This window comes from Acinetobacter legionensis (assembly GCF_048552295.1).
GTDB lineage: Bacteria > Pseudomonadota > Gammaproteobacteria > Pseudomonadales > Moraxellaceae > Acinetobacter.
On the sequence record NZ_JBIMCW010000017.1, the window covers coordinates 1 to 57,671 of the forward strand.

51 protein-coding genes and 1 tRNA gene (1 of these 52 running past the window's edge) are annotated in these 57,671 nt (G+C 36.5%); 28 read left to right on the plus strand and 24 right to left on the minus strand.

Features of this window, described 5'->3' with window-relative positions; genetic code table 11:
* Positions 1-776: 776 nt before the first annotated feature.
* A complete protein-coding gene (locus ACG916_RS13810; RefSeq protein WP_056510597.1) occupies positions 777-1,334 on the plus strand; it encodes a TetR/AcrR family transcriptional regulator in 558 nt (185 codons plus the stop codon).
* Between the two features lie 44 nt (positions 1,335-1,378).
* On the opposite strand, the gene ACG916_RS13815 is transcribed toward ACG916_RS13810, so the two are convergent.
* The 3 genes from ACG916_RS13815 to ACG916_RS13825 form a co-directional block, all read right to left on the minus strand.
* Positions 1,379-2,578, minus strand: a complete 1,200-nt coding sequence (locus ACG916_RS13815; RefSeq protein WP_224965358.1) for a multidrug effflux MFS transporter — start codon at positions 2,576-2,578, stop codon at positions 1,379-1,381.
* A gap of 608 nt (positions 2,579-3,186) precedes the next feature.
* A complete protein-coding gene (trmB, locus tag ACG916_RS13820; RefSeq protein WP_105712828.1) occupies positions 3,187-3,903 on the minus strand; it encodes a tRNA (guanosine(46)-N7)-methyltransferase TrmB in 717 nt (238 codons plus the stop codon).
* Between the two features lie 139 nt (positions 3,904-4,042).
* Positions 4,043-4,966 carry a LysR family transcriptional regulator gene (locus tag ACG916_RS13825; protein ID WP_333665014.1) on the minus strand — a complete coding sequence of 308 codons (924 nt, stop codon included), beginning with the start codon at positions 4,964-4,966 and terminating at the stop codon, positions 4,043-4,045.
* A 93-nt stretch (positions 4,967-5,059) separates the two neighbouring features.
* Between ACG916_RS13825 and ACG916_RS13830 the strand changes: the two genes are divergently transcribed.
* The 3 genes from ACG916_RS13830 (at position 5,060) to ACG916_RS13840 (ending at position 7,989) form a co-directional block, all read left to right on the plus strand.
* Positions 5,060-5,482, plus strand: a complete 423-nt coding sequence (locus ACG916_RS13830) for a PACE efflux transporter (RefSeq protein ID WP_004821026.1) — start codon at positions 5,060-5,062, stop codon at positions 5,480-5,482.
* A 467-nt stretch (positions 5,483-5,949) separates the two neighbouring features.
* A complete protein-coding gene (locus ACG916_RS13835) occupies positions 5,950-7,209 on the plus strand; it encodes a putative DNA modification/repair radical SAM protein (protein WP_336953081.1) in 1,260 nt (419 codons plus the stop codon).
* Entirely contained in the window at positions 7,210-7,989 is a 780-nt protein-coding gene (locus tag ACG916_RS13840) for a TIGR03915 family putative DNA repair protein (protein ID WP_336953080.1), read from the plus strand. It begins immediately after the preceding gene.
* A gap of 290 nt (positions 7,990-8,279) precedes the next feature.
* On the opposite strand, the gene ACG916_RS13845 is transcribed toward ACG916_RS13840, so the two are convergent.
* The 3 genes from ACG916_RS13845 to dctA form a co-directional block, all read right to left on the minus strand.
* Entirely contained in the window at positions 8,280-9,089 is an 810-nt protein-coding gene (locus tag ACG916_RS13845) for a siderophore-interacting protein (RefSeq protein WP_419327401.1), read from the minus strand.
* Positions 9,090-9,241: 152 nt separating this feature from the next.
* The gene (locus ACG916_RS13850; RefSeq protein WP_419327402.1) at positions 9,242-9,757 is read right to left on the minus strand and encodes a GNAT family N-acetyltransferase; all 516 of its coding nucleotides are present in this window, start codon (positions 9,755-9,757) and stop codon (positions 9,242-9,244) included.
* Between the two features lie 557 nt (positions 9,758-10,314).
* On the minus strand, positions 10,315-11,598 hold the full coding sequence (gene dctA / locus ACG916_RS13855) for a C4-dicarboxylate transporter DctA (RefSeq protein WP_336953076.1): 1,284 nt from the start codon (positions 11,596-11,598) through the stop codon (positions 10,315-10,317).
* A 290-nt stretch (positions 11,599-11,888) separates the two neighbouring features.
* Between dctA and ACG916_RS13860 the strand changes: the two genes are divergently transcribed.
* The gene (locus ACG916_RS13860) at positions 11,889-12,428 is read left to right on the plus strand and encodes a type 1 glutamine amidotransferase domain-containing protein (protein WP_336953074.1); all 540 of its coding nucleotides are present in this window, start codon (positions 11,889-11,891) and stop codon (positions 12,426-12,428) included.
* A gap of 46 nt (positions 12,429-12,474) precedes the next feature.
* On the opposite strand, the gene ACG916_RS13865 is transcribed toward ACG916_RS13860, so the two are convergent.
* The 3 genes from ACG916_RS13865 to ACG916_RS13880 all read right to left on the minus strand — a co-directional run bounded on the left by ACG916_RS13865 (position 12,475) and on the right by ACG916_RS13880 (position 13,645).
* Entirely contained in the window at positions 12,475-12,747 is a 273-nt protein-coding gene (locus ACG916_RS13865) for a putative quinol monooxygenase (RefSeq protein WP_419327403.1), read from the minus strand.
* A 106-nt stretch (positions 12,748-12,853) separates the two neighbouring features.
* Positions 12,854-12,930, minus strand: a tRNA-Ile gene (locus tag ACG916_RS13870).
* Positions 12,931-13,498: 568 nt separating this feature from the next.
* The gene (locus tag ACG916_RS13880) at positions 13,499-13,645 is read right to left on the minus strand and encodes a hypothetical protein (protein ID WP_336953072.1); all 147 of its coding nucleotides are present in this window, start codon (positions 13,643-13,645) and stop codon (positions 13,499-13,501) included.
* Between the two features lie 319 nt (positions 13,646-13,964).
* Between ACG916_RS13880 and ACG916_RS13885 the strand changes: the two genes are divergently transcribed.
* Entirely contained in the window at positions 13,965-14,132 is a 168-nt protein-coding gene (locus ACG916_RS13885; RefSeq protein ID WP_419327405.1) for a hypothetical protein, read from the plus strand.
* Positions 14,133-14,938: 806 nt separating this feature from the next.
* Here ACG916_RS13885 and ACG916_RS13890 read toward each other — a convergent pair.
* From ACG916_RS13890 to ACG916_RS13900, 3 genes are all read right to left on the minus strand, one after another.
* The gene (locus tag ACG916_RS13890; protein WP_336953068.1) at positions 14,939-15,172 is read right to left on the minus strand and encodes a DUF2171 domain-containing protein; all 234 of its coding nucleotides are present in this window, start codon (positions 15,170-15,172) and stop codon (positions 14,939-14,941) included.
* Between the two features lie 211 nt (positions 15,173-15,383).
* Positions 15,384-16,490 carry an OmpW/AlkL family protein gene (locus ACG916_RS13895; RefSeq protein ID WP_419327406.1) on the minus strand — a complete coding sequence of 369 codons (1,107 nt, stop codon included), beginning with the start codon at positions 16,488-16,490 and terminating at the stop codon, positions 15,384-15,386.
* A gap of 441 nt (positions 16,491-16,931) precedes the next feature.
* Positions 16,932-17,360 (minus strand): MAPEG family protein, encoded by a 429-nt coding sequence (locus tag ACG916_RS13900; protein ID WP_419327407.1) that lies wholly within the window; start codon positions 17,358-17,360, stop codon positions 16,932-16,934.
* A 622-nt stretch (positions 17,361-17,982) separates the two neighbouring features.
* Between ACG916_RS13900 and ACG916_RS13905 the strand changes: the two genes are divergently transcribed.
* Positions 17,983-18,546: a 1-acyl-sn-glycerol-3-phosphate acyltransferase gene (locus ACG916_RS13905; protein WP_419327408.1), complete on the plus strand. Its 564-nt coding sequence runs from the start codon at positions 17,983-17,985 to the stop codon at positions 18,544-18,546.
* A 106-nt stretch (positions 18,547-18,652) separates the two neighbouring features.
* Positions 18,653-19,402, plus strand: a complete 750-nt coding sequence (locus tag ACG916_RS13910) for a YebC/PmpR family DNA-binding transcriptional regulator (protein WP_004821088.1) — start codon at positions 18,653-18,655, stop codon at positions 19,400-19,402.
* A gap of 55 nt (positions 19,403-19,457) precedes the next feature.
* On the opposite strand, the gene ACG916_RS13915 is transcribed toward ACG916_RS13910, so the two are convergent.
* Both ACG916_RS13915 and ACG916_RS13920 read right to left on the minus strand, forming a co-directional pair.
* Positions 19,458-19,931, minus strand: coding sequence for a GrpB family protein (locus ACG916_RS13915; protein WP_336953060.1), 474 nt, complete (start codon positions 19,929-19,931; stop codon positions 19,458-19,460).
* Positions 19,932-20,093: 162 nt separating this feature from the next.
* Complete coding sequence (locus ACG916_RS13920; protein WP_336953058.1) at positions 20,094-20,567, minus strand: Lrp/AsnC family transcriptional regulator; 474 nt, start codon at positions 20,565-20,567, stop codon at positions 20,094-20,096.
* Between the two features lie 299 nt (positions 20,568-20,866).
* Between ACG916_RS13920 and ACG916_RS13925 the strand changes: the two genes are divergently transcribed.
* From ACG916_RS13925 to ACG916_RS13945, 5 genes are all read left to right on the plus strand, one after another.
* Positions 20,867-21,649 (plus strand): HesA/MoeB/ThiF family protein, encoded by a 783-nt coding sequence (locus ACG916_RS13925; RefSeq protein WP_336953056.1) that lies wholly within the window; start codon positions 20,867-20,869, stop codon positions 21,647-21,649.
* Positions 21,650-21,688: 39 nt separating this feature from the next.
* Complete coding sequence (locus ACG916_RS13930) at positions 21,689-22,987, plus strand: ABC1 kinase family protein (protein WP_336953054.1); 1,299 nt, start codon at positions 21,689-21,691, stop codon at positions 22,985-22,987.
* Between the two features lie 108 nt (positions 22,988-23,095).
* Positions 23,096-23,476, plus strand: coding sequence for a dihydroneopterin aldolase (gene folB, locus ACG916_RS13935; protein WP_419327409.1), 381 nt, complete (start codon positions 23,096-23,098; stop codon positions 23,474-23,476).
* On the plus strand, positions 23,433-23,864 hold the full coding sequence (locus ACG916_RS13940; RefSeq protein WP_419327410.1) for a 2-amino-4-hydroxy-6-hydroxymethyldihydropteridine diphosphokinase: 432 nt from the start codon (positions 23,433-23,435) through the stop codon (positions 23,862-23,864). Before folB ends, ACG916_RS13940 begins: the two co-directional genes overlap by 44 nt.
* Positions 23,865-23,891: 27 nt before the next feature.
* Entirely contained in the window at positions 23,892-24,416 is a 525-nt protein-coding gene (locus ACG916_RS13945) for a COG3650 family protein (protein WP_419327411.1), read from the plus strand.
* A gap of 154 nt (positions 24,417-24,570) precedes the next feature.
* On the opposite strand, the gene coq7 is transcribed toward ACG916_RS13945, so the two are convergent.
* Together coq7 and ACG916_RS13955 are read right to left on the minus strand one after the other, a co-directional pair.
* Positions 24,571-25,206, minus strand: a complete 636-nt coding sequence (gene coq7 / locus ACG916_RS13950) for a 2-polyprenyl-3-methyl-6-methoxy-1,4-benzoquinone monooxygenase (RefSeq protein ID WP_336953050.1) — start codon at positions 25,204-25,206, stop codon at positions 24,571-24,573.
* 1 nt (position 25,207) lies between these two features.
* Positions 25,208-26,527 carry an MFS transporter gene (locus ACG916_RS13955; RefSeq protein WP_419327412.1) on the minus strand — a complete coding sequence of 440 codons (1,320 nt, stop codon included), beginning with the start codon at positions 26,525-26,527 and terminating at the stop codon, positions 25,208-25,210.
* Between the two features lie 175 nt (positions 26,528-26,702).
* Between ACG916_RS13955 and ACG916_RS13960 the strand changes: the two genes are divergently transcribed.
* A complete protein-coding gene (locus tag ACG916_RS13960) occupies positions 26,703-29,447 on the plus strand; it encodes an autotransporter assembly complex protein TamA (RefSeq protein ID WP_336953046.1) in 2,745 nt (914 codons plus the stop codon).
* A gap of 35 nt (positions 29,448-29,482) precedes the next feature.
* Positions 29,483-34,024, plus strand: a complete 4,542-nt coding sequence (locus ACG916_RS13965) for a translocation/assembly module TamB domain-containing protein (RefSeq protein ID WP_419327413.1) — start codon at positions 29,483-29,485, stop codon at positions 34,022-34,024.
* Between the two features lie 372 nt (positions 34,025-34,396).
* Here ACG916_RS13965 and ACG916_RS13970 read toward each other — a convergent pair whose 3' ends face one another.
* Entirely contained in the window at positions 34,397-36,025 is a 1,629-nt protein-coding gene (locus ACG916_RS13970) for a long-chain-fatty-acid--CoA ligase (RefSeq protein WP_336953043.1), read from the minus strand.
* Between the two features lie 732 nt (positions 36,026-36,757).
* Between ACG916_RS13970 and ACG916_RS13975 the strand changes: the two genes are divergently transcribed.
* The 6 genes from ACG916_RS13975 (at position 36,758) to ACG916_RS14000 (ending at position 41,526) form a co-directional block, all read left to right on the plus strand.
* Positions 36,758-36,970, plus strand: a complete 213-nt coding sequence (locus tag ACG916_RS13975; protein ID WP_419327414.1) for a hypothetical protein — start codon at positions 36,758-36,760, stop codon at positions 36,968-36,970.
* Positions 36,971-37,122: 152 nt separating this feature from the next.
* Positions 37,123-37,830 (plus strand): hypothetical protein, encoded by a 708-nt coding sequence (locus tag ACG916_RS13980; protein ID WP_419327415.1) that lies wholly within the window; start codon positions 37,123-37,125, stop codon positions 37,828-37,830.
* Between the two features lie 34 nt (positions 37,831-37,864).
* The gene (locus tag ACG916_RS13985) at positions 37,865-38,830 is read left to right on the plus strand and encodes a 2-hydroxyacid dehydrogenase (protein ID WP_419327416.1); all 966 of its coding nucleotides are present in this window, start codon (positions 37,865-37,867) and stop codon (positions 38,828-38,830) included.
* A gap of 172 nt (positions 38,831-39,002) precedes the next feature.
* A complete protein-coding gene (locus ACG916_RS13990; protein ID WP_419330590.1) occupies positions 39,003-40,400 on the plus strand; it encodes a M48 family metalloprotease in 1,398 nt (465 codons plus the stop codon).
* A 149-nt stretch (positions 40,401-40,549) separates the two neighbouring features.
* Complete coding sequence (locus ACG916_RS13995) at positions 40,550-40,909, plus strand: hypothetical protein (RefSeq protein WP_419327418.1); 360 nt, start codon at positions 40,550-40,552, stop codon at positions 40,907-40,909.
* 38 nt (positions 40,910-40,947) lie between these two features.
* Complete coding sequence (locus tag ACG916_RS14000; RefSeq protein ID WP_419327419.1) at positions 40,948-41,526, plus strand: GNAT family N-acetyltransferase; 579 nt, start codon at positions 40,948-40,950, stop codon at positions 41,524-41,526.
* 106 nt (positions 41,527-41,632) lie between these two features.
* Here the strand turns inward: ACG916_RS14000 and ACG916_RS14005 are convergent, their stop codons facing one another.
* Together ACG916_RS14005 and rpsU are read right to left on the minus strand one after the other, a co-directional pair.
* Positions 41,633-42,079, minus strand: a complete 447-nt coding sequence (locus tag ACG916_RS14005) for a GatB/YqeY domain-containing protein (RefSeq protein WP_004720970.1) — start codon at positions 42,077-42,079, stop codon at positions 41,633-41,635.
* Between the two features lie 38 nt (positions 42,080-42,117).
* On the minus strand, positions 42,118-42,333 hold the full coding sequence (rpsU, locus tag ACG916_RS14010; RefSeq protein ID WP_001136722.1) for a 30S ribosomal protein S21: 216 nt from the start codon (positions 42,331-42,333) through the stop codon (positions 42,118-42,120).
* 145 nt (positions 42,334-42,478) lie between these two features.
* Between rpsU and tsaD the strand changes: the two genes are divergently transcribed.
* On the plus strand, positions 42,479-43,495 hold the full coding sequence (tsaD, locus tag ACG916_RS14015) for a tRNA (adenosine(37)-N6)-threonylcarbamoyltransferase complex transferase subunit TsaD (protein WP_336953035.1): 1,017 nt from the start codon (positions 42,479-42,481) through the stop codon (positions 43,493-43,495).
* A gap of 67 nt (positions 43,496-43,562) precedes the next feature.
* Here the strand turns inward: tsaD and ACG916_RS14020 are convergent, their stop codons facing one another.
* Positions 43,563-44,102 (minus strand): hypothetical protein, encoded by a 540-nt coding sequence (locus tag ACG916_RS14020; protein ID WP_336953034.1) that lies wholly within the window; start codon positions 44,100-44,102, stop codon positions 43,563-43,565.
* A gap of 110 nt (positions 44,103-44,212) precedes the next feature.
* Here ACG916_RS14020 and ACG916_RS14025 point away from each other — a divergent pair, with 110 nt between their 5' ends.
* Positions 44,213-45,559 carry an esterase-like activity of phytase family protein gene (locus ACG916_RS14025; protein ID WP_336953033.1) on the plus strand — a complete coding sequence of 449 codons (1,347 nt, stop codon included), beginning with the start codon at positions 44,213-44,215 and terminating at the stop codon, positions 45,557-45,559.
* 249 nt (positions 45,560-45,808) lie between these two features.
* Here the strand turns inward: ACG916_RS14025 and ACG916_RS14030 are convergent, their stop codons facing one another.
* Together ACG916_RS14030 and ACG916_RS14035 are read right to left on the minus strand one after the other, a co-directional pair.
* Positions 45,809-46,867, minus strand: coding sequence for a type II asparaginase (locus ACG916_RS14030; RefSeq protein WP_004720964.1), 1,059 nt, complete (start codon positions 46,865-46,867; stop codon positions 45,809-45,811).
* A gap of 306 nt (positions 46,868-47,173) precedes the next feature.
* Complete coding sequence (locus ACG916_RS14035) at positions 47,174-48,409, minus strand: pyridoxal phosphate-dependent aminotransferase (RefSeq protein WP_336953032.1); 1,236 nt, start codon at positions 48,407-48,409, stop codon at positions 47,174-47,176.
* Positions 48,410-48,560: 151 nt separating this feature from the next.
* Between ACG916_RS14035 and msrB the strand changes: the two genes are divergently transcribed.
* The 4 genes from msrB to ACG916_RS14055 all read left to right on the plus strand — a co-directional run bounded on the left by msrB (position 48,561) and on the right by ACG916_RS14055 (position 50,922).
* On the plus strand, positions 48,561-48,980 hold the full coding sequence (gene msrB / locus ACG916_RS14040; protein ID WP_004720961.1) for a peptide-methionine (R)-S-oxide reductase MsrB: 420 nt from the start codon (positions 48,561-48,563) through the stop codon (positions 48,978-48,980).
* Positions 48,977-49,459: a glutathione peroxidase gene (locus ACG916_RS14045; protein ID WP_336953031.1), complete on the plus strand. Its 483-nt coding sequence runs from the start codon at positions 48,977-48,979 to the stop codon at positions 49,457-49,459. The genes msrB and ACG916_RS14045 overlap by 4 nt, the downstream gene beginning before the upstream one ends.
* A gap of 35 nt (positions 49,460-49,494) precedes the next feature.
* Positions 49,495-50,340: an AraC family transcriptional regulator gene (locus ACG916_RS14050; protein ID WP_336953263.1), complete on the plus strand. Its 846-nt coding sequence runs from the start codon at positions 49,495-49,497 to the stop codon at positions 50,338-50,340.
* A 72-nt stretch (positions 50,341-50,412) separates the two neighbouring features.
* Positions 50,413-50,922 (plus strand): LysE family translocator, encoded by a 510-nt coding sequence (locus ACG916_RS14055; RefSeq protein ID WP_419330592.1) that lies wholly within the window; start codon positions 50,413-50,415, stop codon positions 50,920-50,922.
* A 248-nt stretch (positions 50,923-51,170) separates the two neighbouring features.
* On the opposite strand, the gene ACG916_RS14060 is transcribed toward ACG916_RS14055, so the two are convergent.
* Both ACG916_RS14060 and ACG916_RS14065 read right to left on the minus strand, forming a co-directional pair.
* Positions 51,171-54,341, minus strand: coding sequence for an efflux RND transporter permease subunit (locus ACG916_RS14060; protein ID WP_336953029.1), 3,171 nt, complete (start codon positions 54,339-54,341; stop codon positions 51,171-51,173).
* Position 54,342: 1 nt separating this feature from the next.
* The gene (locus ACG916_RS14065) at positions 54,343-55,518 is read right to left on the minus strand and encodes an efflux RND transporter periplasmic adaptor subunit (protein ID WP_419330593.1); all 1,176 of its coding nucleotides are present in this window, start codon (positions 55,516-55,518) and stop codon (positions 54,343-54,345) included.
* Positions 55,519-55,949: 431 nt separating this feature from the next.
* Here ACG916_RS14065 and ACG916_RS14070 point away from each other — a divergent pair, with 431 nt between their 5' ends.
* Positions 55,950-57,671: the 5' portion of a TonB-dependent receptor gene (locus tag ACG916_RS14070; protein WP_419327421.1), read on the plus strand. Its footprint extends 501 nt past the window's final position; 1,722 of the gene's 2,223 nt are visible here — the first part of the coding sequence; the start codon lies at positions 55,950-55,952; its stop codon lies beyond the right edge, outside the window.

The window sequence follows — 57,671 nt, forward strand, 5'->3', positions numbered from 1 at the left end:
ACGTGCCATAAAATACTCCATATATTGATGTTTATAACATCATTTGGGGAGCAAAATATCACTTATAAGTGTTGTTCAAATTTCCTGATCCACCTCTGTATTCAACATTTTTCTTTCCAGTGTTTTTGAAATTTCTCCGATCTTAATGAGAATTTTAAATTAATAAAAATATGAAAAAATGGAATAGTTATATATAAAATAGATGTTATCTTTATGAATAAAAAAGAAATATTTATAGTTTTTAGAAGTAAAGATTATACCTTGTAGTCAAATTTTTAAGATGATGTGCTTTTAAAGCATAGGTAGAAATTTGATTATAAAATCATTTATTTAAATAATTGATGATCACATTCTGATTACTTCAAGTAAAAAATATCAAAAATACACATGCTGGTTTTCGTATTGATAAGTACTTTCGGACCAAGCCTATAAGTTTAATTAAAAAGGGTGATTAAAATGAGAATGATCAATTAACAAACAAACTAAAATTTGGTTTGATTAACATTCATTTAACTTATCTAACTAGGTATATGAATTTTAAACCATTATTAGATTAGGAGGTAATGAACATGTGCTTGATCAAAATTGTGGAATATTAAAGCCAATCAGTTACGCACAAAAAATGTATAAGTAATTAGCCTCTCCATTAAAAATATATTATTGAATATATCTTTAGTGATGGCTTTATAAAATGAAGTCAGGTGACTTTAGCTTAAATTCTTCTTTAATGATGATAATTTTAATATAATAGGCAAAATTTTTGTTAGGTTTCATTTGTGACAGCACAAAAAATTCAAAGTATTGCATTGCAGCGATTCGCAAAACAAGGCTTTACTGCAACATCAATGAATGAAATAGCCGAAGACGTTGGCATTAAAAAACCCTCTATTTATGCACATTTCAAAAATAAAGATGATTTATATTTGAGTCTAATTCCGATTATGATTAATCATGAACTGACTTATGCAAAAAATACATTAACTGGTGGAGAAAATTTTCATCAACAACTTTGTGCGTATTTCTGCAGCATAGGTGAACGATTTGATGCTTCATATGATGTACAATTTTGGATGAATGCGCTCATTAACCCACCACAGCATATTTATGATCAAGTGATTGATCCGATGCATATATTTATGGATGATTTGGAGAATATCTTTAAAAACGTATTCCCTGAAAATATAGAAAACAAGAAGTTTGATTCAACAACTTTGGCTCGACTGTGCATGTGTTTTGTAGATGCTTTGCAAAGTGAGCTCATTTATGGTGGTAAAGATAAATATAAAAAAAGATTAGATGCGATCTTAAAAGCACTTGAGGTGTTAATCGGTTAAAAGGTGCTAAATATCTAATATTAGATATTTAGCACTATCTATTTTTAAGCATTTTTATGAGCAATTGTATTTAATATAATCATACAAAAAGCACATATAAGTAAAGTTACAGGAAGGACGAGGATATTTTCTGTTGCAAGACTGGCAATAAAACCAATAACTGCTCCGAAACTATATTGAAGTAAGCCAATTAAAGCTGAAGCGATTCCTGCTAAGTGATGTTGTACCTGTTGCATGGTCAGTGCTGTAAGATTACCAAATAAAAGCCCTGTAGAACTAATAACCACAGTCAGTAATAGGGTGTAAGCCCATAAACTTGGTGTATACAGTAACGTTACTAGGCTAAGCATAAGTGTAAAAAACATTAAAATAATAGAGCCTAGCTTTAAAACTTGGTAAGCAGACCATCCTCTATTCAATAACCAAATTGAAAGCTGACCAAAGATGATGAAACACAGTGCATTGAGTGCAAAGAGATAACTATAATGTTCAGGGCTGACTGAGTAATGTTGAATAAAAATATAGGGTGAATTGCTAATGTAGAAGAAGAACCCACCGAGTAGAAAGCCTCCAGCAAGGGTAAAACTGAAATAGCTTTTATTTCTACATAGAAGATAGTAATTTTTGAAAATATTTTTTAGATTTAAGGGTTGTCTATTCGAAAGAGCTAATGTTTCTGGAACAGATATACTACTCCACACCAATAACATAAAAGATAGTAAGGCTAATGTATAAAAAATAATATGCCATGTGCCGTAGTTCAAAAGTTGACTTCCAACCAAAGGGGCAATGATTGGAATGACCATCATGACTTGCATTAACACAGAAAAATGGCGAGCTGCATCTTGCTCATTACAAATATCGCTAATAATTGCTCTAGGTGTGACCAGACCAGATGCAGCACCAATGGCTTGAAGAAAGCGTGCGAACAATAATAGTTCAAGTGAAGTTGCGACTGCTGCGAGCAGAGAACCCAAAATAAAAATAATTAAACCAATTAATAATGGAATTCTTCGACCAAAACGATCAAGAAATGGTCCATATAAGCCTTGGCCAACAGCTAAACCTACTAAAAAAATTGATAATGTTTGTTGGATTTGACTGGTAGATACCTGTAATGAGGTCGCTATCACTGGAAATGCGGGCACATAAATATCAATTGCTAAGGCATCTAAAGCAGTTAATAGTGAGAGTAATATGATAAATGAAGTACTCATTTTGTGAGTCTGTAAGTGACCTTGCATAAATTTCACCCAAGTTTGTATAATTAAAACTACCTAACGGTAGGTAGTTTGTTTTTGTTTGTTTTTAAAATCAACCAAAATACGATTTTTAATGGAGTTAAAGAGCAGGGCGCCAAAGGTAGCTTTATATGTATAAAAAGAATCCTTACTGAATAATCTTTTAAAATGAACCAACTATCGTCATTAAATTACAACATATAAAATAATAGTCACGCTGAGTGAATGCTGAAAGTATTAGTCAAAGAGCTTGATGTAAAATTACATGCAAGTAGAGAATGTTGTTTTAGAACCGGTTTCAATTTGTAGTCGTTCAGACTTTGATCTGACAATTATCAATATTTGTTTGAATATCAAAAAATGACCATTATTTAATTGACCTTTAGCCCTGATTTGTTCTCTTGATTCTTATCCGGCTGAATTTTGCGCTGAGTAGATACTATGGCTCGTATGAGGTCTTATATTTATGTTTTGATTGTTTGAATTAATTATTTTTAGAACAAGAATTAACTCGAATAATTACCTAAATTTAGATGTAAAAATAGGGTTAAATAATTAATATTTAACCCTATAATATTTAATTGTAGACTCAGTCTAGTTTTCTTAGATCATTAATTTATTTTCTTAAAAATAAAGTCATTAATCTTATGGCCTGCCTCAATACCACGACGTTCAAACTTGGTTTGTGGACGCCAGTCCGGACGAGGATAGCTATTGCCTTTGCCTGCTAAGTTTTCTAAACGAGGGCGATTGTCTAAAACATCAAGCATCCATTCAGCGTACGGTTCCCAGTCTGTTGCAGCATGGAATGTACCACCGATTTCAAGTTTTTCTTCAACCAATGGCATACGATCATGAGAAACAAAGCGGCGTTTAAAATGTCGTTTTTTCTGCCAAGGATCAGGGAAATAAAGTTGAACCGTATTGATACTATTGTCAGGCATTTCTCGTAAAACTTGAATTGCATCTGCATCTAAAACACGTAGGTTTTTAACTTCCGCCATTCCTGCTTCATAAACACATTGCGCAATACCAGGTACATGCACTTCGATTCCAACAAAATTACGTTCAGGATTGGCTTTTGCCATCAGGACCAAAGAGCGGCCCATACCAAAACCAATTTCTACCGTAAGTGGGCGTTCAGGATGTTCAAAGTGTTGACGTAAATCGCCGACAGGGTATTCCAAAATTAAATCACGATGTTGTTCAAGCGCAGTACGTTGTGAAGTATTGAGCGGTGACGATCTACGCATAAATGTCACAATTTCACGGTGTTCTTGCAAATTGTCTAATTCTACAATTTGTGCTTCAATTTGATCGTTTGACATGATTTAGGTAATACTAGAAATCTAAAAGGCGTATTGTAAGTGCTGAGCTTCGCAAGTCAAATTTTTTATAGAATTTCATTCAATTCTAATAAATTCACAATGAAAACTGGATAAAATAAAATCACTATCGAGCGCTGAGTCAGAGAGTATTGCTGTTACTCAAAGAGTCGTTATGTTCATTTAGACTTTGTCTAATTAACTCGATTAATTCGCGCGATGCTTTAGGTAGTGCTTTATCTTTTAACCAAATCAGATAAATCGGAACAGAAAGTTGATTGTAGGTATTTTTAAAATCAATTTGGATTAAACGCCCAGCATCAATATGTGACTTAACCAATGAATATGGAAAATTTCCCCATCCTAAGCCGATCTCAACCATATCAATCGCCGTTTGTAGATCATTGGTTCGCCAGTAAGATGCAGCAATTACCGATCTCAAATCTGCAATATCAAGCGCACTACTCGCGACAACAATTTGCCGAACATTAACCAAATCCTCGATATAAATAGGATGAACTGCTTGATTCATCAAGGCATGATTTGCAGATATCGTTGCAACAACAACCTCCATGCTGACCAACTGCAAATGTTCTTGCATTTTGATATGTTGCCCTGAACCCGCTAAACAAATTGTGATTTGTTCTGAATACAGTAAATGCAAAATATCATCTTGTGGTGCAGTAATAATTTCGATATTGAGCAGCGGATATTTTAATGCAAGTTTATCAATAGATTGTAAAAGTTTCTGATTGTTTACATCCGATACAACACCTATTTTTAAAGTACTCTCCAAACCTAAGGACAGTTCATAAGCATGCTTACTCAATTGTTTTAATTGTTCTGAGATGATTCTTGCTTGTGGGGCTAAGGCAAGTGCTGAAGCTGTTGGAATCACTTTGCGGGGTGTTCTTTCAAACAGCTGTAAGCCTAATTCTGCTTCGATATTTGCGATGCCCATACTGACGGCTGATGGTACTCGATTTAAGGCACGAGCCGCAGCAGAAAAAGAGCCTGTATCCAGTACTTTTACAAATAATTCTATATTTTCGCTGGTGAAATTCATAATTGGTATCAGTCAAACTGAAAGCTATTGTCTTTATCTATTATTATAACTGAAATTAAAATAGCTTTTTTGAAAATCTGTTTGGGTAAGTTTATGCAAGGTCTTAAACGTAGAGTAATTTATGTAAGTACCTATGAAATCATTGGATTAGGTATTTCTTCTTTAGGGCTGGCACTACTTTCGGGTACACAATTAACCCATACGGGGCCTTTGGCTTTCCTGATTACCACGATTGCTGTGAGCTGGAACTTTATTTATAACTTAATTTTTGAAGCATGGGAAAAACGCCAAACTTTACGTCAACGTACAGTAAAACGCCGTGTAGCTCATGCGATCGGATTTCAATTAACCTTGGTGGTTTTTCTTATTCCATTGATTGCATGGTGGATGAATATTAGTTTTCTAGAGGCATTTTTATTAGATGCGGCTTTAATTGTTATCATTCCAATTTATACCTTTATTTTTAATTGGTCTTTTGATCGTTTATTTGGTGTTCCACTTTCTGCTCAAGCTTAAAATGTAGTTGTTTCTGCTTAAGTTATTTGCCCATTCAATTGAATGGGCAAATAATGTAGGTTTTTCTAGCACAATAATTTCTATTTAGGGTCTGTAGACATTTCATAAATGGCTTGCGTTGTAGGTTAAAATTGAGCAGGCAAGGCATGAAACGAAGAGAATAGCGAGACTATTTTCGAGTTTCATAACGGAGGCTGAGATAATTTTAGCCACAACCCTTCGGGACTAGCGTGTTTTTTGCCGCTACGTCGTTACGAACTACTCATTTAGAATGACTAAATATCGTATTTCGCGCCTAGTATCGCCTAAAAAACACACGTAGTCGCAAACATAGACGAATTGTCAACAGACCCTAATGCTTTAAATTTATACGACAGCTCATGTCGCAACAATAAAGAAATAGCCGTTGTTGACCGCTCATAATTTATATAATCACTAAAGTTCATTCGGAAAATTAGGTGTGAGTGATGACAGAGCGTATTAGAGAAAAGCTGCAAATTTTAGCAGATGCTGCGAAGTATGATGTGTCATGTTCATCCAGTGGCAGTAACCGTAAAAACAAAGACAGTGGGCTAGGCAATACGGGGGCTGGAATTTGCCATAGTTATACCGAAGATGGTCGATGTGTGTCGCTGCTTAAAATCTTATTTTCCAATGTGTGTATTTTTGATTGCTCATATTGTGTTTCTCGCCGTTCTAATGATGTCAAACGAGCTGCTTTTACGGTACAAGAAGTTGTTGATTTAACCATTAATTTTTATAGAAGAAATTATATCGAAGGCCTTTTTCTAAGTTCAGGAATTTTTAAGTCAGCAGACTATACCATGGAGCGCATGCTACAAGTCGTTAAAAAGCTACGATTAGAAGAAAACTTTAATGGCTATATTCATCTTAAAACGATTCCAGGTGCTTCACAGGAGATTATCCATGAGGCAGGGCTTTATGTAGATCGGATGAGTATCAATTTAGAAATGCCTACTGCTGAAGGTCTTAAAAAGTTTGCCCCTGAAAAAACCCATGATGAAGTGCAAAAAGATTTGGGTATTATTCGCGATCGTTTGATTCAATTTAAAGATGAAAGAAAGATTATAAAAACTGTGCCGAAGTTTGTCCCAGCAGGGCAAACAACTCAAATGGTGGTGGGCGCACATAATGAAACGGATCAGGATATTATCTTAATGGCTGATCGTCACTACAAAGAATTTAAACTAAAACGGGTATATTTTTCGGGCTATATTCCGATTAATGATGAAGAAAAAGCATTGCCTTCGGTGGGTTCAGCACCGCCATTGCTGCGTGAAAATAGATTGTATCAATCTGATTGGTTAATGCGATTTTATGGCTTTGAAGCGACTGAAATTGTTAATGCACAGCATCCAAATTTAGACTTAGATATCGACCCCAAACTAAGTTGGGCGCTACGTCATCCTGAACAATTTCCTATCGATATCAATCAAGCTGATTATCGAATGATCTTAAGAGTCCCAGGAATTGGGGTGCGTTCAGCTAAAAAAATTGTTCAAGCACGTCGCTTTGGTAAAATTCATATTGATCAAATCAAAAAATTGGGTATTGCTTATAATAGGGCAATGCATTTTATTCGTTGTGCAGATACCCCGCCATTTTTAAAAGATCAATTACCCAGCCAAATTCGCCAGAAAATATTACAGACAGGGCATTCAAAATATACTCAACAACTTTCACCCCAGTTGGATTTATTATTCTAAATGGCGAAATATATTTTTGATGGGACCATGACCGGGATTTTGTGTTGTGTATTTCGTGCATTTCAATTCAAAGAGTTTGATGTCTTTGTCTCAAGTGAAAACAACACTCAATCGGCTTTATTTGATGAAACGATTTTTGTTGAATCTAATGACGACCAAGCCAATAGAGTTTGGCAAGGCCTAAAGTTAAAAGTTTCAGCAAGTGGTTTACGTAATTTTTACTATACTTTTTTATCTGAACAGGAAGATGCTTTTCAACATCTGTTTAATTTTAGTGTTTATGCATTCTTCGCTCAAAAAGCGATTGACCGTGATTATGGTCATCCAGATGTTTTGGCACTGTCAAAGTGGGCCAAACAAGTGGGAAGAGAAAAGCACCGTATGGAAGCTTTTGTTCGCTTTAAAAAATGTAAAGATGAATTATTTTTAAGCTTGGTTAAGCCAGATTTCAATGTTTTGCCTTTGATCGAAAAGCATTTTAAATCCAGATATCAAGACCAGCGCTGGCTTATTTATGATGAAAAACGAAATTTTGGTATCTACTATGATTTAAAACAGGTTCACCATGTCAATATGAATGTCTTAGACATTGATCAAAATATTCGTCAAGGCTCTAGTCAGGAGTTTAGTGTTGAATTAGATCATCAAGAGGTTCTATATGATCAGCTTTGGAAAGATTATTTTAACAGTGTAAATATTTCAGCGCGGAAAAACATTAAACTGCATATTCAATATGTACCAAAGCGATATTGGCGTTATATGAATGAGAAAACGATTTAAATGTTTTTAAATCAACAATATGAACTGTATTGTGGCCTAGATAATACGAGTTTGGTCTCGATGTTTTACTGGCTTTCTCCATTACATTCATGAAGGAATTTGAAATTTCTTTAGTTTTTAGAGACATGACCAGATTCTCTAATTATTTTATATTTCAAAGACTCGTGTTCTTTTCAATTGAGTTTTTTCGGAATTAAAAACCTTATAAATACTAGTTTATAAGGTTTTAGAAGTTTTACCTGAAATAATACCAATTATATATTGGGATTGATCATTTATTCACTTTGAGCTTAATCATCTATCACTTTAGACTGTCGCTCATTATCTGCTTTCCCAATCTGCCAATAAGAACAAGCATAACAATCTTTTTTGCCCCAATCACTTTGCTTTCTTAAGATGTTACGACATGCGCGAACAGCTTGTAGTTCAGCGGTAATATGTGCAAAACGGCTTGCTGGTAGATTAATAAATTCAGGATGGCGTAGCAACTCGTCAGCCAATAAACTTTGCTTAAGCGGCTGCGGATTGAACAGCCATATTTGCTCTAAATTAGCTTGTGTATGCAGTTCGATTTGATCTTCTACAGTTGCCACTTCGGCAATGACATATACTTTGGCATCAACTGTTAATTTCTCTAAGATCGCTTGAGTGACTGCAAGCCCAGTCCCATCAGTAATAATGAGATAATGATTCAGTCCTGTAGGGATTGAATTTTTAGCGGCAGTAGACATGGTTATACCAATTTGATCCCCTGGTTGGGCACGATCTGCCCAGTGACAAGCCACAGTATCTGTACCATGCATTGCAAACTCGATGGTTAGGGTTTTATTGACTAAATCAATATCGCGATGGGTATAAGTCCGAATTTCTGGCATCATCTCAGGATTATTGACGATCCATTTACGCTGATCAAAATCAAAATCGGGAATTTCTATTGTGGTTTGATCATGCCTTGGAATAAAAATTTTATTGTTATCACCAATACAGGTGTGTTTGAATTTCTCTACATCTGCACAGTCAAAAATAATACGGATATAGTTTGGACCTAGATATATTTTCTCTTTCACTTGAATAAAAGTGCGATGTGCATTCAGCGCCATGATTTATTCCATATAAATAACAATAATTCTCATTATCGTATCGGCTTTTACTTGAAAATGCCACCATTACCGCGAGAGTTGACTATAAAACTGCAAAGATGCTCGGCATCCTGCATCAATAAATCATAAACAATTCAAGCTATCCATTGGTATTATTGAGTATGAGGAGGAATAGCATAACTTACAGAATCATATTTAGGTTTCTTTTTATACTCAGAAATAATCCCACCTAAAGATTCCGCGATATGGCGACTGGCATAATTTTCGACAGCTACAGGATAAATAAAATTTTTAAAACTCAAGTTAACAGAAGCCCAATGAACCATGCTTGTTACCGCATCTTTACCAAATCCTGACTTATGTCGATCTTCTCGAATCCAAATGCCTAATTCAGGTGTTTCCGTTTGTATTTGATGCAGTCCTGCCTGGCCAAGAAACTCATGATTAACAATGTGTCTGACAACGAAAATTAACTCATTCCCATCTTTAATATTCTCTAGCCATTTATGCCAGATCTCATCAAACTCTTGACGGCTTTGCGGTGGATCCCAAGTCATATATCGTGTCAAGGTGGGAGTAATATACTGAAATACCTCATCAGCATCTAAAGGTGTAAATGGTTTTAAAACAACTTGAGAAAAATGAATCTCTATATTATTCCAGTTCAAAAGAACCTCGAAAATTGTGAATTAGGGTTAATTTATCGCATAGAAGACAAAAGGTACATGGTTAAAATCAGGATAGGTTTAAGCTAAAAACGATCTTAAATTGAAGTCATCAATAGGGATATCGATCCTAGTTTTCTGACTTTATTCTGAATATCGAGTTTCAATTTAATCCGTGTACGCATGGCAATCAGAATTTTTATTGATTTACTTTAATCACTAATCCTCGGAGTAAAAGGTTTAGTGCAGCTCTTCCAGACTTGAGTCCTTTATTATGGTTTTCACCATCAGCCCAAATAATGCGAATGATTCATTTCCTTATGTTTTCTGGAATGGTCTTTGATTGAGGACTTTAATTTAAGGAAATGCCATGATTCATAAAAAACCATTTCAGTGACTCAATGCTGAAATGGCTTATGATGAAATATGTGTGCTTAAGATAGCGTTAAAGGATTTTATCTAAAGCGTATTGTGTTGCTAATAGTGCGTTGGTTATGTAGTGCATTGGTTTTGCTACAGAATAAAACTCTAATTTTTCCCCACTATGTGTTAATTGCGTTTTAATTTCCCAATTCATTTTTTGCCCAGTTCGGATCATCTAACATTTGATGTACACGTTTCTTATCAACATCATTTTCCCATACACCAATCACTAAAGTTGCGACACAATTACCAATCAAGTTGCTTACTGCTCTTAAAATACCAATCAGCCAATCCACTGAAAGGATCAATACCAAGCCAATCGCCGGGATAACAGGAAAGCTGGATAAAGTCGCAGCAAGTACAACGATCGCTGATGCAGGAATGCCATGTGCTCCTTTTGAGGTAAATAAGGTGATTAAAAGAATCATGATGAGGTCTGAAATTGTGAGGTGAACCCCTGTCGCTTGCGCGATAAATACAACAGCAAGGGTGAGATAAATTGAAAAGCCATCTAAGTTAAAAGAGTAACCCGACGGAATGACTAGGCTTACAGTGGAGTCTTTTATCCCTAATTTTTTTAGTTTATACATCACTTGCGGTAATACCGAATCAGAAGATGATGTGCCACATACAATGGTGATTTCCTCTCTAAAATAGCGAATGAGCTTAAAAATATTGAAACCTAAGAGTCTTAATACCAGACCAAGTATGACGATCACAAAGAAAATCACAGTTGCATAATAAATTAAGACTAAATAGCCCAAATTAAGTAAAGTTTCTATTCCAAATTTTGCCACGGTAAAAGAAATTGCACCAAAAACGCCTATAGGGGCCAGTTTGATGATGATGGACATGATTTTAAAAATAACTTGAGATATTTTGTCAATAAAAGAGGCGACAGGATCACTGACATCTTTAGACAGCATAGATAATGCAACGCCAAATAAAATTGAAAAGACAACCACTTGCAGAATATCATTCCCTGTGAATGCACCTACCGCAGTCTGAGGAATCATATTTAAAAAGAAATCAGATACACCTGTAACTGCATGGATATTTTCATTGTACTTGGTCATTTGGGACGCATCTAAAGTCGAAATATCCACGTGCATTCCATGTCCAGGTTTAAATATGTAGGCTGCGGCTAATCCTAAAATTAAAGCGATAGTGGTCATGATTTCAAAATAAATCAGCGTTTTTATTCCCACTTTCCCAGCTTTTTTTAAGTCTCCTGCACCATAAATTCCTAAAACAATGACGCAGAATATAAGCGGTGCAATCAGCATTTTGACAAGTTTGACAAAGCCATTACCAAGCACTTGAAAATTGATCGCAATATCAGGCAAAAAGTAACCAAATAAACAACCAATCACCAATGCAATCATTACTTGTAAAAATAAAGAGCGTTTAATAAGCTTCATTGAGGAGATTCATAAATAAAAGGTCACTTGAAAAAGCAATAGTTATGCCATTTTTGAATGAATAATTTTTGGTTTTTGCTGTGGTTTTTGTTATTGCGATATTTGATCTTTTGATACATAGACTGCTTAATGCGGTTTTCGATTATTTATAGATTAAAAAAAATAAAAAGGATATATAACAAGCCTTAAAACAATATCCTAAAACATTTAACAATAAGAAGCTAAAACTTGTACATGTACAATCGCATTTTTTGTTAGCTTGAAATATACCGTATTGTTGGAGTAAGAAAATGACTAAAAAAGTACTATTCATCACTTCCAATTCTGGCGTTGAGCATGATGAGCTTAAAAAACCTTTGGACTTTTTGACGAGCAAAGGCATAGAAAGCATACACGCTGCAATTGAATTAAACGATGTACGAACCGTTGTTCATGATGATGAAAAATCGGTGTCATATAGTCCGCATGCGATTTTGGAAAAAGTAGATCCAAGTGATTATGATTTGCTGGTTATTCCAGGGGGAACGGTCAATGCCGATCAATTGAGAATTGATGAGAATGCTAAGAAAATCATTCAATCCTTTACTGACCATAAGAAACCGATTGCTGCCATATGTCATGGACCATGGGCTTTAATCAATGCAGAAAGAATTAAAGAGAAAAATTTGACTTCATATAAAAGTATTCGTATCGATCTAGAGAATGCAGGTGCAAACTGGATAGATGAAGAAGTTCATCGTTGTAATACGGGTGGATGGGTACTCATTACATCGCGTAGTCCAGATGATATTCCTGCCTTTAATGAGGCGATATTAAAAGAGTTGGAATAAGTGAATAGAGCAGGCTAAGCAAAGTTTAAACTTTTGAGATAGCCCTTTAATCGAGGGTTATTTCATATAATCTTTGAATATTTTGGGTTTTAATTCCCCACACAGAACCTGATATTCTACGTTGATGTTTTTCAAAACTTTGTCGATTCTCAAAAACTTCATGAACATCCCAAATTAAGGGATTTGGAGTTTGTTTGACCTCAAAAGAAACACAACCTTCTTCTTGTCTGGTTAATTTGATATGTTCTGGAAGAAACTTAATTATAATATTTAATTCTTGTTCAGAAACACAGATCAACTGACCACTTAGCTTAACCATCACATTCTCATTGATAAAATCTAACAAATTGTTTTATGTAGTAGTAAGGTTAGTTTATATATTAAAAAACCACTTAGGATTAATGCACCTAAGTGGTTGTCTTATTTGGTGGGCCCGCCCAGACTTGAACTGGGGACCAACGGATTATGAGTCCGCTGCTCTAACCAACTGAGCTACAGGCCCTTTATCAAGTGAATTGATTAATTATCAACTACTTGGAACGTCAGCAATACTATCTAAGATTTTAGAGTTTATCAAGTTTTTTTTACAATTAGACTGTAGAGAATAGCTTGATATAGTATTTAGCATTGCGACAGCTAGTGATTCTATATAGGTCAACACCAAGAGTAAAGCTGACAAAGACATTTATTGATCAATCGGAGCCTAGTTATACGATTTATCGAGTCAATGAGTTGATTGGCTTTGTTGTAGGTGTGAATACCAACTATAAAACTTATAAATATCGAGAGGAAAAGTCTACAGTTGCTACAGCAAACGAAGCTTTTATAAATTACTCCAATTTAAAGTTTCTTAAATCAAAATCAATCATGGGTTATACATTCAAAAATAGAACGTTTTAAAAAGGGTGGTATTGAAATTGTGATTAGAATCTTAATTAAAGATTTTTTATTTTAATAGTATTTCAATTAATTCACTATTAGAAAAGCAAGGAAACACCTTGCTTTTCTTAGTTTAATTTAAGCACTTCTAAAATGCTAAGCTTATAAAAATAGCTAAAAATTACGCTAACTTAGCCTTGCCAACTCGCAAGCATATAGATCGCAATCGCAAGCAAAAATAGACCCACCAAGAGTAAAATATATTTAGGGATCCTACGCTTTTCTTGTGCTTTTTCTGACCTTTCTTGAGCGGTTGATGGGTTGTTATCATGTTGCATATTAACCTCTAAGATTTATCAAGTGATTAATTTATATGGTGGACTAATCTCAGTACTACTGTGTGAATAAATGTTGTTAAAAAGTGAGCAGTGTGGATTGAATGAAATTTTAAGTATTGAATGAAATGATACTTTAAAATAAGGGCTAGTTATTTTAAAAATAAAAAACATAGTGTTAATTGATATTCTATATTGATTAAAAATAAATAAGCATGACTTAAATTCACAAGTACTTACAACACTAAACAGCGAATAAAATAATCCATGCTATAAAAACTATGTTTATATCTATTATTTATCGTTATATGGAGAAGTGATTATGCCTGTAGGAGATAAATCTGCATATACTGCAAAGCAGAAAAGACAAGCCCAACATATTTATGAAAGTGAGAAAAAACAAGGTCGTTCGGATGAAGATGCGGAACGTATTGCTTGGGCGACCGTAAATAAGCAGGATGGAGGTGGGAGAAAATCCCACCACTCTTAACTGCTTAAATCCACTTCGGTGGATTTTTTTATTTGTTAGATAAACTGCTAACTTTGAAAAATTAGATAATAGCGTTATAAAGATGTTTTTTAAAACTTATATAGGATTATTTATGGGTATTATTTTTAAATATTAAGCCGTTAGTCATTATCAATTGCTACTCATAATTTCTAGAATGGAAAATATATCAAAATGTAAACAGGGCAAATATTAAGTATAATTGACTTAGACAGACGTAAAAGTAAATTCTTAGACCTGCATGCGGATCTAAATACAATGATTGAAGAAGATTCTAAGTCAGAAAAATAGCTGCTCGTTATTAGTTCAAAATTAATACGGATCACTTGAAAATTTGTTTCTATCTCCTATAACAAGCTAAAAAATGATAATGATATGTATTCTTGATTATGTTTAAAGGAAAAAGCTTCGATAATTTTTTAAAATTTAGCTTCTCTATGTTTATGGTTTTAACCTTTTGTGCGCTCGGCATGGCGATCTATCAGAAATTCACAGGTCAAGTAGATAAAAATGTTTTAGGTTCAGCTCTAAACTTTATGTTTTTTGCATTTTTGCAAAATATCAATAGGAAATTCAATACTTGGAGAACCGGTTTGACCTTATCAATGAAGATGAAAGACAGCGCCAATTGAGATTGGATGAGGACACGAAAGTCTTAAAAATAAGGTTTAATCAAATATAAAACGCTCGATGAAATTCATTGAGCGTTTTATATCAAATAAGTGTCAATCTACTGTACAATGAAACACATATAAAATTGAATATAACTCGGTTGTAATCGGCCAAATCTATACTTCTAGCCAAGTGTCTTTAACCTCTTGAGAATCTTTAGTTAAGATAACTTTTTCGCCTTTTATCTCACCAACCCAAGATGTTGGTATAAGATGATGATGTCCATCTCCATGTTTGGTTAGCTTGATTTGCTCTGCACCAACAAGGTGATCTACCTCACCAACTTTGGTTCCACAAGACGCAATAACATCGGCATGATTCTTAATACTTTCAACATTGATAGAAGTCATTTGATACTTTCCTATTGAAATGTGATTTGAATATTTACCTTATATGAAATATTTGGGTGAGTCTTGGTCTGAAATGAAAAGGCTACAAGACAGTCAAAATAATTACTTAATGAATTAAATTTTATACATGGTTATTTTTGAAATTAATTATAAATGAAGCCATTACAGTATTTTAAGTTGCTGTAATGGCTTCAAGTTCTAACAGATAGGCTTAGAAACGATAACCTACACCAAGGTAAGTGATCAGTGGATCGATCTCAATTTTAGTTTTAGCCTGAATAAGCTTGGCATTGTTATTGGTATTAAGGACAGTAATGGTTGCCGTATTGTCTAACTTTGCATAAGAAATAGAGGCAGTTGCAAACCAGTTTTGTTTAAAGTCATAGGTAAAACCAGCTGTAACAATGGGCGCAATGGTATCAGTAGCATCTACTTTAACTTTCATATTGCCGCTCGATGGTTTTCCCTCCAAAGAAGCCCCAGCTTTACCATCATGAATATTTTGAATCATATGTCCAGCACGTATCAAATCATTTTCAATTCCTGAATTGATTTCGATATCGTTGAAGTAGGCATACATTAAACCAGCACCTACAAATGGTCTGAACTTATTGACACCAGATTTACCAAAATAGTACTGTGCTTGTATTGCAGGCGTCCAAGCTCTAGCAGATGCGGCAGTGTCATAACTATCCAAATCTGTAATTAAAAGATTGTTTTTTAAATATAAATCGCCCACTAGGCCCTGAAGTGGTTGTGAAGTCGCTGAAAAAGGTGCATAGACAGTTCCTTTACCTTTTAAGTCAACTTTTGGGGGAATCCCAGCAATCAATTGAACGGCAACATTGTCTGTGACATTATAAGTAAACATCATACCTAGCGTGTCTACATCTTCAACTTCCAAACCAGCATCTGCTGACCAGTGGGCAATTCCATCGATTTCAGCAATTCCTGTTAATTGGTCTATTAAGGTTGGATCTTCTGCCATGATTACATCTAGCAGGTCATCAAATAAATAGCGTCCTTCTTCATTACTGGGTGCATTGAGTAAGCTAATTAGGTTGGGGTCCATCGCATCAATGCGAGATTGATCAACATTATCTAAAATGGTTTTCCCTGAAATTACACCTACGGAAGCTTTAGTACCATCACCTACAGAAGTATTGATTCTAAAAGGTTGTGCTTTCCCCATTGATGACATATGCAACCAACCTGAAGAAACCGAGAAGCGTTTAAAATCTTCAGCTTGGCTGATTCCCGCAATACAAAATAGTGAGGTTGTAACTATGACTTTTTGAAAGATCTTTTTTGTTTTCACTTGAATTCATCCTTTTTAAATACAATCACTGTCTTCTTGACAAATGAGACTATTAAAATTACATAAAACAACCAATAAGTAGAGTAAAAACTCTAATTTAGAAATAGCATTAAGACTTAAAAGCTAATAAATAATGGTTGAAAAGTATTATAAAAAACATAAAATCATAGAGTTGTTTAAAAAAAATGTATTTGTAGGTATATTTTTTATATAAATAAAGTATTACAAAATAGTGACATAGTTTTACTTTTTGATAAATTTACTTTACTCTTAATTATATTAAAAAAATTACAGGATAAATTAGAAAATCTAAATTTAATTATTATTCATGAAATCTTTTTAATTAATTGTCGATATAAATTTTATTATTTTTCAAGATCTAAAATACAACTTAAACTAAAATAGAAAATGATAAATAAATGCCTATTGATTTGCATTTATTTAAAATCCAATACATCTCATCACGATTTTAATTGCCAAAAGAATGAGGCAGATTATTCCAACAGCATAAGAAATACTGCGCCATGGTTGAATTGCACTGAGATAGGTGACTGTATGTGTGAATCTTGCAATCGTAAAAATACAAAATACCCAGACAATAAAATCACTGTTTAGGTTTAATGCAATACAAAGCGCTCCAAGCACCCAAAACACGGGAATATTTTCTAAATCATTTGTCCAAGCTTGACTCGCTCTAACTACCAGCGGCAAGTCTTCTGGCCTAACTTTTACACTGACAAAATTAGCGTCTTCGGTATTTTTAAACGCTTTATTCTTAATACGGTGAAATCCTTGATAACAAGAGATTGCAAGCATTTTAAGAAAAAGTAAGATTACACAAAATGCATAGATATGCAGTAAATTATTCATAGGTACTCATTTATTGGTATGCTTAAGATGTATTTAAATAAGTATATCTATTTAAGGTGACTTGTAATTCTTTTAGAGTAAAATATTTTTACGAGGTTTAAGATTCCCATCTTCATCAATATTGCTTAGATGATTGCGGTATAAGATGATACATTTAAATTTGTGAATATCGAGCATGATTAATAAGGAGTTATTTTTATCGCTTTTCTAAATAAATTTAAATGCTTTTCACCTGTAAATCAAAATAAAAAATAAGGCAATTATGCGAAAAAGGAGCATAAAAATTTTGCAATTATTTTACCTGAAAACTCTTCCGTCTGGGGGTGTAATTAGGATTAGAGGATTTGAAATGATTTAATCAAGATAGAAAAAATCAATTAAATTTTTATACAAATTAAATTTATTTATTTTTTATTGTTAATTTAGAATTTGAATTGAGTTAAATGTACTGTAAGGCGTTTAACAATTTTACATTTTTAACTGACTATTTTTGTGTGCAAAACAAGTGTTTAAAATGACAAAAATAAATATATAAATGTAAAAAATAAGCACAATAGAGATTGTCTTTTTAAGCTTTTACTTGGACAATTCGCAAATTCTGATTTTATTATGTTAGGTAGTTATGAAAAAGTTGTTGGGAGAACTTACTTTTAAGCTCTCAGGTTGGTCCTATGAAGTTAATCAAAGTGTATTAGAAAAAAAACAAGTGATCATCGGTTTTGAACATACCTCCATGATGGATGCAGTATTGTCATTGGCAATTTTTCAAATTCATGACCTTAAAATCCATACTTTAATTAAAAAAGAATTATTTAAAGGTCCATTGAAACAATTTTTAGAAAAAATTGGTGGCATTCCTGTAGATCGTAAGTCAAACAAAGACGTCGTTTCACAAATGGTTGATCTATTTCAGAGTAATGACGAATTTAATTTGGTGATTGCGCCAGAAGCGACTCGTGCAGAACGTGGGCAAGCTCGTAAACCGATTCGGACTGGTTTTTGGCATATCGCAAAAGCAGCTGGTGTTCCTATTGTTTTGATGTATGCAAACTCAAAAACAAAACAAGGTGGAATCTTTGGAAAGATTTACCCAACAGATCTAGATCAAGACTTAGCAGAAATTAAACGTCTATATAAAGAACATACAGGACTCGATATTATGATTCCTGAGGCAAAAAATTCTTAATTTGCATTAAATCTAAAAAATAAGCACTTTCTCATAAAAAAGTGCTTATGGTAGAATTGTCGCAATTTGATATGGCATAAAGCCAATCTACAGGAGCATATTTCGCATGGCGGGTCATTCCAAGTGGGCCAATATTAAGCATCGCAAAGCAAAACAAGATGCAAGTCGTGGTAAAGTTTTTACCAAATATATTCGTGAATTAACCACAGCAGCAAGACTTGGCGGTCCTGATGTGGGAAGTAACCCTCGTCTACGTGCTGTTGTCGAAAAAGCACTTTCAGTGAATATGACACGCGACACGATCAACCGTGCTATTCAACGTGGTGCTGGTGGTGAAGACAACGATGACTTAAAAGAAGTCACTTATGAAGGTTATGGTGTTGGTGGTGTTGCGGTGATTGTAGAAACCATGACAGATAACCTTAATCGTACTGTGCCTGATGTTCGTCATTGTTTTTCTAAAACCAATGGTAACTTAGGTACAGCAGGCTCAGTGGCATATTTGTTTACCAAACGTGGTGAGATTACTTTTGAAGATGTTTCTTTAGAAGACAAAATCATGGATGTGGCTTTGGAAGCTGGAGCTGAAGATATCGAAGTGAACGAAGATGAAATCTTAGTAATCACTACACCTGAAAGTTTTGGTGATGTACAAGATGCATTAACTGCTGCTGGGTTAAAATCAGATAATGCAGAAGTGGTTATGAGTCCATCTACAAAAGCATTGATCGCTGATGTGGATCAAGCAAAACTCATTGTTAAAATGATTGATATGTTTGAAGATCTTGATGATGTTCAAAACGTATATACCAACGTTGAATTCACAGATGAAGTATTGGCTGAATTAGACAGTTAAGTCTGATTTAAGTAGATAAAACGCACCTTGGGGTGCGTTTTTATTGAGAGAAAATTTATTGCTGATTTAAAACAGAGGAAATAAATTTATTTTTTTCAATTCGGTAATCGATCATATCTAAATTTTCACAACGCTTTTTTAGATCATTGTAAGTTTGCACCAGTTTAGAGGACTGCCTGAGTGTATCTCTAAATTTAATAAATGACTCAAATTCAGAACCATTAACAACAAGTTGAAAGGCGACATCATCACCATTGAGCGATTCCAACATACACAATTGATCTGTTCTCAGTGTTTCTAATTTCTCTTGAAAATTTAATCGATAAAGTTTTTGAATTGCATCATTAAATTCAGATTGATCCACTGCAATATAAATGTCTAAATCTCCTTTAGAGATTGCATTGGGAATCGAAGAGGCACCAATGTGCTCAATTTTTGCATTGATTAAAAGTGCATTGATTTGAGTTTTATAATACGCAAACCGTGCATTACATTGGGGTTGATATTCTTCAGCTAAATAAAATCTCATAAAAAGATCCATTCAAATACAATGTGATATCTTTGATTCTAAATTCTACCTTTCTAAAACATCATAAAATAAATGTTTAAGACCAATGAGAGTAGCTTTACTTTATTGGTTTTAATTTGGTTGGATGCACCATGCAAAAGCTAAACTGGTTCAATACAAAATTTAAATTCGATTGAGTAGGCCAGTACAATTAAACACATGTTTATATTCTTTAATCACGAAGCTTGAATGTAGTGCAACCACATGCTCAATTTTACCAATTCGCTTGAGTAAAATTTCACTGTAATTCTCCATATCTTTTGCGATCACTTCGACAAGGAAATCGGCGGTTTGCCCAGTCACTAAAAAGGCGTTAATCACTTCAGGGATGTTTTCGAGTTCTTCTAAAAATTTAGCAAAGGTATCTGTGTCATGTTTACTTAGGGAAATTTGTAAAATGACATGTAATTTAAAGCCTAACTTTTCAAAATTAATATCACGCTTTAGATTGGTCATGATATCGGTTTCGATCAAGTGTTTGATACGACGATGAACAGAACTTACAGATAGGTTAATACGTTCTGACAATTCATTTAGATTGATGTCTTCATGAGTTAAAATTTCTAAAATTTGTTTGTCGTAACGATCCAATTCCATATTTTTATCCAGCTTGAAAAAATTTTCTGTATTAATGTAGATTGATTTTTATATTTTTTCAATATTTGAATGAATTTTGAGAATAAATATCATAAAAATATAATTTATAGAAAATGAATCAGTTTAATTCTGAAAGTATTCTGGGTTGGTCCATATCCTAATGCACTTGCGAATGGGCTGTTGAAAACATTGAGCTAATTGATAAAGCTTAATCACAAGGATTGAAGCTTATTTTTAGTTATTTCTCATCTATAAAGTTTTTACTTTATACTGTTTAAAATTGAAAAGTTTATCCACCAATGCTTGAACATGATCTAGAACTTACCGAATCTGAAATGCATCTCTATTCTCGTCAAATTTTACTTGATGGTTGGGATATTGAGGCACAGGAAAAATTAAAACTCGCCAATGTACTGATTGTTGGTTGCGGTGGAATAGGGTGTACCACTGCCGAATTGTTGGCACGTGCAGGTATTGGGAAAATTAGTCTGATTGATGCTGATACAATTGAAATGAGTAATTTACAAAGACAAATTGCTTATGTTGAGCAAGATGTAGGATTTTATAAAGCAGAGATATTGGCCAAGAGATTGCAAACAATTAATCCTTTTATCCAAGTAGAAAGTTATATCAGTAAATTGGATGAAAATAATGCGCAAGCTTTGATTGCTCAGCAGGATTTAGTTTTAGATGGTTGTGATAACTTTACCACCCGTTATCTGGTGAACCACATTTGTACCCAGCTGCATGTTCCATTGATTAGCGCTTCTGCGATTGGTTTTCAAGGTCAGCTCTTTATGATTGATGGTGATTCAGCTTGTTATGAATGCTTATTTCCCAAAGCGCAACAGCATAATGAAAGTCTTCGTTGTGCTGACTCAGGTGTATTAGCCACCACACCCAATGTCATGGCAAGTTTACAGGCACATCATGCTCTTCTATTTTTAGGTTTAGCGAAAACCCCATTGAAGCAAAAACTGTTGCTATGGGATGGGTTAACAATGAAACAACGAATTTTAGCCTTTGAAAAAGATAGAGATTGTACAAACTGTCAGGCAAGCCATACTGCAAATGCTGATTAATTTGCTACACTTATACAAATTCAATTTAATGTTGACATTATGAAAAATAATATCTTTTTAGATGGTCTACGTTCAGTTGCCCGAGTTGGGGAAACTGCTGTTATCGCGGCCAAAGCAGGTATTAAATATGCCACTGAAAAACCAAGTAATGCCAAACTGATGCGTGAAACCTTTGAATCATTAGGCTCAACTTATATTAAATTGGGTCAATTTATTGCCAGTACGCCATCTTTATTTCCTCGTGAATATGTTGAAGAGTTTCAAGGCTGTTTAGACCAAACGCCTTATTTACCTTTTAGCTATGTTCAGGGCGTGTTGGAACAAGAATTTGCTGGGCGTAATTTAAGTGAAATCTTTGCATCTATCGATGAAAAGCCTCTTGCTTCAGCATCTATTGCCCAGGTTCATGCTGCCAAATTGGTGACTGGTGAAGATGTTGTAATTAAAGTGCAAAAACCTGGTGTAGAAACTATTCTTTATACCGATTTAAATGTATTGCACTGGGCAACCAAGGTTTTGGAAAAAGCGATTCCAAAAGTAAAATTTGCTTCATTGGCAGATATTGTTGATGAAATTAAAACACGTATGGTGCGTGAAGTTGATTTCATTGAAGAAGCACAAAATTTGGATGATTTTGTGAATTATCTCAATGTATCTCAAAACACGGCAGCAACAGCTCCAAAGGTCTATCATCAATTTTCAACACGCCGTGTACTCACCATGCAACGCTTGTATGGTGTGCCACTGACTGATTTTGATGTAGTCAGAAAAGTCGCGAAAGATCCATCTCAAGTGCTGATTACCGCCATGAATACTTGGTTTGGTAGTTTAATGTTATGCCAGTCTTTCCATGCCGATTTGCATGCGGGTAATCTTATGTTACTTGAAGATGGCCGTATTGGTTTTATTGATTTTGGTATCGTAGGACAGTTAAAACCTGAAGTTTGGCAAGCATGTATGGCATTTATGGATGCTTTGCAAAAGACAGATTACACGTTGATGGCTGAAAATATGTTGGGTATGGGTATGACCAGTACTCAAGTCGATACTCAGGTTTTGGCAGAAGATTTAGAGCGTCTATTTAGTGGGGTACTACTTGCAGATCCACAAAAAATTATGACGTCTAATCCATCAGATTTAAATGACATCATGATGGATATGGTGGGTGTAGGCGAGCGTCATGGTATTCGTTTCCCACGAGACTTCGCGTTATTATTTAAGCAAATGCTATATTTTGATCGTTTTATGCGTGTTCTTGCGCCATATACCGATATTTATGCTGATCAACGTTTACAGATGGTGCAAAATATTGATCCTGTGTCATTGTTAAAACATTGATATAGATGTTTTCTCCTTGTGGAAAAGTGGCTAGGTCTGATTGTATAATCTTGCTTGGCCCTTTTTTAAAAGGGCATTTTTTATTTAAATTGAGAATTTATAAACGTCATGGATGCAATTATCATTGAAGGGTTAAAAGTTGAGACTGTGATTGGCTGCTTCAATTGGGAACGGCAAATTATCCAACCTTTAATGTTGGATCTCCACATTCAAACCAGTTTAGAACAAGCGTCTAACTCAGATGAATTAGTCGATACATTGAACTATGCTGAAATTTGTGAAATTTCTGCCAAAGTGATTCAGGATGCTGCACCAAAATTGATCGAACATGCGGCCAAATTAGTATTAAATACGCTTTTCTCTACCTTTAAGTCTATTGAATCGATTATGATTACAGTCCGTAAGCCTGCCATTATCCCGCAAGCAAATTCTGTAGGAATTCGTCTTGAACGACACCGAAATGATATTCGCCCTAGCTCTAGCGAGTAATCGCGATCCACAACAAAATTTTCGAAAAGCATTTGCTCAGATTGCCCATTTGGGAATGGTGTCATTTTCTTCCATCTATTTGATTCCATGTCGTGATGGAATTGGTGCAGATTATTGGAATGCTGCATGTTTGGTTCAAAGTCAGCTGTCTGTAGATGAAATGCTATCTTTATTAAAAAAGATGGAAGCAGACTCAGGTCGTGTACGCCCATCACATCAAATATCCTTGGATATCGATCTCATTGCATGGGGAACTCATTTAACTGCAATGCAATTTAATCAAAAGAAATTACCATTGGCGTTAGATGTTAAAGTACCGATGTCTGAACTTTGGGAAGATGCATTATTCACACATTCCGCAGATCAATTTCCAGTTATCATTTTATAGTCTTTAAAATAACTAGGTTAAAAAACAATGTATTTTAAGCCCTTGGCATTATTCAGTTGTGTGATTTTATTCAGCGCATGTCGCCATTTACCTGAACAATCTGTTACACCAGTACAAGCTGTAAGTGAAGTGCAAAGCTTACAACAGCGGGATAACAATCTTAAGCAAAAAGTGAATGCTTATACACAAGATCAAGCTTTATTTGATGTAGCATTTGATGATCTCAATCAAGATGGGCAAGATGAAGCCATCGTGCTTTTAAAAGGGCAAGATTGGTGTGGGTCTGGTGGTTGTACAATGCTGATCTTTCAAGGAAAATCTAATCACCAGTTTGACTTTTTAAGTAAAACAACCTTGGTGGATACGCCAGTTTACTCTACAACATATATGCATAATGGTTGGAAGCAATTACTGGTCTATAGCCGAAAGCATGGGCAAGTAATGTTGAAGTTTGATGGAACTCAATATCCGTTAAATCCATCTTTATTGCCAGTCGCTACAGTAAAGTTAGCACCCAATACAGCTAAATTTCTTTTGGGTGTTGCTGACTAATTTTTTATGTGTAACCCACATCTTTATATCAAAATGTGGGTTACACGGAATCCTTGCATTAAAATTATTTTGACTTCTTTGCTGTAAAAGTGATGCGAATAAAAATGCTAAAAAAGCCCGGAAACTGGACTTTTAAATCAGTTAAATCATGTTGTTAGATAAAATAACTGGTCTTGGTCATCAGTTTGGAAATTGCAGTCATGGTGATCTTCACTGGAATAGGCAGCTCGACACCACCAGCAGTTAATGCTGTATCACGATGATGCAGTTCATCTTCATTCATCTGCACCAATATTTTACGTGAGCGCTCGTCTTGAGCTGGAAGCTGACTGATATGGTGTTGTAAATGTAAACTGACTTGGCGTTCAGTTTCAGCCACAAAACCTAAACTATATTTATCACCTGCAATGCCCGCAAGTGCACCCATACCAAAAGAAAGACCATACCATACAGGGTTAAGCAAACTGGTATGACTGTCGAGTTCTTTTAGGCGATCTTCACACCAAGCCAAATGATCTTGTTCTTCAATCGCTGCAAATTCCATTTCACGACGTACATTTGGAAGTTTGGCTGTTAATGCTTGCCCATGATAAAGTGCTTGTGCACAAACTTCACCACTATGGTTAACGCGCATTAAACCTGCAACATGACGTGCTTCGCTGACAACTAGTTTGGTTTCGACTGCATTGGATGGATTGCTTCTTTGCGCTGAAGTTGCACCAGGTACTAAACTTCTTAAAGCTTGGTCAAATGAATTGATCAATTTATCGATGCCAGTATATTGACGCATATTAGTCCTCCAAAGAAACCTGAGTTGTCGCTATTAATGGTTTTAAACGAATTAATAACCAAGCACTAAAAATAGCACTCAGCACGGCTGTGATACAGAATAATATTTTAATGTCTATTTTCAAAATACTTAAGATGAGAATAGAAAAAATTGCCGATGAAACCATAAATATTGCATTAAAGATATTATTTGCCGCAACCACACGTGCACGGTGTGATTTAGGGGCATAGGCTTGCATCATCGCATAAAGTGGAACGATATAAAAACCTCCACTTATACCCAATAAAGTGACTGCAAACATCACATGATAATAAATTGCCCCTGAGTTAAACATATCAGAAATCGCAATCAGATCACCAGTTCGTTCTGGAACAAAGGCCAAACTACCTGCCAAATAAAGCGCAAATACCGTTAAGCCAATTGCACCAAGCGGTACCATTTTGATATTTACTTCTGCACCACCAATTTTACGACACAACAATGAACCTACACCAATTCCGACAGAAAAAAATGTAAGCAATAAACTGACGACATTTTCATTGGCATGCAGATTTTGCTGTGTTAACTGAGGAATTTGTGTGAGGTATGTTGCACCATAAAACCAGTACCAAGAATTACCTAAAAGTACGATAAAAATTAACGGTAAACTTTTAGCATAACGAATGGTTTGGAAACTGGTTCGAAAGAAATTCCAATCGATTTCAAAGTCTTCATTTGACATAGATTGTGTAAGGATAAAACGACTGGATAAATAACCCACCACTGCAATAGATACGATGGTTAAGCAAATCCAGATCATATTGCCTTGTGATAGCGAAATGACTGCACCTCCTAAAATCATCCCAATTAGAATCGCAATGGATGTGCCTGACTGAAACAAGGCATTACCAGACATCAGTTCATTCGGTTTTAAGATTTCAGGCAAAATCGCATATTTGATTGGCCCAAAAAAAGTACTATGCGTACCCATTAAAAATAAAGCGAAGAGTAAAATCCAAAGATTGCCCAATAAAAAACCCGCTGAGGCAACCAGCATGATAATGATTTCTAAAATTTTAATACTTCGGACTAAAAATGAGCGTTCGTATTTATCTGCAATTTGACCTGCGGTCGCAGAGAAGATGAAATAGGGTAGAATAAACAGTAATGCAGCGAGATTGTTGAGTGTGCTGATATTGGCAGACTGATGATGAATCCAACCATAGGTGATGACGAGTAATAATGATTGTTTATAAACATTATCATTCAGGGCGCCAAAAAACTGGGTAAGGAACATCGGTAAAAAACGTCGTGTCCCTAAAATATGCTCATTTTTTTCCATTGTAGACGACTTCATTTAGTTATATATAAGAAATGTGTTGAAATGGTAACTATCTCTCAAAATCATGTATCATGTTTTTAACTTAAATCATGTGTAAAACCAATTGGTTTGGGTATTTGAAAGATTTTTAATAATTGATCTTTCTACAAATAAATTTAGGTCATTCGAGCTTGGTATGCCAGCAAAAATTAATTTTAAAAAATCTGTGCTTTCACATAGTGTACATTTACACTTTGACCGTTATCATATCAATAAACTGATATGTTCAAGTGTTTTTTTAAGTGTTTTTGCAATCCCTGTCAGTTATGCCGATCAAATACAAAGCAATCAGAATTTGACATCAAGTTCTGAAACTATCAGCACAAATTCTGAAAAAATCAGCAATACTCAAGAACAATTAGAATCGGCGGCCATTCAGCAAGGTGTATCAAACGAAAAGATCGACCAGTTAGATCAAAAAATTCAACAAGCTCAACAAACTGATCAAGTTGATAGTGTTAAAATGCTTGAACAACAAGAAAAAAATATGGGGGTGCAAGAGGATTTTAAGCCGATCCAATTTGAAGATCTTGAAGAGCTACCAGCTGTCGCTGTGGATCAATCGTTGGCAAATGAAATTTATAAAGTTGCAGAAGAAGCGAAAACAGATGCACAGAATTTTCGTAATGGTGTGATCAAAGAACCTCAAATTGAAGTGGCTAATGCGACCCAACAAGAATTGAATGAAATTACGCAAGCGCCGGTCAATGTTGATGAACTTATACAAACTATTCGTGCAGACAACAAAATTTCTGTAGAAGAAAATCAATCGGGTAAAACTTTGGTTGATAATACACAGAGTAATACTGATGAAGAAAAGGCTAAACCTGGCTTCTTTAAAAGTTTAGTCAATAAAATTCGTGGACCACAAGACAACGGTGTACCAATTCCAAAAATCGGTGTCTCAGTGACGGGTGCGCCTGCGGTTCTTGCAACTAATTTAAAAGCAAAGTTAGGCACCTTTACCCAAGAAGCATATTCTGATTTTAACGGTTCAGTACCACAGTTGAGAACACTCGCTGTACAGGCTGCCCAAGCGGTGGGCTATTACAATGCGGAATTCAAATTTAGCAAAATTGATGATACTCATTTAGGCGTTAAAGTCACGCCACATGATCCAGTCAAAGTGGCTGAACAAAATATTGAGTTTACTGGGGCAGGTTCTAAACTGGCACAGTTCCAAGTTATTGGCGTACTTCCTGATTTAGAAGAAGGTGATATTCTCAATCACGGCGCCTATGAATCTACAAAAAGCCGAATTGTGGATGCAGCCTCAAATAACGGGTTTTTTGATGGTTATTGGCGTTTACATGATGTCAAAGTTGAGCAACCGCAAAACAAAGCCAAAATTGATTTAAAATACGAAACGGGTGATCGTTATAAATTGCAAGATGTGGAGTTTAGAATGAGTGATCCTTCTAAGCCACTCCCGATTGATTTAAAAATACTAAAAACCTTAGCACCATGGGAAGATGGAGCGGATTATACCGCATGGCGTGTCAATGGTTTGGCCAACAACTTAACCAACTCGCGTTATTTTAACTATACCTTGGTTGATGCGGTTAAGCCGGATGCAATTGTAAAACCACTTGAACTTCCCGCAGACCTGCAAGCCTTAGTGGACCAGCAGAAAATTACTGAAACTACATTGTCTGCTCAAACCAATGCAGATAAAGCACATTTGTCAGATAAAGAAGTGACTCAAAATGTGGTCAATGAAAATCAGTTTGCGGGGACGCAAGGGGAAGAAGTCAATCCAAACTTAAAGCAGCTTCAAGCGCAACAGAAAGAAAAAGAATCAGATGAAGATCTACTCAAAGATCAGGCTCGTGAGAATAAAAAGATCCCAGTGATCGTGACCTTAAATGCGGACCGCTTAAACAGCTTAGAAACGGGTATTGGTTATGGGACGGATACGGGCGTCCGTTTACGTGGTCAATATAGACGTGCGATTGTCAATCATCTGGGACATTCTTTTGATGCCAATATGGAATTGTCAGAAATCCGCCAAGCTATTGATGCTCGTTATAACATTCCTTATAAACATCCATTAAATGATTACTTTAGTCTAGTTGCAGGTTATGAACGCGAAACTCGTGATGGTATTGGTAATGACATGGACTTGGTCATCGAGTCTGCTGTTGCTGGGGTTGACCGTATTATTAAAGGTTCAAGAAAAGAGTGGCAACATATTCTAGGTGTGCGTTACCGTTTAGACCGTGTCACTCAAAATGGCCCTGTAGATATTGCCAATATTCCTGACGCTTTTTTAATTCCTGGCTCTAATCAAGAACAACAGTCATTGTTATTGGGTTATGAAGCAACCAAAACAACCAGTGATAATCGTATCAATCCAACACGAGGATATAAACAAAGTTATAAAATTCAGCTTGGAAGTCAATCCTTACTTTCAGATACTGATATGGCAATTACGAGCGCGGATTGGAAAGGCTTATATTCGTTCGGTGAAAATGATAATCATCAGTTTGTAGGTGGCTTAAATGTTGGTTATATTTTTGCTAAGGATTTTGAAAAAGTTCCTTATAATTTAAGATACTTTGCTGGTGGCGATCAAAGTTTACGAGGTTTTGACTATAAGAGCCTCTCCCCAACAGAATATGGCTATAAAGTGGGTGGTCAAGGTTTGGCTGTTGGGTCATTGGAATACAATTATCAATTTAAAGAGGGTTGGCGTGGAGCTATATTCAGCGATTTTGGTAATGCTTACGATAAATCATTTAGTAACGATACCCAATATAGCTTAGGCTTAGGAATACGTTGGAAGTCACCAATTGGTCCGATTCGTATTGATGTTGCATCAGGTGTTTCAGATCCTGCACATCCAATTCGACTGCACTTCTTTATTGGTTCACAACTTTAATTAACTAAAAATATAAGAGAAATACTGGAAATATTATGGCTGATGAAGAACATCAAGATGTTCAAAATGAACAGCAAAATGATCAACTAAAGCAAGAGCAAGCTCCGAAGAAGCGTAATATATTACGTAATATTCTGATGTCATTGCTTTTGGTCATTATTTTATTGATTGCTGCATTGGCTGTGATGTTTAGTACCGATAAAGGCAGTAAGTTTTTATTGGATCGGGTGGCTTCAAGTCAGAAAATTATTGATTATCAATATGAAAGTGGAAATCTACTTCAAGGGATTATTCTAAAAAATGTTTTGGTTACCTTGAGTTCGGTTGATGTCAAAATTGATCGTGCAGATATTTCATTAGGTTGGAGAGCAATATTAGACAAAGAAATTCATCTCAGCCATGCCGATGTCAATAATTTAAGAATTATCAGTAAAACCCCTCCAAGTGATGAGCCATTTAAATTTAGCGAAATCAAACTACCTTTTGTTTTACGTTTAGATGAGGCAAATGTAGATCACATGCAGTTTCAAACATCATCTACAAAAATTGATTTTAAGGATATTCATTTAGAAAACGCATTGTGGTCTGGTACAGAGCTTAAATTTGAAAACTCTAAAATGGACATGGGCTATCTATCTGTAAAAGACGCAACAGGTAATATGGACTTTAAACAAGGAGATTATCCGCTTAATGCTAAAGCTATTTTAAAAATCCCAAGTTTAAAAAGTTTAAATGTTGAAGATATTTATGTACATGCGCGCGGCTCACTCGACACTATTAAAGCTGGCGTTGCAACCAAAACTCCCGATCTTTTAACAGGTTGGGCAGTAATTCACCCAATGCGTCACGATGTTCCAATGAATGGTGCTTTGGTGTTTAAAGATTATCACTGGCCGCTGTTACAGGAACAAGAATTACTTTCTAAAAATGGTTTGGCAAAATTCCATGGTGATGTTAAAGGCCTAAACCTAGATATCAATACTGATATCAGTGGTAAAAATATTCCGCAAGGTCAATATACTGCTTTAGCGCATACCGATTTAACCAATCAGTTGAATATTAACAACTTAAATGGTCAATTGATGGGTGGTGCTTTAAATCTTGCTGGCTTGGTGAGTTGGCAAGATCATGTACATTGGGATGTGCAAGGTCGTTTAGATCGAATTAATCCAAAAGATAAAATTATTCCACAAGTGATTCAAGACTTTTTACCTGTTTCACTTGATGCCAAAATTGGATCAGTAGGTGCACTTAAACAAGGTATGCATTTAACCGCCAATGTGGATTTTGACAAATATGAAGCTTGGAACGTTAAATTAGATCAAGCTGAACAAAAGGGTAAAAAGCCTGAACCTATGTTATTGGGTGTGAACTGGAAAAATATTGACCGAGCAGTGCCTTATGTTGGTTGGTTGAGTAGTGAACAAGGTCAGGTTGAAGTTGCACTGGTTGATGATCAGCAAAACATTCATGTGGCAACCGTTGTGCGTCAGCATGAAAAAGGCAGTTTGCCTGAGGGTAAATACACAGCTCAGCTGGACTTAAAAGGTAATGATTTACATGTCCCTGCATTTGAATATCTGGCTGCTAAAGGCAGTTTATCTGGGAATGCAGTTGTGGAATTACCAACTGAAAAACGTCAGTTAAAATGGAATGCTTTGTTAAATGCAAAAGATTTCAATCCACAAAGTATCATTGCAACTGCACCAGTAGATTTAATCAATGGACAAATAAAAGCCAATGGATTTGCAAAACCAAATCAACAACTGATTAACTTTGATGCGATTAATTTAACAGGTAGACTCGCAAATCAAGCCAATCCTGAAACAATCCAATTGACTGGTAAAAGTACTGCAGCAGTTATTTTCAATGACGCCAATGCCGGTGGTGCTTTTAAAGGCTTTGCAGTGAATTATGATGGTGCATTAAATGCATCACAGATGAAACAAGGTAGTGGTTTGTTGAAGATTAGAGTTTCGGGTACACCTGAGCTAATCAAAATATCTGAGCTACAACATGATGGTATTGCAGGAAAAATTTTAGCCAATGGTTTGGTTCATATCAGTAATGGTATCGGTTGGGACATCAATGCATCTTTGGTGCGTTTTAAACCGCAGTATTTTGTCTCTTCTGTACGTGGTGAAATCTCTGGTAATGTGAAGACTCAGGGGAATTGGTCAGATCGTATGAAGAAAATCAATATTCAACAATTGAATATTGCAGGCATGATCAATAATAAGCCATTGAGAGGGCGTGGTAACCTTGCAGTCGTTTTGAATTCTGATTTAAAGGGTCTCATGCCACAGCAATTTGAGGCAAATAATTTATTTTTGTCTTATGCTAACAATCAAGTACAGGCTACAGGAAATGCACAGAATCTAAGATTAAAAGTCAATGCACCTGCATTATATGAGCTTTATCCAGGATTACGTGGTACAGCTTATGGTTATTTAAATTTACAAGCCCAGCCGCGTTTGAGTGCAACTGCCAACCTCACTGTCGATAATTTTAGTTTTAATGACAGTTTAAGCATTAAAAAATTAAGCTTGAAAGGTGAACTGCCAACCTCAGAAACTGTAGCTTCTAAAATGGTTGCGCAAATGGATACTTTGCGTAGTGGGAATCGTGAAATCCAGCATGCAGGGATTACACTTTCAGGAACTCGTAAAGCACATTTATTGCAGATTCAGGCGTGGAATTATTATTCTAAGTTCTATGTGCAACTTGCAGGCGGATTTAATGCCCAAAACGATTGGTTAGGTCAGATTCAGAAAGGCGAATTTGACTCTGTAAGAGCGCATTTATTGCAACAGCAAAATGCACCGGTCATTTTTAATGCCTCAAAATCGGAGCTATATGTAGGTCAACATTGTTGGTCAAGCCAGCAAAGCCAATTGTGTTTTGATCAACCCATACGTGCAAGTCAGCAAAATGGTAATGTTTCGTTCCTCACCAAGAATCTGGATCTGAATGATTTTGCAGCATTTATGCCAGAAGGTTTAGCATTAACTGGCAAATTAAATGGTTATGCAAAAGCATCATGGGCTAAAGGTGCACAACCTAAACTGGATGCTAAACTTGTTACCCGTAATGGGCAAATTGGTATTGCTGCTGAAGATCCTAATGACCCTTCGACTTCAATGAACTATGACGAAGCCAGTGTAATTGCGAAAAGCATAAAAGATGGATTGTTATTACGTGTTGATTTGAAAGCTCCTAATGTGGGGACGGGATATGCCAGCGTTATTGTGAACCCATATGTGGCGTCTAAGCCGATGCGTGGAGAGGTAGCATTTAACGAAGTTCAGTTGAAAATATTAAAACCGTTTATAGCCGATGTTCGTAAACTCGATGGAACGTTATCACTTGCAGGCAAAATTAACGGGACACTCACACAGCCATTGTTTGATGGCGAAATGCGATTGAAAAATGGTGAAATTAGTATGATTTCACTGCCTGTGAACTTAAATAATGTTCAGATTTACACTTCAATTCGTCAAGATGTTGCAACAATTAATGGTGCTTTTAATAGTGGTCGTGGTGTAGGTAAAATTAGCGGTAGTATCGATTGGAAAAATGACCCTCATGTACAATTACGTTTAAATGGCGATAAATTGCTGATTCGTCAAGCACCACTCATTACTGCAATTGTTGATACAGATATCGAATTGGATGCATTACCTTTAAGTAAAAAAATTACAGTTAAAGGTAAGGTTGATGTTCCTAGTGCATTAATTTCAATGCCTGAATCAAGTGCAACAGTAGTCAATGTATCACCTGATGTTCGTATTGTGAAAGAAGGTCAAAATCAGTTGGCTGTGCTTAAAGCAGCACAACCGTGGTCTATACGTGCAGATGTCTCGGTAAACTTAGGTGATAAGGTGATTTTCCAAGGGTTTAACAGTCGTATTCCATTGGTTGGACGTCTATACCTGTCTCAACGCGGTTTAGAAACTGCGATGCGTGCCAATGGCGCAATTGGTGTTAGTCAGAAAGTAACCGTTGAGGCTTATGGTCAACGCTTGGATTTGAATCGTGCGATTGCTCGTTTTAATGGACCATTGTCCAATCCTACATTAGATGTCGATACCAATAAGAGTATTTCTGGAAGCACAGTAGGACTTCGTATTACAGGTACTGCTTCAAGTCCAAATATCCAAGTTTATAACGATGCTGGACTGTCAGATCAGGAAGCAATGAATGCTTTAATCACAGGACGTATTAATGAAGGTTCGAGTGGTTTAAGTAATGCTGAAGGCTTTAAATCGGATGTAAACAATACTATTGCGGCAGCAGGGATTAGTCTGGGTCTAGGTGGAACGCGAGCATTTACCAATCAAATTGGACGTACTTTTGGTTTAAGTGGTTTATCTTTTGATGCGCAGGGTACAGGTGATGATACTCAGGTCAGTTTGACTGGATATATTACGCCAGACTTGTATATTCGTTATGGTGTGGGGGTATTTACACCAGTGAATAAACTGACTTTACGTTATCAAATGAATAAACGTTTGTATTTGGAAGCAAGTCAGTCCTTAGAAAAAGCCATTGATGTGTTCTATCATTGGCGGTTCTAGACATTGATAAAACATTTTAGATGCGATTGGCATTGAAATGTAGTTGAACAATATTGAAAAACTCGGATTTCGATCCGAGTTTTTTATGCTTATATAAAATGAGATGAGTCATTGAGGTAAACCGCGCAGATCGTTAAATGGTTTGAATGTGCGTAGCGCAAAATATTGTACATACGATTGAAAAGCCAAAAAATGTATATGTTAGGAGTATTTATCTTGTATTTATTTTGCTTATTTAAGCTAGTTGTTCAAAGTGAATCATTGGTTTAAATATCTAGTTTTTTTTTGTGAAATAGAAAAAGCCCAATGGCACATTGGGCTTTTCAATTCGATATGATTCGTTAGTAATTCTTTAAAGCTTATTCAAAGGATTTATTCCGTTAATAACACATCACTATATTGTTCACGTAAATCACGCTTTAACATCTTGCCAGTACCTGTTAAAGGAATGGAATCTACAAAAATGACTTTGTCTGGGATTTGCCATTTTGCAATTTTATCTGCATAGTAATCCAGTAAATCTTGTTCAGTAATGTGAGTACCTTGTTGTTTAATCGCAATTACCACAGGGCGTTCATCCCATTTCGGGTGGTTTGCTGCAATTACAGCAGCCATAGCAATTTCAGGATGATTCATAGCAATGTTTTCAAGCTCAACAGAAGAAATCCACTCGCCACCTGATTTAATTAAATCTTTGGCACGATCGCTTAGCAGTAGATAGCCATCCTCATTAATCGTAGCGATATCACCAGTATCAAACCAACCATCAGCACTTAACGCTTTTTCAGATTTTCCATAATAAGATTCAATAATCCAATGACCTTTTACTTGCAAATTCCCAGTGCTATGTCCATCACGAGCAACTTCATGTGTGCCATTTTCTTCATCGGTAATACGTAAATCTACGCCAAAAGGTGGGCGACCTTGCGATAAGCGAACTTTGAATTGTTCTTCTTCACTTAAATTTAGGTGTTTGGCTTTGAGTTGGTTACCTGTGCCCAATGGGCTCATTTCAGTCATGCCCCATGCATGAATAGTTTCGCAATGATAAATGTCTTTAAATGCTTTCATCATCGCAGGTGGGCAGGCTGAACCGCCAACGACATTGCGTTTAAGGCTTTCAAGAGTACTACCAGATTGTTTTGCTGCTGCAAGCAAGCCTTGCCAAATGGTTGGTACACCAAGCGCAATGCTGACTTTATATTCATCAATCATTTGTACTAAGCTGCCGCCATCTAAACCTGGCCCCGGGAGTATCAATGTACAACCAACCATAGCTGCGGCATAAGGTGTACCCCAAGCATTGACATGGAACATTGGAACAACAGGTAACATAATATCTTTTGCAGATAAATTTAGAGAGTCGGGTAGTGCGATCGCATAGGTATGTAAAATGGTTGAGCGATGACTATATAATGCGCCTTTGGGGTTACCTGTTGTCCCTGAGGTATAGCATAGTGAGCTTGCGGTATTTTCCTCAAAATTTGGCCACTGGTACTGTACTGAATGTTCTGCAATCAGCACATCATAGAATTTAACCTCTGGGAGGGCATCAGCAATATCTTGGTCAAAAGCACCCAGATAGACGAAATGCTCTACATTAGGGGTAAGGGCTTTCACAGCTTTGATTAGTGGTAAAAATGTTTTATCAAATAAAACTACTTTATCTTGAGCATCATTGATAATAAAGATTAATTGTTCAGGAAAGAGTCTAGGGTTAATGGTATGGCAGACCAAACCACTTCCGGAAATTGCATACCAAGATTCAAGATGACGATGATTATTCCATGCAATCGTTGCAACTCGGTCGCCTAAACCTAAACCCAGTCCAGCAAGCGCATTGGCAAAGCGTTTCGCGTTTTCACTTACATGTGTCCAATCTGTTTTTGTAATCGTACCATCAGTATTTTTTGAAATAATCGCAGTATCACCATGATAACGAGTAGCATGCTCAATGAGGCTACTGATTAATAATGGTTGCTGCATCATACGTCCTTGCATATAAAATTCCTTTATAATCTTGTTGATAGGCTTAAATTGTTTTTTTCTCTGAAGCTCTCTAAGTGAAAAAAATTGTTAAATAAAAAAAGCTATCATTTCATCCTATATAAAAGTCAGATTAAATCAAGCTTAAAAACAATATATTTTTGCAATATTTTTATAGTTTTAACCAAGAAAAAACAATAACTTATTTGGATTATCACGATTTGAAAATTTGATGATGAAATTTGCGGTATCAGACTAAAGAACTAGGAAAAAGTATTACTCAGATATATGTAGATATGCTAAACATATCACATGTCTTGTTAAGGCATTGATGTTTTAGGATGAAACTATATTGGTGTAAGATATTAAAAGGAGTTTTAAAATGTTTCAAAAAATCAGAAAATTATTGTGTATCCACAGTTTTGAATATGAAATTGGACATAATAGTGTGGTGAAAGAGTGTCGTAAGTGTGGTGCTCATCATTAATTTTCTAGAAGCGATTGCAAAATATCACTATATTATGATCATACGAGAAAATATGGTGATATTTAGAAAGCGTTACCTCTCTAAATGAAAATAATAAAAATCTAGTTTGTAAGATTATCTATTCATCCTTATGTTCATCGGCGTACTCGGTTGATTGCTTATGTCTTGTATATGTTTAATGCTTAAGCCTGTTTTTTTTAAGGTGTTGCTAAATTTGCGTTAGAATAACGCTATTCTTCTTTTATTGTCTTTGAATCATAATGTCTAAAGATTTTTTAGCTGAAAATTATATTGTCGATGAACATCTTGCTGATACTTTAAATTGGTTATGCCAACATCAAGATTGTTATGATGCTTTTCAATTTGATGTGTTGACTCAAGAACTCAAAGTTGATCATGCCAATGGTACAGATATCATTCGTCAGGGGATGTATCTTACGGCAAAGTACGGAATTTTAATCACATCTTTATAGTGAGTTGGTGCTCAATGATTGTCGCTAAAATCAGCATGTAACATCTTCTTGCGCTTAAATTTAATTTATCGTGTTTTTTTACTTTGATTAGTGCGACAAAAAAGCCAAAACACAGCTAAAATATAGCTTGAATAGTGTGTATTGAATCCATAATGAATATGAATGTATCAGAACATCAGCGTAGCATTTTGGCTACGATGGGAATAGAGCTTTGGATCCCCAAGGTTGATGTTCAAACACGTCATTATGAAAATGCGCTATACCGTGATATTGCTCAAGTTGAACAGAATATTGCTGTTGTGCCTGAGTTGAACATGCATTCAACTCAATCTAATGCAAAACTAGAAAATCAAAATGTACATCCGTCACAGATTGAAAAAGCACATCAGCCTGAAGTTTCTCTATTAAAACGAAATCCTGAAACAAAGCAAACTGAAGAAGTTTCAGCACCTGAGCAAATTCAGCAACAGACAAACTTTACTGTTGAGCCTGCATTACAAATTGCGCCATTTGAAATCCAAGCCTATTGCATTGAAAGCTGTGTCATCTTTGTCGATTGTACTCAAATCAGCACTGACCAATTCACGCTATGGAGCAATATACAGCAAGCCTTTGTAGGGCACTTTTATGATTTGAAATGGCCTTTTCCAATGGTGCAGCTTCAAGATGGAAGAGGGGCTGCGATATATATTCAAGGGTTTGTTGATGCCTTAAGACAAGAGCGCAAAGTCATCAGTCTTGGTCAATTGCCTTATTTAAATAATACTGAAATGTTCGAATTGGCAAGTTTACAAGAGATGATTGAGCAACCTTTATTAAAACGCCGTCTATGGCAATTTATGCAAAATAAAGTGAATTAGCTTTAAAAATCTGTACTGAGAGGTTTTCTGGGATATGAATAAAAAAGTGGTTGTATTTAGTCAAATCGACTCAGAAGTTCAAGCAAAATTAGCAGAAAAATATCAGTTGGTTGTATTGAATCCTAAGCAAGGAGATATCAATGTACAAATTCGTCAAGCAGTTGTTGATGCGGATGCAATGATTGGTGCGGGTCGTTTGCTTAATGAAAGCAATATCGCAACTGCAGAAAAATTAAAAATTATTTCCTCTGTTAGTGTGGGCTATGATAATTACGATGTTGATTATTTAAATCAAAAGAAAATCTGGCTGTCGAATACACCACATGTATTAACAGAAACGACCGCGGATTTAGCCTTTACTTTGTTAATGAGTGCTGCACGTAAAGTGCCAAGTCTAGATCACTGGACCAAACAAGGTGAGTGGCAGCGTACAGTCAATGCGACACAATTTGGTCAAGAAATTTTCGGTAAAACTTTAGGAATAATCGGTTTAGGTCATATCGGTGCAGCTATTGCGCGACGTGGGTTTTATGGCTTTAATATGAATATTTTATATCATAATCGTCGTGAAAAAATCGAAGTGGCACAACAGTTTAATGCACAATATAAAAGTCTTGAAGCACTGCTAAAACAAGCCGATTTTGTTGTGGTCGCGGTAGATTTAAATAGCCAATCTAAAGCCTTAATTGGGACTCAAGAATTTGCTTTGATGCAAAAGCATGCTGTTTTTGTCAATATTGCTCGTGGTTCAGTAGTGGATGAATATGCATTAACAGAGGCTTTACGGAACCGTCAAATTTTTGCTGCGGGTCTAGATGTATACCAAAAAGAACCGTTGCAACAATCGCCATTGTTTGAGTTGGACAATGTCGTGACTTTACCGCATATCGGTTCAGCAACCGCCGAGACGCGTAAGAAAATGGCGGAACTGGCTTTTCAAAATTTAGTCGATGCTTTGGAACAACGCACACCAAGATATTTAGTCAATGAAAACTTTTAGTTGATGTTGAATGTTTGCTGACAATGCAAATTACATATGAAATGTTTACAGCCCCCTAACACTTCATTGCGAATTTGTACTAAATTCAATGTTATATTTAGAATATTAAAATAATTGGGATGATCAATTGAACAAGACCTTCCTCAGCCTTTGTCTCTGCTTAAGCACTTCAATGAGCTCAGCTGATGATTTTTTGCCAACTCAGAATAGTACTCAATTTGAAGTACCTGAGATTGGCAGTGGAGTAGGGTTTATTGATCAACAAAAAGAAAAAACCATTGGTGAAAAAGTTTATCGTCAAGTTCAACATCAAATGCCAGTTCTTCAAGATCCTTGGCTGGAAGACCAGTTTATGCTGGTTTTTTCAAAAATTCTCAGTCAGACCCAGCTTTCACAGCCAGTAGGCTTGGTGGTGATCAAAGATGCTCAGATCAATGCATTTGCAGTACCTGGCGGTATGTTTGCCCTAAATAGTGGAATGATTACAGCTTCAAGTAATATGGATGAAGTTGCCAGTGTGATGGGACATGAAATTGCCCATGTCACACAACGTCATTACAGCCGTTCACAAGAAGCATTTAAAGGGCAAGGTTTGTTGGCACTTGCTGGAATTATTGTCGGTGCTGCATTGGCGTCCAAAGCGGATGGTGATATTGGTGGGGCGGTGATGATGGGTACACAAGCTGCATTAATGGACAAGCAGCTCAGTTATAGCCGAAATCAAGAACGTGAAGCTGATCGGATTGGCATGCAGTTTATGTATGGTGCAGGATATGACCCAGAAAGTATGGCTGATTTCTTTGAAACCATGCATCGGTCTACCAGTCGTTTGAGTTTTTTACCTGATTTTTGGTTAACTCATCCTTTAACAACTGAGCGTATGAGTGAAGCAAGATTAAGAGCAAATCAATTTCCAAAAGTTCCTTTTCGTGCTCAACAATCTGATTTTAATATTATTAAATGGTATACCGCAGTGATTTCGGGACAAGCGACTGATCGTCAGTTGCTGGCTTTAGCACAATCCAATAATTTAGCGGGTTTATTGGCTTTAAGTGAATTTTATTTACTGCAGGGTGATTATGACAATGCGCAAACCCAGCTGAATTTAGCTAAGAAGGTTAACGCTGAGCATACGTTGGTTACATTGATTCAAACTGATATTTATTTAGGGCGAAATAAGCTAGACGATGCCTATCAAACTATCATCAGTAAGCAAATCATAACCCCAGAAAATCGTGCATTAAGTTATAAATTAGCTGAAGTTTATATTCGACAACAAAAGTCCAAAGAAGCTGAGCAACTGGTTAATCGCTTTGTGAATAAAAATAATAAGGACATTATTGGCTGGCAATTGTTACAACAAGCGGCAAATTTAGATAAAAAGAATCCAATGCGTACAGTCAATGTGCTAAGAAATCGGGCGGAAGTTCAATATTGGTCTGGTGATGAAGAAAATGCAATTAAATCACTTTTACATGCCAAACGTTTGGCTAAAGAAAATAATGCGATGAGTGCCCGTATCGATACACGTTTAAAAGTGATGCAAGATGAACGGAAGCTAAAAATTTAAAAGCCTGATTAAAACTCTAAAAGCTTAGATTAAAAAACTAAAAATAATGAGTGATTTTAAATGAGCCATTAAAGAAAATTTACTTTCTATTCTTGCTTGAACAGGTTAAGCTAAAATCACTTAAAGTTATAATAAAGTATTTGATTCACATGAAGAAAATTTTAATCGCATTCAGTATTTTTTTCTATGCTCACTCAACATTTGCAGCAGTACCAGAAAGCTATGTTCGAGAAGTTGAGCGTATTTCGGCGCAATACAGTGCAGATATGAAATTTTTTTTACGTAGCTTAGATCCGAAATTGAGCCAGTTTAACCCACAACAAGAGTCACAATTTTGTGGCATTGTTAAAAAATATGTCGATGATATGTATAAAACGACAGATGAAAATCGTCAATCCCTCCCACCATCAGCGCAATCTATGACCAAACAAAATGTGATTGACAAAGTGATGTTGTCACCTGAAATGCAGCTACTTAAAAAATATAATATTCAGTGTGATTTGAAATAGGGTTATCTTTAACATCTTACATCTGAGCCAGATTATTTATGGATTTTAGCCAATTTCAAATTGAGAATGAGCAAATTGTTCTCAACATCATTCAAGTATCTGATGCTGAAGATTTATATAGCGCAATAAAAAATAGCTTAACTGAGCTTAGAAAGTTTCCTGCAAGTTTATTATGGGCATTGGAAGAACCTAATTTGCATGCTTCAATGGCATTTTGCCAATCTCGTTTGGTGGCGTTGTTAAATAAAGAGAACTTTGTATTTATTATCCGTTTAAAAGAAATTGATGATTTTTTAGGGGTTGTCGATATCCATGAAATTAATTGGTTGGAAAATACTGCATCTATTGGGTTTTGGGGAAACTCAAAATTTAAGCAAAAAGGCTACATGTCACAAGCACTAATACTATTTGTAAGTAATTTATTTTCGAAATGGAATTTTGTCGGTTTAAATGCTTATGTCGATGCAGAAAATATATTGGCACGAAAATTATGTGAAAAAGCAGGGTTTTTACTTAAAAATATTCAATATCAATCTGTATGGAATCCAGTCGATGGTGGCTTTAGAGATATTTGCCATTATCAGATAGAAAATAAATTAAGTGATATTGTAGATTGAAGATTTTGGGCTATTTAACAAGAAACTATTTCATTGCAAAATAATTTTTATTTAAGTTGTTAAATAGACCAAATCAAACAGAAATTCAGATTTAAGAACGTTGGGTTTAGCCAAGTTTTGCTTTAATTTTTGCAGAAACTTGTGCTGGATCGGCACGTCCGGCTATGATCGGACGTAGAGAATTCATCACCTTACCCATATCTTTCATGCTAGTTGCACCTTGCGCAGTAATAGTTTGCGCAATGAGAGAATCAAGCTCGTCCTCTGACATAGCTTCAGGTAGAAACTGAGATAACACCTCAATTTCGGCTTGTTCTTTACTAGCTAAATCTTCACGGCCTGCACCTTCAAAGGCTTTGACCGATTCTTTACGTTGTTTGATTTGCTTTTCAATGACCGCAAGAACCTGAGTATCGTCAAGCTCTATGCGCTCATCGACTTCGATTTGTTTGATTGCTGCCTGTAGACCACGAATTACCGTTAACTTACCCATTTCTTTAGCACGCATTGTTGCTTTTAAAACATCAGTTATTTGGTTTTTTAAAGTAGTCATTTATCTGTCCAGGTGAGTCAATCAATCACAAATTAATCTTAGTAAAGGCGAGTAGTACGTACTGATTCACGCGCCAATTTCTTTTGGTAGCGTTTAACAGCAGCAGCTTTTTTACGTTTACGTTCTTGAGTAGGTTTCTCGTAGAATTCACGTTTACGAACATCAGCTAAAACACCAGCTTTTTCGCATGAACGTTTGAAACGACGGATAGCTACGTCTACTGGTTCGCCTTCTTTCAATTTAACTTGTGGCATGAAGAATCCTCATTAAGTTATGGATAAGATCAGGGTCGAATTACCCTAGATCACAAGTGAAGGTCAGTATTTTACTCATTTACATCTCATACCACAAGTCTATAATAGCTTTAGCAATATTTTGAAATGGGTAAAAGGCAATTTAATGATCGTTCTGGGCTTAGAAACTTCATGTGATGAAACAGGATTAGCGCTCTATGACAATGAAGTCGGCTTAAGAGGACAGGTGTTATATAGTCAAATTAAATTGCATGCAGAGTATGGTGGTGTGGTCCCTGAGTTGGCCTCTCGAGATCATGTTCGGAAGTTAATTCCATTGATTAATCAGTTGCTTGAGCAAAGCGATGTAAAAAAATCAGAGATCGATGCAGTGGCGTATACGCGCGGCCCTGGCTTAATGGGTGCACTTATGACAGGGGCATTATTTGGTCGCACCTTGGCTTTTGCGCTGAATAAACCCGCAATTGGTGTGCATCATATGGAGGGTCATATGCTTGCTCCATTATTATCCGAAAATCCACCTGAATTTCCGTTTGTCGCATTATTAGTGTCAGGTGGACACACGCAATTGATGGCAGCACACGCAATTGGTGAGTACGAAATTCTAGGTGAGTCGATTGACGATGCCGCTGGTGAAGCTTTTGATAAAGTCGCAAAAATGTTGAAATTACCTTATCCAGGTGGTCCAAATATTTCAAAATTGGCGGAACAAGGTGACAAAAATGCTTTTGAATTTCCCCGTCCAATGTTGCATCAAGGGTTAGATTTTTCATTTAGTGGTCTAAAAACTGCTGTTTCAGTGCAGTTAAAAAAATTAGGTGAAGAACAACGTGATGCAGATATTGCGGCTTCATTCCAAGAAGCTTTAGTGGATACTTTGGTTAAAAAGTCGATTAAAGCCTTAAAACAGTCGGGTTTAAGGCGTTTGGTAATTGCGGGCGGTGTCAGTGCCAATAAACGGTTAAGAGAGCGTTTGGAAGTAGACTTAGCCAAAATTAAAGCAACGGTTTATTATGCAGAACCTGCTTTATGTACAGATAATGGCGCAATGATTGCGTTTGCAGGCTATCAGCGTTTAAAAGCTGGACAAAAAGATGGTTTATCGGTGACAACAACACCACGTTGGCCAATGACTGAATTGACTAAACCTGAATCAGTTTAAGTCTCATATTTAAAGGATTGTTAAATTCAGCAAAGAGGCGAAAGCCTCTTTTTTGTGGATCTAAAATTTAACGCGGATAAGGCTTCCACGTTTTGCTTTTATTGTCATATTCATATTGAACTTGGTCAGCGTAATTTGATTCAAAGTTTGTATGGCCATATTGATGACTGATGCTAAAACAATTTTTGATATTGCTATAGGTTTCATGTGTTCCAGGATGATCACCATCGAATTGTGAGCCCATCAAGCATAATTTGGAGTCATTCAATGAAAATGTATAAGTAGGCTTCTTTTTTACATTGCCTTCATTATCCTCCCAACCCGTGAACTGATAATTGAGTGGATAGGCAATACCCGTTTGGGTATCTAAAGCAACCATTTCTAAAGAGTCTGAATTTCCCGTATTGAGTAAAATATATTTTTTATCAAAATTGGGCGGCATTGACTTAAGCGCATTTTTGTATTTGGCAAGGTTGGCTTTAGAACAATAATCGCCATTAAAATAATCACTCTGACACTCAGAAACTTTTTTAAACGTCGTCCCAGCATTTGCCAATTGTAGGGATGTAGAACAAACAATCAGCGATAGGGCAAAAAATCTTTTCATTTATACTGACTTTGAATGTGTATATATACAGTTTATCGCATTTCTTTTACTGTGGTTTATCTGATTTCATGATAGAAAATAAACAGAATATTAAAAAATGAGATTGGCATATGGACTTATTGTCTTCTGAACAGCATATCAACCTAAGCAATATTGACAAAGATCTTCAGCTTTATAAAAAATTTAGTCAAGGTGTGCGTTTACCTTATGAGGTTTTAAACATTCATAATATATCTGACGGTGCAAAACCTGGTCATTTTATTGAAGTTCGTTGTGGTGGGTTTGGTTCAGAAATTTCAGCACACCCTATAGAAAAGCATCAATTTTATGCACTTACAGATCGTGGACCGAATACCACGTATAACGTCAATCAGGATCATGGGAAAATCTTTTTAGCTCCTGACTATACCCCTAAAATTGGATTATTTGAGCTAAAAAATGATGGAACTATTCAGAAAATAAAAGAAATTTTATTAAAAGATCCAACAGGCAGAAATATTACTGGTTTGCCTAATCAGCATTTTGGTGCAAGTAAAGAAATCGCCTATGACCAAGATGGAAAGAAATTAGCCATAGGGACAGATGAATTTGGATTGGATGCTGAAGGTTTGGTTGCACTCAAAGATGGTACTTTTTGGGTCAGCGATGAATATGGTCCTCATATTGTGCATTTTAATGCTGATGGGCTAGAAATTGATCGTATCAATGCCTATGTATTAGATGAGCGAAGAACATCGGGTTATTTATTGCCTCAAGAATATGCCAATAGACGCCAGAATCGAGGAATGGAAGGTTTAACTATTACACCTGATCAAAAAAAGCTGGTGGGCATCATGCAATCCACTATGAGCAATCCCGATGCTTCGGTAAGTAAATCAGATCTTGTACGTATTGTGATGATTGATTTAGAAAGCAAAGTCGTTTCTCAGTATCTGTATCAACAAGAAGGAGGTCCTAAGGCTTATTCAAATACGGCTATTACCGCATTGAGTTCCTCACAATTTCTAGTCGCAGAGCGTGATGATGATTTCTATAAAGATAATCCTCAAGCATTTAAACGGATTTATAAAATAAATCTGCAACATGCCACTGATTTGGAAAAGCTAAAGCCAACTTCAGCGATTTGGCAAGATGAACAACTCGGGTTGTTAATAGCTGAAAAAACCTTAGAACAATATGTGTTAACAGCAGGCTGGACTGGTCTGGCTCAACAGGGTATCTACCCAGTAGAAAAAACTTTAGTGGTGGATTTGGTTGCGCGTTTACAGTATCCGCACGATAAAATTGAAGGTCTATGGGTGATTGATGAACAGCATTTAGGGGTTCTCAATGATGATGATTATGCTTTTTCTGAAACGGATGGGGTATTGGAACAAAAGTATTTGGATCACGATAAAAATATCATTGATGGCAATACACTCTATATCCTTGATCAATTGGATTTAACAGCAGATTAGCGTGTTTTTTGCCGCTACGCGTTACCTTGCGAAACGATATTTTTCATCATTTAGAGTAACTAAATATCGTAACTCGCGTCTAATATCGATTAAAACACACACATAGTCGCAAACGTAGAGGAATCGTCAACAGACCCTAACTCATTATCCATTCAATCTAAAATCAAACCGCCGAATTAATTTGACGGTTTAATGCATTCTTTTACAATTAACTTTGTGCTGGTCTTAAGCTTAATTTAAATATTAAGCTTAGTATTCCCAGAACATCCGTTGAATTTCTTTTGCATCTTTGGTTTTAGTGAGTGCCAAAGCCGCTAAGAGTTTTGCTTTTTGCGGATTTAAATCGTGAGCAACAACCCAACCATATTTATCATCAGGCTGTTCAGCATTACGTAACACAAAACCTTGTGGAACACGTGAAGAACGAATGATTTGTACACCTTGTTGCTGAAGTTGGTTTAATGTCGGAACAATATAGTTCGCAACGGAACCATTACCTGTACCTGCATGAATAATGGCTTTAGCACCCGCTTTTGCATAGGCCACATAGGCATCGGGAAGCATATTGCCTGAACCATAAACGATTTGAACGATTGGTAACGCATCACCTTGAATATTTTCAATATTAAACTCGGAGCTATTGTTAAAACGTTTTGCAACGTTTCTAAACCAATAAGGCTTACCTTCAACCAGTGTACCTAAAGCGCCCCATTGGCTGACAAAAGCATCGGTATGAATATTGATGGTCTTTGACACATCACGTGCTGCAAAAATATCATCATTCATTAACACAAAAACGCCTTTGCCTTTGGCACTGTCTGCGGCAGCAAGCGCAACAGCACTATAAAGGTTCAAAGGGCCATCAGCTGAAAGCGCTGAAGGTGGACGCATAGAACCAACAACGACAATTGGTTTATCTGTATGAACCGTAAGGCTTAGAAAATAAGCAGTTTCTTCTAAAGTATCTGTACCATGGGTAATCACCACGCCATTTACATCAGGCTTTTTAACCAACTCATTCACTTTGCGTGCAATGGTTAAAAGTTCTTTGTCAGTGATGCTTTCTGAAGCAACCTGTAAAGCCTGTACCCCTGTAACATTGGCAAGATTTTGAATTTGCGGAACTGCATTCAACAAATCATCTACAGGAACTTTCGCAGCAGTGTATGTTGCGCTATTTGTAGAACTTGCTCCAGCACCTGCGATCGTACCGCCAGTTGCGACGACAACGACATTATTTTTTGCATAACTCGTAAAGGGTAAAAGCATGCCAATTGCAAGTGTAAGTGCAGTAACCGTCTTTTTCATAAACTATCCTTTTCAATCATTGTTCTGGTCATAAGCATTTTTTGTACCAGTTTTTAAATCTATATAAATACTGAGCTGTTGCCCATACTTATTTAAAAATGTAATTTTTCAAATAATCACTCAAATTTATAGTTACATACTATTAAAACTGGATAAAGTGTTTGCCAGTGTGTTTTTTCAGCATTCAATAAAGATGTTGCGCAATATAACGTCAATGAATAAGTTTTTAGTTGTACAGATGCTTGAGCAATAAAAAAGGCATTCAATTTTGAATGCCTTTTATAGCTTATGTTTACTTTATAAAGATTAACGCATTTTTGCCAAGAAACGACTTAAACGGTTCATTGCTTCACGTAATTCATTTTCTGCGGGGAGAAATACCACACGGAAATGATCAGGTGTAGGCCAGTTAAAACCTGTTCCTTGAACCAGTAAAACTTTTTCAGCTTTGAGGAAATCTAACATGAATTTTTCATCATCTTCAATTGGATAGATTTCAGGATCCAGTCTAGGGAAACAATACATTGCACCTTCTGGTTTTACACACGATACACCAGGAATATCGTTAAGCATTTCCCAAGCAATATTGCGCTGTTCATATAAACGACCACCTGGGCGGATCAAATCATTAATTGATTGATAGCCTCCTAAAGCGGTTTGAATCGCATATTGAGCTTGATGGTTGGCACATAAACGCATAGAGGCAAGCATGTCCAAGCCTTCAATGTAATCCATTGCACGTGACTTATCACCCGTAATCGCCATCCAACCAGAACGGTAGCCAGCAATACGATAGGCTTTAGATAAACCATTAAAAGAAACACATAAATGGTTTCCAGCTAATGCTGCAATAGAGACATGTTCGATACCGTCATAAACAATTTTGTCGTAAATTTCATCTGCAAATAAAATCAGATCATGTTTTTTTGCCAACGCGACAATCTGTTCTAAAACATGGCGCGGATAGACTGAACCCGTTGGATTGTTTGGGTTAATCACCACAATACCACGTGTATTCGGGGTGATTTTACTTTCCATATCCGCCATATCAGGATACCAGTAGTTTTGGTCATCACATTTATAGTGAATCGCTGTACCACCTGATAGATTTACGGCTGCCGTCCATAATGGGTAATCCGGCATTGGAACCAGCATTTCATCGCCATCATCCAATAAACCTTGCATCGCCATAACGATCAGTTCAGATACCCCATTGCCGATATACACATCTTTAACATGTAAATCTAAGATACCTTTTTGCTGATAATATTGACAAATGGCTTTACGTGCAGGAAAGATCCCTTTTGAATCTGTATAACCCACAGCATTAGGCAAATTTAAAGCCACATCATTGATAATTTCTTGCGGGGCTTCAAAGCCGAACGGGGCGGGGTTACCGATATTTAATTTAATAATTTTATGACCGGCTTCTTCCATCTCATTGGCCGCTCGTAACACTGGTCCACGAATGTCGTAGCAAACATGCTCTAGCTTTGACGATTTCTTGATTTCACGTGGGGTTGTGTTACCTAAAACGGACATAATTTTATCCAATTATTTTGAGTTAAAAAAATAGATTACTGAAATATCACAATCTATGTTGAAATTTAGCTAGAAATTTTCCAAGCTCTAGCGTAAATATGGAAGTACTGAAGCATGACATTGAATGTCAAAGATTTAAAGGAGTTTAATGATGGGAAAACTCAATAAAACAGACCGAGAATGGCAAAGAGAGTTATCACCAGAGGAATTTAAAATCACTCGACAAAAGGGCACTGAACCTGCCTTTACTGGAAAGTATTGGAATTCCAAGCAGCATGGAACCTATGTATGTCGATGTTGTGGGGAAGAATTATTCTCTTCAGAAACCAAATATGACAGTGGTTGTGGTTGGCCAAGCTTTTTTAAACCAATCAATAATACTGTTATAGAAGAACAAGATGATCATTCACATGGTATGGAACGTGTAGAAATTATATGCCATCATTGCGACGCTCATTTGGGGCATGTATTTGAAGATGGACCACAACCAACGGGCTTACGCTACTGCGTAAATTCCGCTTCTTTAGAATTAAAATCACAAGAAAAAGGCGACGAGGAAACGTATCCATGACCAACATTTATCAGTTTGAGGCTGAGCTGTTAGAGGGTGAAAATAAATCTTTTTCTGATTATGAAGGAAAAGTTTTATTGATTGTAAATACTGCAAGTAAATGTGGCTTTACTCCACAATTTGCAGGATTAGAAAAGGTTTACGAGAAATATAAAGACCAAGGTCTTGAAGTTTTAGGATTTCCTTGTAACCAGTTCGGTGGACAAGACCCTGGTACAAATGAGCAAATCGGCACTTATTGCCAACGCAATTATGGCGTTTCTTTTCCCATGTTCGCTAAAGTGAATGTAAAAGGGCCTGAAGCACATGTGATATTCCGTTATTTAACCAATAACAGCAAAGGCATACTTGGCAATGGTATTAAATGGAACTTCACCAAATTCTTAATTAATAAGAAAGGCGAAGTGATTAACCGCTATGCACCAACCACGAAGCCTGAGGATATAGAACAGGATATTGAAAAAGCTTTAGCAGAATAACCTGTTGTAAAGACCAAAATAAGACTGAGGATATGATGCAATTAGACACTACAGTTGAATTTTGGACTGATCCGCAAATGCCCTATGTCGAAACACGTAGGGCATGTCAAAGCCGTATTTGCTATAAACCACATAGCCACCCGACATTCTCGATTGGTGCTGTGGATTGTGGAATAAGCCGTTTTAGTAGCTATTTTGCCAGAGAGGAGCACATTCAAACAGGAAGCGTAGTAATCATTCCTGCGGAGGTAGAACACGCATGTAATCCATTAGAAAATCAAGCATGGAGCTATCAGATGATGCATCTAGATGCACATTGGATTGCTCAACTCGTTTCAGAATTAGTCAAAGATATCGAGCAGCTTTATCCTCATCATATTCCACTGCTAAAACCACAAATTTTAACAAACCCACATATATACCAAGCATTTACGCAATTAAATCAGTTGTTATTTGATCCTGCCATTTCGATTTTATTCAAACAACAACAATTAATTGAAGTTCTGAGTGAAATTTTATTGCCGAATTTTGAATTTACGTTATTAAAGCAGTCTGATTACTTTCAAAAGCATTTGGGTGCAATAATTGATGATATGGATCACAATAAACAGATGCTTTCTTTAGAAGATCTCAGTCAAAGCCTCGGGATTAGTCGTTATGCAATTATCCGCTTGTTTAAAAATAATTTTGGTTTAACACCACATGCATATCAATTAAATCAAAAAATAAATATAGCCAGAAAGCGTTTGAAATATGGAGAAGCAATTATTCAAGTTGCTCATGATTTAGGGTTTACAGACCAAAGTCATTTTCATCATGTGTTTAAATCGCATACTGGAATCACACCGAAGCAGTTTCAAGCTCAGTTTGTCATGCTCTAACTGCGCAATTATCTACAAGATAACACGTTCTAAAAATATTTAAGCTCATCTAAATATTTTTTGGATCGAGTAATGCAACTGTTCATTATTGTGATGGTCACCCATTTCATTGCTTTACTTTCACCCGGCCCTGATTTTTTTCTTATTTTAACCTCATTGTTTCGAAATGGACCACGCGCGGCGAGAGCTGTTTGCTTAGGAATCGTCTTGGGAAATGTTGCCGTGATTGGTCTTGTTTTGAGCTCATTATTTTTTCTTGGCAAATTTGATGATGAAATTTTAAAGTTGGTAAAATGGGGCTGTATTACCTATTTAAGTTATTTGTCTTATCGGTGTTTCATATTTGCGCAACAAGCTAAGCTAACAGTGGATTACCATCTGGAGCACCAAAATAAATCAACCTTTGCATGGATGAAATATCTCTTGTTGGGGATACAGTCGAGCTTATTAAATCCTAAAAACATTCTGTTTTATAGCAGTATTATTATGGCAATTTATCAACGCTATAATGTTGTTCAACTGACTTTAATCTGTCTGTGGATGGTGAGTGTGGTATTGATCTGGAACTTGTTTTTGGTGTGATTAATGGCTCATAACCAAGCTATGCATTGGTTTAAATCCAAAATCAAATATATTTATTATCTTTCATCTTTATGCTTTGGCTTATTTGCTGTGGCTTTATTGCTGAATTAACCTAAATAAAATTAGACCCAATAAAAATCCCTATCTAATAAAGATCTAGATAGGCATTTTCTTTTACATTATGTTGTCATCTTATCCATTGGGTCTAACAATTAGTTCTGGTTGAGCATCTGATTCAATTTAAAAAATCAAGAATGAGATACGCTTGCTTCGTTCGATTTATTGGCTTTATTACGTTTAAATAACATGTTGTGAATATCATCAATAAAAGTATACACAACAGGAATAACTAATAATGATAAAAAGGTACTGGTAATCAGTCCACCAATTACAGAAATTGCCATCGGTGCTCTAAAACTCGGATCTGTACCTATTCCTAATGCGATTGGAAACATCCCCGCGCCCATTGCTAAAGTGGTCATAATAATGGGGCGTGCACGCTTATGACAGGCATCTAATAGGGCATTCATACGCGAATATTGCCGTTGATTGCGGGCTATAATTGCATAATCGACCAAAAGAATAGAGTTTTTACTGGCAATTCCCATCAGCATGATTAAGCCAATCAAACTTGGCATCGAAAAACTACTTTTTGCTAAAAGCAGTAGCACAAACGCACCACCCAGCGCCAAAGGTAATGCCACTAAAATGGTGATCGGTTGTAGGAAATCCTTAAACAGTAGCACTAAGACGACATAGATACACAATACACCTGTCAGCATAGCTAAACCAAAGCTTGCAAAGAGCTGTTCCATTACATCGGCATCACCCAGATTGGTACGTTTTACTGTCGGTGGTAAGTTTTTGATGGTTGGGAGTTTATCTACAGCCGCCGCAACATCGCCTAAAGGCTGATCATTGAGCTCAATATTAAAGTTGATGTTACGTAAACGGTTAAAACGGTCAATTTGTGAAGGGCCACTTTCAATATTAACTTGAGCAATGGTGCCTAACATCACTGGACCTTTACTGCCTGTAATCATTAAGCGTTTAATTAGATCTTGGTCTTGACGTGCAGACAATGGCAGTTTGATGACAATCGGAATTTGTCGTTGCGAAAGATTTAATTTTGCCAAGTTCTGATCAAAATCTCCCGCCGTGGCAATACGCACAGTTTCAGCGATATTTTGCGTGGTAATGCCTAAATCCGCAGCTTTTGCAAAGTCAGGGCGAATCACCAATTCAGGGCGAATCAATGCTGCGCTTGAGGTAATACTGCCAATATTAGGAATAGTACGAATTTCTCGTTCTACTTGACGTGCTGTCGTGATTAATACATCTGGGTCATCTCCTGACAGCGCAATTTGATATTGGCTGTTATTGCCTGCAATACCGACTTGAATTCGTGCACCAGGCAGTGGGGCTAAACGTTGTCGCAAGTCATTTTCAATTTTTTGTAGACTCGCAGCGCGGTCAGAACGTGCTGTGATTTGAATGGTTAAGGTTGCTTTTCTTGGTTCACTCGATGCACCACCCGCAAATGGATCTGTACCTGCTGAACCACCTCCAATGGTGGTATAGATACTTTTAATCTCAGGATGGTCTTTTATTAAACTACGGGCGTATTCAGCTGCTTTTAAGGTATCTGGAAATTGTGAACCTGGTGGAAGCTCTATACGCACTTGGGTCTGCCCAGTGTCAGGTGGTGGAACAAAGCCTGTAGGGAGTAATGGGATGAGCATCAGTGAAGCAATAAAAAATATGATCGCACTGCTTAAGGTAATCCAACGATGATTTAAACACCACGTAACCATCCGCATATATGCACGCATCATCCGACCATCTTTGGCACGGTCATGTTGAAGTTCAAGATCACCATGATCTTTGATTGTTTGACTTTGATCATCTAATACTTGATTATCATGATGACTTTCAACTTTACCAACCCATGGTTTAAGAATATAGGCTGACATCATAGGCGTCAGTAAGCGTGCCACTAAGAGCGAGGCAAAAATAGCCAAAGCCGCTGTCCAGCCAAATTGCACAAAGAATTTACCCGCAATTCCACTCATAAAGGCAGTGGGTAAGAACACTGCGATCAAGGTAAAGGTTGTGGCAATCACGGCTAAACCAATTTCATCGGCTGCCTCCATCGCAGCTTCATAAGGTGTTTTCCCCATTCGAAGATGCCTGATGATATTTTCAATTTCTACAATGGCATCATCAACCAGTATCCCAACAACCAGAGACATGGCTAATAGTGTGACAATATTTAAAGTAAAACCTAGGTAATACATTCCAATTAAGGCAGGTAAAATTGACAAAGGTAGAGCAGTTGCAGCAATGATCGTGGCACGCCAATCACGTAGAAATAGCCAAACCACCAAGATTGCAAGAAGCGCACCTTCATAGAGTAAAGACATCGAACCTTTATAGTTATCAACCACGGGGTTTACGAAGTTAAATGCTTCTGTGATTTTAATATCGGGATGAGATGCTTTTAATGTTTCAAGCGCCTCTTTTACACCGATTTCAACATCAACCTCACTCGCACCTTTACTGCGAGTAATTTCAAAGCCAATCACAGGGTGACCATTTAACAGTGCAGCAGAGCGTCGTTCAGCAATGCCATCGCGAATACTGGCAACTTGATCCAGCCGAATATGGCGACCATCACTCAAGGAAATATCCATTGCTGCAATTTCAGCAGCAGTTTTTACTGTGGCAATAGTACGAATAGACTGTTCACTGCCACCTATTTTGGTTTGTCCGCCAGAAGCATCTTGTTGAACAAGGCGTAATTGTCGGGTGATGTCTGTTGCTGTGGCATTTAATGCCAAGAGTTTTTCAGGGTCAACCTCAACTTCAACTTGGCGAGTGACACCGCCTACACGAGAAACCGCACCAACCCCTTTGACTTTTAACATAGCACGCGCAACGTCATAATCCACAAACCAAGACAATGCTTCCTCATCCATACGGGGGGATTGGATGGTATAGGTGAGAATTGGTGAACCTGAAAGGTTAATTTTACTGACAATTGGATCACGAAGATCCGCGGGTAAATCTGAACGTACTTGTGAAACGGCGTTACGTACATCATCAACAGCTTCTTGTAGTGGTTTTTCCAGTTGAAACTCTGCGGTTACGGTGACTACACCATCTTGGATATTGGTATATTGATTTTTAAGCCCCTGTAAGGTTGCAATCGAGTTCTCAATTTTACGTGCAACTTCAGTTTCCAGTTGGGGAGGTGCTGCACCTGGTAAAGCCGCTGTGACCGTGACCATTGGTAATTCAATATCGGGAAATTGTTGTATTTTCATCCAATGAAAACACATCAAACCCGCTAAACCAAGCATGATAAAAAGCAAAATACCGGGAATCGGATTCTTAATCGACCAAGCGGAGAAATTCATGTTATTTCTCCTGCGTGCTAACGAGTTGTTTGGTCAATGGTGTATCTGGAATAGCTTGCCCACGTTTGATTAAATCACCATCTGACAAGAATCCTGTTCCAGAGGCAACCAGTTGAGTGTTTGCTGCTAAATCAACAATTTCAACACGATCATTTAAACGTCGACCAAGTGTGACTTTCTGTTGAGTTACTCGATTATCTTTATTGACAATAAACACATAAGAGAAACCATCACGTAAAAGTACTGCGGTTTGAGGCACTGTTAGTGCTGGCTTTTGGCCTAGATCAAACTCACCTTTGACAAACATACCCATACGAACAGCATCAGTGGTAGGTATATCCACATAGACCAAGCCATAACGTGTTTGCGGGTCAATGACTGGTGCAATCATCCGAACGCTACCTGAAACGGCTGAACGGCTAGGATCAGGTGAGATGATATGCGCTGTCATGCCTTTTTTAAGTTTATATAAGTCTGTCGAGGTTACTTCGGCACGCCATTCCAAACGGTTATCACGGATCAAGCGGAACAGTTCTTGTCCCGTTTGTGCCAATGAGCCAACTGTTGCTGTACGTGCTGAAATAACTCCATGATCGGGTGCAATCACTTGAGTTTGTGTTAAACGAAGCTGATTGGTGTCAATTTGGGCTTTGGCTGCATCTAAGCGGGCTTGAGCTGTACTTTGAGAGGTCAGATATTTTGTTGCTTCTTGTTGTGAAATTGCACCGGTATTTTTGAGTTGTTGAATACGTTGATTATTGATACTGGCATCCGCTAGCACAGCTTTCGCTTCTGCATAATTGGCTTTTGCTGTCGCCAATTCTGCACGAATACTTTCGCTATTAATTTCAGCCAAAACTTGCCCACGTTGTACGCTATCTCCAACGTTGACATTCACTTTGGTAATTCGTTGCCCCGAAAGTTCACTGCCAATCACCACTTCTTGCCATGCAGCAATATTGCCATTGGCTGTAAAGTTTTGCTTCCAGTTTTGTAGCTCGGGCTGTATCACCGTTACAGTTAGTGCTGGTTTTGCGTTAGAAGCGGATGTTGCTGCATTTTCTGAAGAAGTCTGTTTTTTATTTGAAGATTTCCATCCAATAAAAGCGACGATTAGCACAATAAAAATAATTGCAATAATGATCCCGAGTTTTGAGTTTATGCGCTTTTTTTTCATTGGGTCATGCGATTTCATTTTAGTTTTTTAAATGAGTAGAGATAAGTTGAGTATCTCTAAAGGCTCTATGTTTGGTCAAGTTGCAATACAGCGCTTAATGTGATTTTTTGAAAGTTAAGCGGTTAAATTTTGCTATAGAGAGGCAGTTGAAGTTAGTGATATTTGTTGTTTTAAGGCCTTGATTATTAGATGGCTTGAGCGGTTAAAATTATTTATATGTTTTTAATATAGATACTATCAAGATTAGCATAATTTTGTATGAAAACTACAAGACCATTCGCAATTTATAATATTTTTTAATAAATAAATACCATGAGATATTGCTTTTTTATTTAAAAAATCACGCTTACAAAATGAGAAAGTAAGTTTAAGCAAGAGTGATTATCATTTAATATGGCGGCTTAATTTAGATGACTGTTTTAGAGCCTCCTATGCGAAAAATTAAACCCTTAATTGTGATGATGGCAGTGGCGACAAGTGCTGCAATTGCGCATGCTGAACAACAAGATGCTTCATTGTCTCAGTCGAATAATGGCAATGCAAAACAACTGAGTACGATTACAGTAGTCGCAAGTGCAGATGCATCAGCAGAGGGCTTAATGCCAGCATTTGCTGGAGGACAGGTGGCTTCTGGTGGTAAAGTTGGGATATTTGGCAATCAGAAAAATATAGATACACCGTTTAATCTAACCAGTTATACCAATCAATATATTCAAGAGCGACAAGCAAAAAGTGTTGGGGATATTTTAAGAGCGGATCCAAGTGTTCGTGTCGGACGTGGTTTTGGTAATTTCCAAGAAAATTATTATATTCGTGGCTTTAACTTGGGCTCAGATGACACAGCCTATAATGGCTTATATTCAATTTTACCACGTCAGTATATTCCTGCAGAGCTGTTTGAACGTGTTGAAGTGTTAAAAGGGGCATCCTCATTTTTAAATGGAGCAATGCCAAGTAATGGTGGGATTGGTGGTGCAATTAACCTATTGCCGAAACGTGCAAGTAACGAACCACTTAATCGTGTCACAGTAGGTACGGACTTTAATGGCGGTTATATTGCCAATGATATTTCTCGCCGTTTTGGTGAAGATCAACAATTCGGCGTACGAGTAAACACAGCATATCATGGGGGCGATACTGCTGTTGATAATGAAAAAGCATCTTTAGGCTTAGCTTCTATAGGTTTGGATTACCGTGGTGATCGTTTACGTGTTTCTGGAGATATGGGTTATGTGAATAATCGTTTAAAATCGACTCGTCCAAACGTGACTTTAGGCGCGGGTATTACCGAGATTCCGAAAGCAATTGATGGCTCAGATAACTTTGCACAAAAATGGACGTATTCAAATGAAGAGGATGTCTTCGGAAGTTATCGTGCTGAATATGATTTAGCAGATAATTTAACAGCTTATGCTGCTTATGGTTTTCGACATGGCGAAGAGCAAAACAGTTTAGCAAATATGACATTGACCAATCAGAAAACAGGCGCGGGAACCATTTATCGATTTGACAATACGCGTGTAGATATGGTCAATACTGGTGAAGTTGGTGTGCGTAGTAAAGTAAACACAGGTTCAATTGAACATAATTTAGTGCTATCTGCATCGGCATTTCAACAGAACATCCGCAATGCTTATGTGATGGACTATAAAAATACATTCGCCAACAATATCTATAATCCAATCCAGTATGATCAACCTGCTTATTCACAAAATGCGTTGTTTGGGAATAACTTAGATACACCTAAATTAACGACTAGGACGCGTTTAAGAAGTATTGCCATTGGCGATAACCTCAAAGCTTTAGATGATAAATTAACAGTCATGCTGGGTGGACGTTATCAAACCATCATGCAAGAAAACTATAATTATGGAACTTCAACTAAATCAGGTGAGTATGATGAAAGTAAGTTTACCCCTGCTTTGGGTCTAAGTTATAAAATTCTGCCTGAAGTTTCAGTTTATGCAAATTATATTGAATCTTTAGCTAAAGGTTTGAGTAATACCAATTCAACGACGAAAGAAACCACAACACTCAAACCATTCGTTGCTAAACAAAAAGAAATTGGTGCCAAATATGAAAATGATCAGTTTGGTGCAAGCCTAAGTTTGTTTGATATCGATAAGCAGCGCGCAGTACTTGAAAACAGTATT

What these genes read in the sequence shown, in the direction of transcription:
- ACG916_RS13815 (WP_224965358.1), bottom strand. Translation starts at nt 2,578, where the DNA reads ATGCAAGGTCACTTACAGACTCACAAAATGAGTACTTCATTTATCATA.
- trmB (WP_105712828.1), bottom strand. Translation starts at nt 3,903, where the DNA reads ATGTCAAACGATCAAATTGAAGCACAAATTGTAGAATTAGACAATTTG.
- ACG916_RS13825 (WP_333665014.1), bottom strand. Translation starts at nt 4,966, where the DNA reads ATGAATTTCACCAGCGAAAATATAGAATTATTTGTAAAAGTACTGGAT.
- ACG916_RS13830 (WP_004821026.1), top strand. Translation starts at nt 5,060, where the DNA reads ATGCAAGGTCTTAAACGTAGAGTAATTTATGTAAGTACCTATGAAATC.
- ACG916_RS13835 (WP_336953081.1), top strand. Translation starts at nt 5,950, where the DNA reads ATGACAGAGCGTATTAGAGAAAAGCTGCAAATTTTAGCAGATGCTGCG.
- ACG916_RS13840 (WP_336953080.1), top strand. Translation starts at nt 7,210, where the DNA reads ATGGCGAAATATATTTTTGATGGGACCATGACCGGGATTTTGTGTTGT.
- ACG916_RS13845 (WP_419327401.1), bottom strand. Translation starts at nt 9,089, where the DNA reads ATGGCGCTGAATGCACATCGCACTTTTATTCAAGTGAAAGAGAAAATA.
- dctA (WP_336953076.1), bottom strand. Translation starts at nt 11,598, where the DNA reads ATGAAGCTTATTAAACGCTCTTTATTTTTACAAGTAATGATTGCATTG.
- ACG916_RS13860 (WP_336953074.1), top strand. Translation starts at nt 11,889, where the DNA reads ATGACTAAAAAAGTACTATTCATCACTTCCAATTCTGGCGTTGAGCAT.
- ACG916_RS13865 (WP_419327403.1), bottom strand. Translation starts at nt 12,747, where the DNA reads ATGGTTAAGCTAAGTGGTCAGTTGATCTGTGTTTCTGAACAAGAATTA.
- ACG916_RS13880 (WP_336953072.1), bottom strand. Translation starts at nt 13,645, where the DNA reads ATGCAACATGATAACAACCCATCAACCGCTCAAGAAAGGTCAGAAAAA.
- ACG916_RS13885 (WP_419327405.1), top strand. Translation starts at nt 13,965, where the DNA reads ATGCCTGTAGGAGATAAATCTGCATATACTGCAAAGCAGAAAAGACAA.
- ACG916_RS13890 (WP_336953068.1), bottom strand. Translation starts at nt 15,172, where the DNA reads ATGACTTCTATCAATGTTGAAAGTATTAAGAATCATGCCGATGTTATT.
- ACG916_RS13900 (WP_419327407.1), bottom strand. Translation starts at nt 17,360, where the DNA reads ATGAATAATTTACTGCATATCTATGCATTTTGTGTAATCTTACTTTTT.
- ACG916_RS13905 (WP_419327408.1), top strand. Translation starts at nt 17,983, where the DNA reads ATGAAAAAGTTGTTGGGAGAACTTACTTTTAAGCTCTCAGGTTGGTCC.
- ACG916_RS13910 (WP_004821088.1), top strand. Translation starts at nt 18,653, where the DNA reads ATGGCGGGTCATTCCAAGTGGGCCAATATTAAGCATCGCAAAGCAAAA.
- ACG916_RS13915 (WP_336953060.1), bottom strand. Translation starts at nt 19,931, where the DNA reads ATGAGATTTTATTTAGCTGAAGAATATCAACCCCAATGTAATGCACGG.
- ACG916_RS13920 (WP_336953058.1), bottom strand. Translation starts at nt 20,567, where the DNA reads ATGGAATTGGATCGTTACGACAAACAAATTTTAGAAATTTTAACTCAT.
- ACG916_RS13925 (WP_336953056.1), top strand. Translation starts at nt 20,867, where the DNA reads ATGCTTGAACATGATCTAGAACTTACCGAATCTGAAATGCATCTCTAT.
- ACG916_RS13930 (WP_336953054.1), top strand. Translation starts at nt 21,689, where the DNA reads ATGAAAAATAATATCTTTTTAGATGGTCTACGTTCAGTTGCCCGAGTT.
- folB (WP_419327409.1), top strand. Translation starts at nt 23,096, where the DNA reads ATGGATGCAATTATCATTGAAGGGTTAAAAGTTGAGACTGTGATTGGC.
- ACG916_RS13945 (WP_419327411.1), top strand. Translation starts at nt 23,892, where the DNA reads ATGTATTTTAAGCCCTTGGCATTATTCAGTTGTGTGATTTTATTCAGC.
- coq7 (WP_336953050.1), bottom strand. Translation starts at nt 25,206, where the DNA reads ATGCGTCAATATACTGGCATCGATAAATTGATCAATTCATTTGACCAA.
- ACG916_RS13955 (WP_419327412.1), bottom strand. Translation starts at nt 26,527, where the DNA reads ATGGAAAAAAATGAGCATATTTTAGGGACACGACGTTTTTTACCGATG.
- ACG916_RS13960 (WP_336953046.1), top strand. Translation starts at nt 26,703, where the DNA reads ATGCCAGCAAAAATTAATTTTAAAAAATCTGTGCTTTCACATAGTGTA.
- ACG916_RS13965 (WP_419327413.1), top strand. Translation starts at nt 29,483, where the DNA reads ATGGCTGATGAAGAACATCAAGATGTTCAAAATGAACAGCAAAATGAT.
- ACG916_RS13970 (WP_336953043.1), bottom strand. Translation starts at nt 36,025, where the DNA reads ATGCAAGGACGTATGATGCAGCAACCATTATTAATCAGTAGCCTCATT.
- ACG916_RS13975 (WP_419327414.1), top strand. Translation starts at nt 36,758, where the DNA reads ATGTCTAAAGATTTTTTAGCTGAAAATTATATTGTCGATGAACATCTT.
- ACG916_RS13980 (WP_419327415.1), top strand. Translation starts at nt 37,123, where the DNA reads ATGAATATGAATGTATCAGAACATCAGCGTAGCATTTTGGCTACGATG.
- ACG916_RS13985 (WP_419327416.1), top strand. Translation starts at nt 37,865, where the DNA reads ATGAATAAAAAAGTGGTTGTATTTAGTCAAATCGACTCAGAAGTTCAA.
- ACG916_RS13990 (WP_419330590.1), top strand. Translation starts at nt 39,003, where the DNA reads ATGAGCTCAGCTGATGATTTTTTGCCAACTCAGAATAGTACTCAATTT.
- ACG916_RS13995 (WP_419327418.1), top strand. Translation starts at nt 40,550, where the DNA reads ATGAAGAAAATTTTAATCGCATTCAGTATTTTTTTCTATGCTCACTCA.
- ACG916_RS14000 (WP_419327419.1), top strand. Translation starts at nt 40,948, where the DNA reads ATGGATTTTAGCCAATTTCAAATTGAGAATGAGCAAATTGTTCTCAAC.
- ACG916_RS14005 (WP_004720970.1), bottom strand. Translation starts at nt 42,079, where the DNA reads ATGACTACTTTAAAAAACCAAATAACTGATGTTTTAAAAGCAACAATG.
- rpsU (WP_001136722.1), bottom strand. Translation starts at nt 42,333, where the DNA reads ATGCCACAAGTTAAATTGAAAGAAGGCGAACCAGTAGACGTAGCTATC.
- tsaD (WP_336953035.1), top strand. Translation starts at nt 42,479, where the DNA reads ATGATCGTTCTGGGCTTAGAAACTTCATGTGATGAAACAGGATTAGCG.
- ACG916_RS14020 (WP_336953034.1), bottom strand. Translation starts at nt 44,102, where the DNA reads ATGAAAAGATTTTTTGCCCTATCGCTGATTGTTTGTTCTACATCCCTA.
- ACG916_RS14025 (WP_336953033.1), top strand. Translation starts at nt 44,213, where the DNA reads ATGGACTTATTGTCTTCTGAACAGCATATCAACCTAAGCAATATTGAC.
- ACG916_RS14030 (WP_004720964.1), bottom strand. Translation starts at nt 46,867, where the DNA reads ATGAAAAAGACGGTTACTGCACTTACACTTGCAATTGGCATGCTTTTA.
- ACG916_RS14035 (WP_336953032.1), bottom strand. Translation starts at nt 48,409, where the DNA reads ATGTCCGTTTTAGGTAACACAACCCCACGTGAAATCAAGAAATCGTCA.
- msrB (WP_004720961.1), top strand. Translation starts at nt 48,561, where the DNA reads ATGGGAAAACTCAATAAAACAGACCGAGAATGGCAAAGAGAGTTATCA.
- ACG916_RS14045 (WP_336953031.1), top strand. Translation starts at nt 48,977, where the DNA reads ATGACCAACATTTATCAGTTTGAGGCTGAGCTGTTAGAGGGTGAAAAT.
- ACG916_RS14050 (WP_336953263.1), top strand. Translation starts at nt 49,495, where the DNA reads ATGCAATTAGACACTACAGTTGAATTTTGGACTGATCCGCAAATGCCC.
- ACG916_RS14055 (WP_419330592.1), top strand. Translation starts at nt 50,413, where the DNA reads ATGCAACTGTTCATTATTGTGATGGTCACCCATTTCATTGCTTTACTT.
- ACG916_RS14060 (WP_336953029.1), bottom strand. Translation starts at nt 54,341, where the DNA reads ATGAATTTCTCCGCTTGGTCGATTAAGAATCCGATTCCCGGTATTTTG.
- ACG916_RS14065 (WP_419330593.1), bottom strand. Translation starts at nt 55,518, where the DNA reads ATGAAAAAAAAGCGCATAAACTCAAAACTCGGGATCATTATTGCAATT.